We start from the raw sequence: 57671 nt of genomic DNA on the forward strand, positions 1-57671 counted from the left end.
CCGGATGTTGGCCAGCGCCTGCTCCGCCTGGACCGCCACGTCGTCGGAGATGGTCATCGTCGCGTAGTCGAAACCGGTGGTGCCGGACACGTGGACCCAGTCGCCGTCCACGACCGCCCGCGCGTACCCGATGCGTTCCTCGAACTCGGACCCTGACAAGATCGCTCGCCGCATGGTCCGCACCCTAGTCGCCCCCGCGTGGCGTGCGCGTGGGCGACTAGGGTGCGGATCATGCCAGTGGTCACCCTCAACGGGATCAACCTCAGCCACCACGTCGAGGGTGACGGCGACCTCGTCGTGCTCATCATGGGCACCGGCAGCCCCGGCCGGGTGTGGCGCCCGCACCAGGTGCCCGCCCTGCGCGCCGCCGGTTTCCGGGTCGCCACGCTGGACAACCGGGGCATCCCGCCGACCGACGAGTGCGCGGGCGGCATGAGGATCGAGGACCTGGTCGGCGACACCGCCGCGCTCATCGAGCACCTGGGCGGCGGACCCGCCCGGGTCGTCGGCACGTCCATGGGCGCGCGCGTCGCGCAGGAACTGGCGCTGGCCCGACCGGACCTGGTGGACCGGGCCGTGCTGATGGCCACCGCCGGCCGCAACGACCCCGTGCAGAACGCCCTGTCCCGGGGCGAACGCGCCTTGCACGACAAGGGGATCATGCTGCCCGGTCGCTACTACGCCGCGGTCACCGCGTTGCTGAACTTGTCACCCGCCACCCTGCGCGACCCGGTGACCGCGCGCGACTGGCTCGACGTGTTCGAGTTCTCCGGCTCGGCGGTGGGCGCGGGCGTGCGGGCGCAGATGGACCTGAACGAGTTCGAGAACCGCCTCGACGCCTACCGCGCGATCACCGCGCCGTGCCTGGTGGTGGGTTTCGCGGACGACCGGGTGCTGCCGCCGCACCTGGCCCGCGAGGTGGCCGACGCCATCCCCGGCGCGCGGTACGCGGAGGTCGCCGACGCCGGTCACTACGGCTTCCTGGAGCGGCCGGACGAGGTGAACCGACTGCTGGTCGACTTCCTCACCGCCTGAGCGCCGTTCGGAGCAACCGCCGCCGACCCGGCTATCACGCGGGGCCGAACGCCGTTACCGTCGTTGCGACCCGCGGAGGGGAGGCACATGGACCACCGTCGGCTCGCCCGCGCCTCGCGCCTGGTCGCCCTGGTCGGCGCGGGCGGTGTCACGTGCCTGGTGCTCCTCCCGATCGCGGTGAACGCCGCGACCGGCGGCACCGCGCCACGCGTGCTCGGCCCGTACGCCACGTGGCTGTGGCCGTCGCTGGCGCTGCTGACCGCGGTGACGGCGGCACTGGCCGCGTGGGAACCGCTCAGCGTGCGCCTCGTGCAGCGGCGGCCCGCGCACCCCGCGAACCGGGTGGCGGCGCTGGAGCGCGTCGAGCGGTACGTGCGGGCGCGGCGGGACGCCTCGCTCGCCGAGCAGGTCCGGTTGAAGCTGGGCGTCGCGCCCCGGGTCGGGCCGCGGCTGCCGACACGTGCCCGCGTGCCGCTGGTGGTGGCGGGCGAACCCGGTGCGGGCAAGACGACGCTGCTGCTGGAACTCGCGGAGACCCTGGTGGCGCGGGCGAGGGCGGACGGCGACCGGCCGGTGCCGGCGGTGGTGGACCTCGGCGCGTGGCGGCGGGACGACGATTTCGGCGAGTGGCTGCTGGGCGTGCTCGCCCGGCGGTACCGGATCGGTCCGCGGCTGGGCCGGACGTGGTTGCGGGACCGCCGGTTGGCGTTGTTGTTCGACGGCCTGGACGACGTGCCCGAGGCCGACCGCGCCGAGTGCCTGGCGTGGATCACGGCGCTGAAGCTGCCGCACGTCGTGCTGTGCTGCGCGGGCGAGGACTACGAGCGGCTGCCCCGCTACGACGTCGTGCACGTGGAACCGTTGCGGCGCAACGACGTGCTGGGTCTGGTCGCGGCGTGCGGCCCGCGGCTGGACGGGTTGCACGAGGCGTTGACCAAGGACCCGGACCTGGTGGACGAGGTGCGCACGCCGCTCGCGTTCGGGTTGCTCGCGCTCGCCTACCGCGCCGGGCGCGCCGAGTACCGGGGCGTGCTGGACACCTACCTGGTGGAGTCGGTGGCCCGCGGGCCCGGCCGGGCGGAGCGGACGTTGCGGGCGCTGCGGTTCCTGGCCCGCGTCGCCGACCGGCGGCACGACCTCGTGGCGCGGCACCGGTTGCCGCGCCGGGAGGTGTGGCTGGACTTCGTGGAGCCGGCGGTGGTGTGGAAGCTGTTCCGGCGGGCCGTGCCGGGTGCGCTGGCGGGCGCGGCGACCGCGTTGTGCCTGGTGGTCGGGTTGCGGCTGGGGCTGGTCGCGGCGGGCGTGGTGGCCGTGGCGGCGATCGGCCTGCCACGTGGTCGGTTCCCCGCCCCGAAGGCCACCGCGCCGGGTGGGAAGCGTTGGGCGGCAACGGGTTTCGCGCTGGGTGCGGCGTTGTTCGGCGGGCTCGCCGCGGCGGGCGCGTGGTGGGGTGCGCAGGTCGCGCGCTGGCCCGCCTGGCTCGCGTTCGGGTTGGTGGTGGCCGTGGCGTTCGGCGTCGCGCTCGGTCTGGTGCGGGACCGGTACTGGGCGGTGGCGGGCGCGCTCGCGCCCGCGGCGGTGATGGTGTGGACCGGCCCGTCGCCCGAACTGCTGGCGGGACTGGGTGTCGGGCTGTGCGCGGGCGCGGCGGCCGGTGTCGGCACGGGCGGGCTCGCGGCGGTGTGGACCGGGCTGCGCGACCTGCCCGCCGCCGGCCGCGGACCGCGTTGGCTGCCCGCGGCGGGCCTGGTCGGGGTGGGGCTCGCGGCGGTGGCGGGCGCGCGGCTCGGCGTGCCGCTCGACGCGGTGACCGGGCTGCTGGTGGGCCTGGCCGGCACGCCGGTCGCCACCCGCCCGGTGCGCGCCGTCGCGGAGCTGCTGGCGAAACCGCTGGCGCTGGACGAGTTCCCGCTGCGCCGCAAGGCCGTCGTGCAGTCGGCGCGGGACCGGGTGCTGCTGCTCGACGGTGACCGGTTCCCGCACGCCGCGGTGCGCGACCACCTCGCCGCGTGCGATCCCGTGGAGCTGGGCGCGACCGCGGAACGCCGCCGCGAGGCGATCACCGACGCCCGCCGCTCGACCTGACCGGCACGCCCGGTTCCACCGCCGAGAGGTTGCCGTCCTGGTCGAGCAGACCGCGCCGACGGCGGTTCCAGCGCACGAACAGCAGCGACAGCACCGACACCGTCGCGGGCGTGACCAGGTGCGTGCCCGCCGTGGCCGCCAGCACCAGCGTCCCGGCGACCGCGAGCACCCAGCGGGGACGCCACTCGGGTGGAACGGTTAAGTACGTGATCTTCTCGCTCACAACGGAGCAGCTTCCCAAATCACGCCGGTCCCGAACAGCCCGCGCGGGCTCCGCTAACCCCAGTGGCGGGGACGGGTGAGGGACGGCGGCAGGGTGGTCGCCGCGTCGCCCTTCGCCGAGTCGACCTGCGCCTGGGTGAGGAACAACGCGCCGGCGAGGTCGGCGCCGGACAGGTCCGCGCCACGCAGGTCCGCGCCCGTCACGTCGGCGTGGTGCAGCTTCGCGCGCGCCAGCCGCGCGCCGAGCAGCAACGCGCCACGCAGGTCGGTGTCCCGCAGGTCCGCGCCACGCAGGTCCTTGCCCACCAGGTCCGCGCCACGCCGCGACTTGCGGCCCTTGGCGCGCACGTGCGTGCTGACCCGGTCGAGCAACGCGCCGACCGACCGCCAGTGCGGTGCGACGTCCAGGCGTGCCAGCGTTTCCGCGTCGGCGTCGGCGAGTGCCGCCAACTCCGCCCTGGCCGCGGTCAGCTCGGCGCGCACCGGCGAGTCCAGGGCGAGCGCTTCGGTGAGGTGCCAGAGCAGTTCGTGCAGCTCCCGCACCACCGGGAACACGTCGAACATCAACCCGGCGGTCTCCGGTGCCGCACGCCAGTCGCGCCCGCCGAACGTCACCTGCGCCACGTGCTGACCCGCGCCGAAGCAGTCGTACACCGTGCAGCCGGCGAAACCCCGCTCCCGCAGGCGGTCGTGGATGCCGCAGCCGAAGTCGGCGAGCAGGTTGCGGCACGGCGTGCGGGCCGGTTTGTCGATCGCGAAGTCCGCCGACTTGGCGAACGCGGGCACCACGCAGCACAACCCGAAGCAGCGCGCGCAGTCGGCCCTCAGTTCCCCGGTCATGACGCGAGGGTGTCCAGGATCTGCTGCCCGTACTTGGCGAGCTTGTTCTCGCCGACGCCGGTCACGCCGCCCAGCTCGGCGAGCGTGCTCGGTCCGGTCGCGGCGATCTGCCGCAGCGTGGCGTCGTGGAAGATCACGTACGCGGGCACGCCCTGCTCCTTGGCCTGCGTGGCGCGCCACGCCCGCAGCCGCTCGAACACCGGCGCGGCCTCGGCGGGCAGGTCCACCGGCTCGCCCTTCTTCGGCTTCGCGGCGCGGACCTTCGCGGCGCGCTCCGCCTCCCGCCGCAGCAGCACCCGCCGGCCCCGGTACAGGACCTCCTCGCTGGCCGGGGTGAGCGCGAGCGTCGAGAACTCGCCCTCCACGGCCAGCAGGCCCTGCGCGAGCAGCTGCCGCACCACACCGCGCCAGCCGCTCTCGTTCAGCTCGGTGCCGATGCCGAACACGGACAACGCGTCGTGGTCGAACTGGATCACCTTGGCGGTCTTGCGGCCCAGCAGGATGTCGATGGTCTGGCCCGCGCCGAACTTCTGCCTGCGCTCGCTGCGCAGCCGGTACACCGTGGACAACACCTTCTGCGCGGGCACCGTGCCGTCCCACGTCTCCGGCGGGTTCAGGCACGTGTCGCAGTTGCCGCACGGCTCGCCGTCCTGGCCGAAGTAGTTCAGCAGCTGCACGCGGCGGCACTCGACGGTCTCGCACAGCGCGAGCATCGCCTCCAGGTGGGCGATCTGGCGGCGGCGGTGCTGCTGGTCGCCGTCGGAGTCGTCGATCATCTTGCGCTGCTGGACGACGTCCTGGAGGCCGTAGGCCAGCCACGCCGTGGACGGCAGCCCGTCGCGGCCCGCGCGACCCGTCTCCTGGTAGTAGCCCTCGACCGACTTCGGCAGGTCCAGGTGCGCCACGAAGCGCACGTCCGGTTTGTCGATGCCCATGCCGAACGCGATGGTCGCCACCATCACCAGGCCCTCCTCGCGGAGGAATTGGGCCTGGTTCCGCGCCCGCGTGCCGGAATCGAGGCCGGCGTGGTAGGGCAACGCGCGCACGCCGTTCTGGTTGAGGAACTCCGCGGTTTTCTCCACGGAATTACGGGACAGGCAGTAGACGATGCCCGCGTCGCCCTGGTGCTCGTTCCGGAGCAGTTCCAGCAGCTGTTTCCTCGGCTCGTTCTTGGGCACGATCCGGTACTGGATGTTGGGCCGGTCGAAGCTCGCCACGAAGTGCTTGGCGGAACCCAGCCCGAGCCGTTCCGCGATCTCCGCGTGGGTGGCCTTGGTGGCGGTCGCGGTGAGCGCGATGCGCGGCACGTCCGGCCAGCGCTCGTGCAGGTGGGAGAGGGCGAGGTAGTCGGGCCGGAAGTCGTGGCCCCACTGGGCGACGCAGTGCGCCTCGTCGATCGCGAACAACGCGATCCGGCCGCGCTCCAGCAACCGCGCGGTCTGCTCCACCCGCAGCCGCTCGGGCGCCAGGTAGAGCAGGTCGAGTTCGCCCGCGAGGAATTCGGCCTCCACCAGCGACCGCTCGTCCGGGTACTGCGTGGAATTCAGGAAACCGGCCCGCACCCCGAGGTCGCGCATCGCGTCCACCTGGTCCTGCATGAGGGCGATCAACGGGGAGATCACCACCCCGACCCCGTCCCGCACCAAAGCGGGGATCTGGTAGCACAACGACTTCCCGCCGCCGGTCGGCATGAGCACCAGCGCGTCACCGCCCGCGATGACGTGCTCGACGATCTCCGACTGCGCCCCGCGGAACGAGTCGTAACCGAATACCCTTCGCAGAACTTCGTGCGAACCCACCACGCGATCCTAACGACCGCCACCGACACCCCCGGGCGCGGTGCCCCGGAACACCTCCGCCCGGTGCCACGCGAAGTACCCGGCCGAGCCCGGGTGGTGCGCGGGCGTCCGCCTGCCGACCGCCCGCCCCTCGGCCAGCGCACCCGCCGACACCACGACCCCGTCCGGGCCGACACCCAGGTACCCCAGCTCGAACAGCCGGTCGCACCCGAGGTGGCAGGCGAGCATCGCCACGTTCCGCAGGTCCCGCCGCTCCTCGTCCGAGCAGTCCTTCCGGGGCTTGACGTGCGCGGCCACCAGCAGCTCGACCGGCAGCTCACGCCCGCACAACGCGCACCGGCCCGTCGGCTCGTCACCGATGAGGACCCGGCGCAACGCGGCCTGCTCCACCCGGTACCGCGCCGACGCGACCCGGTCCAGCTCGCCGAAGTCCCCGGCGTCACCGAGCACGACCGCGGACCCGGTCACCCGTGTGCCGGGCAACGAGCCGATGATCGCGCCGACGCGGTCATCGGTGATCACCACGCGCCCTTGGCGGAACAACTCGTCGACACCGTCCCGCACGTGCTTCATCGGGACGAACTCGATCCCGTCCTCGGCGCGGATGACGACCCGCTCCGAGTCGGCCCGCTCCACCTGGAGCGTTCCGCCGGTCGCGTTCCGGATCTCGCGCCCCACCAGCCCGTCCACCACGTCCGCGGCCGGCAGCGGGCGCGGCACGGCCAGCCCGACCCGGTCGAACAGGGCGGGCTGGTCCACGTCGCCCAGGTAGGTGGCGCGCAGCACGTCCACCGCCTCGGCGCGGACACCCGGGTCGGCCAGCAGCGCCGCCGCTCGGGGCGTGAACCCGGCGACGGCGTGCGCGTCCCCCGACCGCGGCGGCTTGGTGATGCCGTGCGTCTCCCACACCTCCCACTCGTGGCCGAGGTGCCAGAACGGGTACTCGGGCGTGGCGGCGCCCACGCCGAAGTCGGCCAGCACCGGCCCCAGCCCGTCCCGGAAGTCCGGCCACCGGAACAACCGCCCGTGCCCGGCCGCGAGCCGCCCGAGCGCCCACACCAGCGCGAGCGGCTTGTGGAGGCTCGGCGGGCCGCCCCGGCGGTAGCGGTTGAGGTCGCCGAGCGCCGCCATCAACCCCCCGACCGCGAACCGCCGGTCGATCCGCACGGCCGGCCCGGACAGGTCCACCTCCAACTGCCCGGCGACGGCGTCGGGCACGTCGACCACGAGCCGGGAGGGCAAGCCGGCCACCCCCGGTTCCGACCGCCCGTCGAGGGCGATCGCCTGGTCGCCCAGGTGGAGAACCGCGGAGTAACCACCGAGCCGCCGCAACACCAGCCCGACGGCCCCGGCGTCCCGTCCGGCGACCTCCACCACGAACCGCCCACCGTCGGCGATCACCGTGACCCAGGCTTCGAGGGCAAGGCCCGCATCGTCCATCACGCGCACACGAACACCGTGCCAGATCACGGTCGTGGTACGGGACCGTGGTGCTGGTTAAGTGTGGATCATGCACGTCTACCGGGGCACTGTCCAAGAGGCCGAGTTAGCGCTGCGCACGGATCCCGACGCCTTCGTCGACGCCTGTGCGGAACGGTTCCGGGAGCGGCGAGGGGAGGTGCCTTCGGACGGTGAGCTGACCAGTTGGCGCAACAGCTGGCCGGTGCTGACGCGGGCGTTGACCTCGGCGGGCTTGGGCGGGCTCGGGTTGTTGCTCGAGTTCGAGTTGCACGGCACCGGGGAACGGGCCGACGCGGTGGTGCTCGGTGTGCGCCCCGGTGGCGGGTTGACGGGTGTCGTGGTCGAGCTGAAGCAGTGGACCGGGTTCCTGCGCGCCGACGCCACGGAGGTGGAGATCGCCCGGGGCGTGGAGCGCGTCCACCCGTGCCGGCAGGCCGCCGGGTACACCACCTACCTGGAGCGGTGGGTCGAGAACGCGGTGCTGGACCTCGAGTTCCGCGGCGTGGCGGTGTTGCACAACGCGTCGGTGGACGTGGCGGAGCGGCTGCGGGCCACGGTGGCGGGCCGGCCGGGCAGCGGCGCGGTGCCGATCGTGTCGCGCGACGACCTGAGGCGGTCCGGGCTGGCCGCGCTCCTGGCGTGCGACGACCTGCGCTCGCCGGCCGAGGAGATGGTGGCCCGCTTCCTCGCCATCCGGCACCGCCCCGCCCCGTCGCTGTTCGCGGACGTCGGGGCGATCCTCGCGCGGGAGTCCCGGTTCACGCTGCTCGCGGGTCGTGACCGGCCACGAGATCGACGACGCGCACGTCGCCTACCACCGGAGCCTGTGCCGGATCGCGCGCTGAACCGGCTACCGCGGGATCGCGTCGTTCCACACCGGCCGCATGTGGGCGCGCCGGGCTTCCGGCGCGCGGTCGCGGTGGAACGTCGAGGGCCCGACCCGGTACACGCAGTCGACACCGACGCTGTGCAGCAGCTCCACGTCGACCCGCGCCGGGCGTTCCGGGAACAGGGCGGTCAGCCGATCGACCGGGTGCGGGCAGAGCGGTGCGTAGTGCAGGAGCTGCGCCACGGCCTGCCGGACGCGCTCGCGGCCCGCACCGCCCTTCGCCTCCACGACCTCCGCTCCCCCGGCGTGCACGGTGTACATGTCGGAGATCCCGGACTCGGAGGTGACCCGCGTGTACACCGAGTCCGGGTTGGCGCGGACGTACTCGTGCACCAGCAGCGATTCGGCGCGCTGCACGCGGATCGTCGCGGCGCTGCGCGAGTAGGTCAGCTCGGGCGTCAGCAGTCGTTCGAGTTCACCCTCCACGCCGACGGAACGCCGCCCGTTGGACGTCTCGTCCGGCGCGGTGGTCGACAGCTCCACACCGAGCCGTCCCACCACCTCGGCGACGAAGTCCTCGTCGTGCACCACCGCGCCCCGCCGGAACGGGCCTCGCAGCTTGCCGCGGGAAGCGGTGGCCAGCGTGCGGTACGGGATGAGGACGGTCCGGTCGAGGGCGATGAGGCTGTAGACGTTGACGTACGTGTGCTGGTCGCCGTCCTCCTTCCACAGCGCCTCGGCGAACGGCTCGTTGCGGAAACTCACGCCGACCTCGCCGATGGCGCGGAGGTGTCCCTTCCACGTGAACAGCACCACGTCGCCGAGCTTGACCCGGCGCATGTCGTCGTCCAGGAAGGCACGGGTGCCCCAGAACGCCGCCATCCCGCCGGGGTGTAGCTCATCGAGCCGCGCGTGTTGCTCGGCGGTGAGCGCCGACCGGTACGGCTCCTCGCCGAACGACACCTCGCGGTTCAGGGTCTTGCCCCGGTTGCGCTCCGCCGTCTCGTCCGCCACCGGCTGGATCAACAACCGCGCCACGTGAACCCCCCGCTCGAGCCTGCCGCGTCAGGCGGAATCATGGCACGGCGGCCGGCCGGTGGCACCCGACCCGAGGCCGGGCGGACGACGCGCCCCGGCCCGCCTTGGGCAGCACCGCGACGCACAACGACAAGGGGCGCGACCGCGTGGTCGCGCCCCGTGGCCGCTACTCGCGGATGCCGATGGCCTCGACCGGGGGTTGGCGGAGGGCCAGGCGGGTGGGCAGGGCGAGGGCCAGGAGGCCCAGCAGGGCGGCGAAGCCGGTGATGCCCAGGTACACCGCGATCGGCCCGCTGGGCAGCGGTGTGCCGGTGAGGGACCAGCCGAGCAGCGCCAGCGGCACGGCGGGGATCACCGAGCCGACCACCACGGCGATGCCGACCAGGGCCAGCGCCTCCGCCCGCATCATCCGCACGACCTGCCGCCGGGTGCCGCCGACCAGCCGCAGCAACGCGAACTCGCGCCGCCGCTGGGCGGTGGTGAGGACCAGCGTGTTGGCGACCGCGATGGCGATGTACCCGAGGATCACGCCGACCGCCACGATGTTGACCCAGAACTGCATCTGCTGGTCACCGCGCTCGGCGGGCGCGATGTCCGCCTTCGCCACGACCGCCAGACCCGGGTACCGGTCGGCGAGCCCGCCCAGCGCGGCGACCGCGGCGGCGCGGTCGGCGTTCGGCTCAAGCTTCACCAGGACCTGCGAGTCCAGCCGGGACGCGCTGTGCGCGCGGGCCAGGTCGGCGGGCAGGACGCGGTCGCCGAAGGCCAGCGCCCGCTCGTACGTGGCGACCACCCGCAGCTTCACGGGGGTGCCGTCGTCCAGGTGCATGGCCACCTCGTCGCCCAGCCCGACGCCACGCCACCGTGCCGTCGACGCGCTCAACGCGACCGTGTCACCGCGCAGGTCGTCGAACGACCCGGACACCACACCGAGGTCCAGCACGCCGTCCGTGCCGGCGACGCCCAGCGCCGGCTGGCGCTCCACCTCCACCACCTCGCCCATGTTCGTGGTGACGATCACCTGCGTGCGCACCGCGGACCCCGCGGCGGCGACGCCGGGCAACCGCCGCGCCTCCTCCGCGACCTCCGGGGAGATCCCGCCGGGCGCGGACAGGGCGTAGTCGGCGGTGGTGACCTCGGCGGTCTCGGTCACGGTCGCGGCGGTGACGGTGGTCTGGCTGAAGAAGTTCACCACGGCGAACGCGACGGACAGCATCAGCGGCGTGAGGGCGGAGGCCAGGCGGCGCTGGTTGGCGCGGTTGTTGGCCGCCGCCAGGTAGCCGGGGACGCCGAACCGGGCCAGCGGCGCGGACACGACGCGCAACACCGGGCCCACGGCACGCGGACCGAGCAACGCCAGGCCGATCACGACCAGCAGCACCGACATCGACGTGAGCGCCGCGGCCAACTCGCCGCTCAGGTACAGCGGTGTGGTCGCCAGCCCGACACCGCCCAGCGCGAACACCCGCCCGGTGATCAGCCGACCACGCCCGACGACGGGTCGCTCCACGGCGGCCTCGCCCAGCGCCTCGGTGGGCGGGATGCGCGCGGGACGCCGGGACGCCACCCACGCGGCGAGCCGGGCCGCGCCGAGCCCGAGGGCGAACGCGGCCAGCAGCGGCAGCGGTCCGACGGTGAGCGCCAAGTCGTCGGGGATCACGCCGATCGCCGCGAACGCGTCCCGCAGCCCCTGCCCGACCAGCACGCCGCCGGCCGCGCCGAGCGCCGCCGCCACCCCGGCGACGAGGGTCGTCTCGGCGCCGATCAGCTTCCCGATCTGCCGGGGCGTGGCGGCGATGGCACGCAGCAGCGCCAGCTCGCGGCGGCGCTGGTCGATGCCCAGCGTGAGCGTGCCCACCACCACGAACACCGCGACCAGCAACGCGATACCGCCGAACGAACCGGAGATGGCGAGCAGCACCAGCCGCGACTGCCCGACCGCCGCGAACTCCACGGTGCCCCGGTCGTCACCGGACGTGACGACGACGCCCTGCCCGGCGAGCGCCTTCCCGACGCGGTCGGCGAGGTCGTCGCCCGCGCCGAACACGCCGATGGCGTGGAACCGGCCGGGCACGCCCGACAGCTCGCCCGCGTGGTCCTCGGTGAAGTACGCGCCGGACTGCTTGGCCAACGCGTCGGCACCGGCCGGCGCGGCGACGCCGACGACCCGGTAGGTCCGCGGCGTCGAGGTGGTCATCACGTCGACCCGCCCGCCCACGTCCACACCGGCACGCCCGGCCAGCGCCGCGTCCAGCACGACCTCGTCGTCCGCCGCGGGCGCGCGGCCGGCACGCAGCTCGAACGGCGTGAGCACCGCCGAGTCCCAGTTGTGGCCGAGCACCTCGACCGGCCCGCCGCCCGCGACGACGCGGGCCGGGAAGGTCGTCTCGCCCACGGCCTTCGTCACACCGGGCACGGCCGCGACCCGGCCCACCAGGTCGCCGGGCACCGGCGGCGGCGTGCCGACCTGCTGCGCGGTGAGGGCGTCAGCGCCCTCGGGCCGCACCTCCTGGTTGCCGCCGACCACGACGGGCGCGGCGGCGTACCGCTCGGTCGGCACGCCGGACCGCAGCCCGGACTCCATCAGCATCCCGCACGCGGCGACGACCGCCGAACCGCACAGGATCGCCACGAACGCGCCCACGAAGGCGAGCTTGCGGGCCCGCACCAGGCGCCAGGCCAGCGACAGCACGCTCACCACTCCCCGAGGCTGGTCATGCGCCGGACGACCTGGTCGGGCGTCGGCTGGTGCAGTTCGCCGGCGAGCTTGCCGTCCGCGAGGAACAGGACGCTGTGCGCGTAGGACGCGGCCACCGGGTCGTGCGTGACCATCAACACGGTCTGGCCGACGGTGTCGACCAGGCCGCGCAGCAGCTCCAGCACCTGACGCCCGGTGCGGGTGTCGAGCGCGCCGGTCGGCTCGTCGGCGAGCAGCACCTCCGGCCGGGTGACCAGGGCCCGCGCGATGGCGACCCGCTGCTGCTGGCCGCCGGACAGCTCGGCGGGCCGGTGGTCGAGCCGGTTGGCGATGCCGACCCGCTCCACGACCTCCCGCAGCCACGCCTCGTCGACCCGCTTCCCGGAGAACCGCAGCGGCAGCGTGATGTTCTCCAGCACGGTCAGCGAGGGGATCAGGTTGTACGCCTGGAACACGAACCCGATCCGCTCGCGACGCAGCTCGGTGAGCGCGTTCTCCTTGAGCCCGGCCAGGTTCGTGCCGCCCAGCAGCACCTGACCGGACGTGGGCCGGTCGAGTCCCGCGGCGCAGTGCAGGAACGTGCTCTTGCCCGATCCGGACGGTCCCATCACGGCCGTGAACGCACCGCGGCGCAAGCCGACCGTCACGCCGTCCAGCGCGGTCACCGCGTTCGCACCCGAGCCGTAGACCTTGCGCACGGACTCCAGCCGCAACGCGGTGTCCACGGCGACTGTTCCTGCCACCATCGTGATCCCTTTCCTCGACGTGTCACCAATCGTGCCGTCGTGGAAGGTCGTTCTCGATCCCGTAGGCGGGCGAGCCGGGGTATAGCCTGCACTACCGCGCCGATTGGGCATCGTGTGGACAATCGGTGACATGACCCGGCTGACTCCCATGTGGACCGCTATGCGCTACCTCGCTGTGGGGGCGGTCACGGCGTTCCTCTCCGTCTTCGCGTTGTGCGCGTTGGGCATCGTGCTCGTGCTGTGCGCGTTCGGCGTGGGGCTGCCCGCGCTGCCGGAGACGTTGAAGCTGGTCAGGCGGCTGGTGAACGTGGAGCGCCGCCGCATCGCGGCGTACCTGGGCGAGCCGGTGCCGGAGGCGTACCGGGTGCTGGACGGCCCGGTGCTGACGCAGGTGGGCACGGCGCTCGCCGACCCGGCGAACCGCCGTGACGCGTTGTGGTTGCTCGTGCACGGCTTCGCCGGTCTCATCTACAGCGTGTTCGCGGCGGCGCTGCCGTTCAGCGCGATCCAGCACCTGCTGGTGTCCGTCTGCTGGTGGCTGGTGCCGGGTGGCGTGGAGACGTCGTTCGGTGTCGTCGTGGACTCGTGGAAGACCACGCCGTACGCGTTGGGGGTCGCCGTCGTGTACGGGGCGCTGGCGTTCCAGCTCCCCCGGTTCGCGCGGTGGCAGGCGTTGTTCGGCCGGTGGCTGCTCGCGCCCGCGCCCGGGGTGACGCTGACCGACCGGGTGGCGGAGCTGACCGCGTCGCGAGCGGGCGCGCTGGAGGCGCACGGCGCGGAGCTGCGGCGCATCGAGCGTGATCTGCACGACGGCGCGCAGGCCCGGATCGCGGCGGTGGTGATGCAGCTCGGCATCGCCGACCAGGTGCGCGAACGGGACCTGGACCGGGCGTTCGAGCTGGTCCGCAAGGCGCAGGACACCGCGATCGACGCGTTGTCGGAGCTGCGGGACGTGGTGCGCAGCATCTACCCGCCGGTGCTGTCGGACCGCGGCCTGGACGGCGCGGTGTCGGCGCTGGCGGCGCGCTGCCCGGTGCCGTGCACGCTGGACGTGGCGCCGATCGGCCGCAAGCCCGCCGCGATCGAGGCGGCGGCGTACTTCATCATCGCGGAGGCGTTGACCAACATCACCAAGCACTCGGCGGCGGACGCGGCGGCGGTGCGGCTGGCCTCGGCGGACGACAAGCTGCTGATCACGGTCAGCGACAACGGGCGGGGCGGCGCGGACGGCAACCGGGGCAGCGGTATCGTCGGGATACAGCGTCGGGCCGACGCGTTCGACGGCCACGCCGACCTGAGCAGTCCGCCCGGCGGTCCGACGGTGTTGCGAGTGGAGCTGCCTTGCGGGTCGTGATCGTCGAGGACGACGTGCTGCTGCGGGAGGGTCTCAGCCTGCTGCTGGCGAACGCGGGTGTGACCGTGGTCGCGGCCGTCGACAACGCGACGGAGTTCCTGGACGTCATCGCCGACGACCGGCCGGACGCCGTGGTGACCGACGTGCGGCTGCCGCCGACGTTCACCGACGAGGGCCTGCGTGCCGCCGCCGAGGCCCGCCGCCGCCACCCCGGGCTGCCCGTGCTGGTGTTGTCGGCGTACGTGGAGAACAGCTACGCGGCGGAGCTGCTGTCCGACGGCGTGGGTGGCGTGGGTTACCTGCTCAAGGAGAGGGTGGGCAAGGTCGAGCGGTTCCTGGACGCGTTGCGCCGCGTGGCGGAGGGCGGCACCGCGATGGACCCCGAGGTGATCTCCCAGCTGCTGGTGCGGCGCAAGCCGGACGACCCGCTGGCGACGTTGACCGCGCGGGAGCGCGAGGTGCTGGCGCTCATGGCGGAGGGCCACAACAACGCGACCATCGCGACCACGCTGGTGGTGAGCGAGGGCGCGGTCCACAAGCACATCCGCAACATCTTCACCAAGCTCGACCTGCCGGGCGACGAGGGCGCGCACCGCCGCGTGCGCGCCGTGCTGGCCTACCTGAACGCCTGATGCGTTAGGGTCACCGCGTGATCGCAGGTTCGGTGGTGTGGCGAAGCCCGTCTTCCTGACGGCTGCCCCTTTCCGAACCGAGCCGTCCCGCCGGCGGCTCGACCGCGTGCCCGGGACGGCTCCCCCTTGGCTGGAGCCCGGGTGGAGCACTCGAAATCCGTCCTGATCACCCGTGACCTGAGCGCCGACCGGCTGGTCCGCGTGGCGCGGTCTGGCACCGCGGTCCTGTGGCGCGGCGACTACCGCACCGCCGTGCGCCTGCTGGCCGCCGTGAAGCGGCGGTTGACGCCCCGGACCGCCGTGTCGTTCGAGGACCACCGGCGGGCGGTGGCCCGGCGCGCGCACGTGCTGGCGCACCTGCTGGTCGAACTGTCCCCGGACGGGCTGGCGTTGCCGCACGCGCCGGACGTGGTGGCGGCGTGGCGGCAGGCGCACGGCCCGCTCGACGGGCTCGTGCGGACGCCGTTGACCGGTCTGCTGGGCGTGCTCGGCGCGTTCCGGTGGCGGGCGGAGGGCGTGTGGGTGCCCGCCCTGGACGCCCGCGTCCACCCGCACTACGGGGTGTTCGCCCCGACCCGGCAGGAGTACCTGGACCTGGTGGCCCGCGCACCGTGGCCCGCTCCGGCGACGGCGTTCGACGTGGGCACCGGCACGGGGGTGTTGGCGGCGCTGTTGGCGCGGCGTGGCGCGCGGCACGTGGTGGCGACGGACGTGTCGGCGCGGGCGGTGGCGTGCGCGGTGGACAACGTGACGCGGCTGGGCCTGGCCGGGGTGGTGCGGGTGCGGCACGCCGACCTGTTCCCGCCGGGCCGGGCGGACCTGGTGGTGTGCAACCCGCCGTGGTTGCCGGGTGTGCCGTCGTCGGACCTGGACGCGGCCGTCTACGACCCGGGTTCGGCGGTCCTGCGTGGTTTCGCGGCCGGGTTGGCGCGGCGGCTGAACCCCGGCGGCGAGGGGTGGCTGGTCCTGTCGGACCTGGCGGAGCGGCTGGGGCTGCGCGCGCCGGGCGAGGTGCCCGCGTTGTTCGCCGCCGCCGGGCTGGCGGTGCTGGACCGGCTGGACGTCCGGCCCCGGCACCGCACCGCCCGGCGGGGCGACCCGTTCGCCGCCCAGCGCGCCGCCGAGGTGACGTCGCTGTGGCGGCTGGGCGTCAGCGGGCCGCGGCGAGCGCCCGGTTCAACGCGGTGACGTTGACGCCCGGCTCGCCGAGCACCCCGCCGCCCCGCCCGTCGACGCTGTCCGCGACCAGCCGCCGCACCAGGTCCTCGCCCAGGCCGGTGGCGCGCGCCACGCGCGGCACCTGGAGGTCGGCGTACGCGGCGCTGATGTGGGGGTCGAGACCGGACGCGGAGGCGGTGACCGCGTCGTCCGGCACGCGGTCCGCCGGCACGCCCTCACGCCGCGCCACGGCCGCGCGCCGCTCGGCGACCACCGCGTCGTAGCCGGCGTCGTGCTCGCCCTTGTTCGACCCGCCGGACGCCGGCGGGGAGGCCGCCGAGGGCCGGGTGTGGAACCACTCGTCGCCCTCCCGGTCGACCGCCACCAGCGTGGTGTCGACGGCCTCGGCGTGGTCGTGCAGGCCGGGCAGCCGGGACACCGCCCACACCGCGGTCGGGTAGAGCACGCCGGTGACGACGGTCAGCACCAGCAGGACGCGCAGGCCGGCGAGGGCCTGCTTCAGGAGGTTGTTCATCCGGTTCACCCGATTCCGGGGACGAGTCGCACCAGCAGGTCGATGAGCCAGATCCCGGCGAAGGGCGCGATCACGCCGCCGACGCCGTAGACCAGCAGGTTGCGCCGCAGCAGCGCGGCGGCGCCGGCGGGCCGGTAGCGGACACCGCGCAACGCCAGCGGGATCAACGCGACGATCACCAGCGCGTTGAAGACGACCGCGGACAGGATCGCGGACTTCGGCGATGCCAGGTGCATCACGTTGAGCGCGTCGAGCTGCGGGTAGATGGCCGCGAACATGGCCGGGAGGATGGCGAAATACTTGGCCAGGTCGTTGGCGACGCTGAACGTGGTCAACGCGCCACGCGTGATCAGCAGCTGCTTCCCGATCCGCACGACTTCGATCAGCTTGGTCGGGTCCGAGTCGAGGTCGACCATGTTCCCGGCCTCCTTCGCGGCGGAGGTGCCGGTGTTCATGGCGACGCCCACGTCGGCCTGGGCGAGGGCGGGCGCGTCGTTGGTGCCGTCACCGGTCATCGCGACCAGCTTGCCGCCCTCCTGCTCGCGGCGGATCAACGCGAGCTTGTCCTCGGGCCGGGCCTCGGCGAGGAAGTCGTCGACGCCCGCCTCGGCGGCGATGGCCCGCGCGGTGAGCGGGTTGTCGCCGGTGACCATCACGGTGCGGATGCCCATCGCGCGCAGTTCCGCGAACCGTTCACGCATACCGGGTTTCACCACGTCCGACAGCTCGATGACGCCCAGCACGACGTCGTCCTCCGCCACGACGAGCGGTGTGCCGCCCCGTGCGCTGATCCCGTCCACGACCCCACGCGTCGTCTCGTCCAGCTCGAACGCGCTCGCCGCGCCCTTGCGCACGCGGCGGCCGTGCAGGTCGACACCGCTCATCCTGGTCTGCGCGGTGAACGGCACGAACTCGCCGGTCTTCTCGTCGTCGGTGGCCTCCGCCGACCGGCCGTGCGCGGTGACGCACAGCTCGACCACGCTGCGCCCCTCCGGGGTGCCGTCGGCGAGGCTGGCGAGGCGGGCCGCGTCGACCAGGCGGTCCAGGGGCGTGCCGGGCGCCGGGACGAACGCCGTGGCCCGCCGGTTGCCCCACGTGATGGTGCCCGTCTTGTCCAGCAGCAGCGTGTCGATGTCGCCCGCCGCCTCGACCGCCTTGCCGGACGTGGCGAGCACGTTGCGCCGCACCAGCCGGTCCATGCCGGCGATGCCGATCGCCGACAGCAGCGCGCCGATCGTGGTGGGTATCAGGCACACCAGCAACGCGGTCAGCACGATGACCGACTGCTCGCCGCCGGAGTGCACCGCGAACGGCTGCAACGCCACCACGGCGAGCATGAAGATGATCGTCAGCGTGGACAGCAGGATGGTCAGGGCGATCTCGTTCGGCGTCTTCTGCCGCCGCGCGCCCTCCACGAGCGCGATCATCCGGTCCACGAACGACTCGCCGGGCCGGGTGGTGATGCGCACGACGATCCGGTCGGACAGCACGGTCGTGCCGCCGGTGACGGCCGAGCGATCGCCACCGGACTCCCGGACCACGGGCGCGGACTCACCGGTGATGGCCGATTCGTCGACGGTGGCGATGCCCTCGACCACGTCGCCGTCGCCGGGGATCGTCTCGCCCGCCACGACCACCACGAGGTCGCCGACGGCCAGCTCCGCGCCGGGCACCGTGCGGCCGTCGGTGAGGTGGGCGACGGTGTCCTCCTTGACGCGGCGCAGCGAATCGGCCTGCGCCTTGCCGCGGCCCTCGGCGACCGCCTCCGCGAGGTTCGCGAACAGCACGGTGAGCCACAGCCACAACGCCACGGCGACGGTGAACGTGCTCGGGTCGGCCGCGGCGAACACCGTGACCAGCGCCGAGCCCACCCACACCACGCACAGCACGGGGTTGCGCAACTGGTGTCGGGGGTGGAACTTGCGCAACGCGTCGGGCAGCGCCGCGATGAGCTGCCGCGGGCCGAACGCGCTCGACGGCGCCCGGCGTGGCGCGGGTCGGTCCGGCGCGTGCCGGGTGCGTTCTTCTGTCGTGGTCACAGCAGGGCCTCCGCGATGGGACCGAGGGCGAGAGCGGGCACGAAGGTGAGGGCGGCGACGAGCACGACGGAGCCGCCGAGCACGGACGCGAACAGCGGACCGGTGGTGGGCAGCGTCCCCGCGGTCGCCGGTGTGGCGCGTTGCGCGGCGAGGGAGCCGGCCAGGCACAGCACGGCCACGATCGGCACGATCCGGCCCAACGCCATGCACACGCCCAGCGAAGCCTGGAACCAGTCGCTGGTCGCGGTGATCCCGGCGAACGCGCTGCCGTTGTTGTTCGACGCCGACGCGTAGGCGTAGAGGATCTCCGTCAGGCCGTGCTCGCCCGAGTTGTTGAGGTAACCCGGTGTGCTGGGCAGCAACGCGGTGACACCCGCGCCGATCAACAGCACGGTGGGCATCGCGAGGATCGACACGGCCGCCGCGGTCACCTCGCGCCGACCCAGCTTCTTGCCGAGGTACTCGGGGGTCCGGCCGACCATGAGGCCCGCCAGGAACATCGCGATGACGGCCATCACCAGGATGCTGTAGAGGCCGGTGCCCACGCCGCCCGGCGTCATCTCGCCGAACAGCATGTTCAACAGCGTCGCGCCGCCACCGAGTCCCGTGTAGCTGTCGTGCATCGAGTTCACCGCACCGGTGGACGTGGCGGTGGTGGTGTTCGCGAACAGGGCGCTGGACGGGATGCCGAACCGGAGTTCCTTGCCCTCCAACGGCCGCAGCCCGTGTGCTTCGGCCACCCAGACGACGGTGAGCATCGCCGACCACAGCACGCCCATGACGCCGATCAGCACGTAGCCCTGCCGGCGGTCGCCGACGAGCGTGCCGAACGTGCGGGTCAGGCACACCGGGATGACGAGGATCAGGAAGACCTCGACCAGGTTGGTCCAGCCGTTGGGGTTCTCGAAGGGGTGCGCCGAGTTGGCGTTGAGCACGCCGCCGCCGTTGGTGCCGAGTTCCTTGATGACCTCCTGGCTCGCCACGGGCGCGATCGCCACGGTCTGCCCGTCGACGTCCACACCGGACCGGAAGCTCATCACCACGCCCAACGCCACCAGCACGATCGCGAACACGAACGCGACGGGCAGCAGGACGCGGATCGTGCCGCGCACCAGGTCGACCCAGAAGTTGCCGAGCCGGTCGGTCCGCTGCCGCGTGAAACCACGCACCAGGGCGACCGCGACCGCCATGCCGACCGCGGCGGACACGAAGTTCTGCACGGTCAGCCCGACGAGCTGGACCGCGTGCCCCATCACGGTTTCCGGCACGTACGACTGCCAGTTCGTGTTCGTCACGAAGCTGACGGCCGTGTTGAACGCGATGCCCTCCGGGACGTTGCCGCGGTCGTAGTCGAACGGCAGGACCGACTGGACGCGTTGCAGCACGTACAGGAACACGATTCCGACGAACGAGAAGCCCAGCACGCCGAAGGCGTAGGTGCTCCACCTCTGCTCGGAAGCCGGGTCGACGCGCGCCAAGCGGTAGATGACGCGCTCGACGCGCGAGTGCCGCGTGCCGGAGTACACGCGGGCCATGTAGTCGCCGAACGGCCGGTACACCGCCGCGAGCGCGGCGACCAGCACGCCGACCTGGAGGAGGCCGGCCGCGGTGGACGGCATCAGAACCTCTCCGGGCGGATCAGCGCGACGAACAGGTACCCGATCAGCAGCAGGGCGAGCACGCCGCCGACGGCGTTCGCCACCACACCGGTGCCGCTCACAGCTTCTCCAGTCCGCGCACGCCCAGCGCCAACAACGTGAACACACCGATCAGCAGCAGCACATAGGCCAGATCGGCCATCAGCGTGCTCCCTTCCCGTTCTTCCCAGGCCGGGTGCGCCGGCCACGACGCCGGAAGGTTGCATCAGGAAGTAGTACGTCTTGACCCGCCTGACGTGGCCTTGACACCCCGCACCGCCTTCTTTACGGCGCATTGACGGTCGAGAGACGCTGCTCTCACCAGCGGGTACACCCGATCAGCCCATGCCGGTTACGGTGCGTGACCACGACGGGGAGCCGCACCCCGGTCCTCTGTGGACCGGCCGGCGGTTCGGGGCACCCCTTATGCTGCCCGGCATTCCCACGGCAGCAGGGCGGCGATGTGATCATCCTCGACAACATGGCGGTGCTCGGCGCGCGCAACGCGTTGCGCCCCGAATTCCCGGTCTACGACGAGGATGTGCGAAAACCACACGACAAGTGGGACTTCGCGCTCACCGACCGCCTGCGGCACGTGGCGGACATCGCGTGCCTCGGCCAACTGGTGCAGGCGGTCGTGCTGCACGACGTGATCGGCCTGAGCCCGTTGGGCGGGGGCTCCACCGGCCCGCTGCCGCCGGAACTCGACGGCCTGGCGGAGGTCGTGCGGCCGGTGCTCCCCGACGACGACCACCGCCCGATCCTGCTGCACGCCGCCGAGCGCGCCTACGCCCGCGCGGGCGGCGAGGACTTCAAGGACCACGTAGCGCGGCTGCGGGACCACCCGGTGGTCGGCGCGTTCGTGCAGGTCAGCAACGGCCACTTCGGGACGGGGTTCTCCGACGTGGAGCAGTTCACCGACCTGCGCGAGGTGCACGACTACTACGGGCAGGTGGCGACCACGCCACCGCGGCGGCGGACGGCGGCGGACCGCGTGCTGCGCCGACCGCACCAGCCGCTGGTGGGTGGTTTCGCCGAACTGGAGCTGCGGTCCCGCGTCACGTACCGGGTCGCCCGCGGCCTCGGCCACCCCTTCGAGAAGTCGCACCCGGGCGACGAGCGGTTCCAGGAGCACGCCGACGCGGGACTGGACGTGCTGCGGCACGTGGCGGCCACCAACTACCACGCCGACCTGGCCCTGCTGGTCGACGCCTGGTACGCGCCGCACCCGCTGCGCGCGCCGCTGACCGACTACGGCGCGGCCGACCCGCTCTCCGCCGCCGACCGCCGCCGGTTGCGGCACCTGCTGGGCCACCGGCGCGGCGCGAAGCTCGCGCGGCGGCACGTCACCACCGAGGCCGACGTGGCGCTGCCGCTGCTGCTGGCCCACGTGCTGGAACGGGCCGCCTCACCCGACGACGTCGTGCCGGTCGCCCTGGAGCTGCGCGCGACGCGGCCCGCGCGTCGGCTGCGGGCGTGGTTCGCCGAGGTCGAGGAGCGGCTGGCCGGCGGCGGCCTCGCGGCGGACCAGGTCGCGGACCGGCTGCGTGCCCTGGCGGACGCGAGCGACGCGTTCGAACCGGACCACCGGGTGGGCGTGCGGCTGGGCATCGGTCCGCTGTCCACGCGGCGCCTGCCCCGCTTCGCCGGCCGCCCGCGCCGGCTGCGCTTCGGCTACGACCTGACGCGGGTCACCGAGAGCGCCGTGGACCTGGCGCCGCTGCTGCGCCGCGCGCTGGGCGAGGACTCCGCGCGGGCGTGGGAGGCCGGGCGCGAGCTGTTCGGCACCTCCGGGCCGGCCGCCGCGGTGGACAAGCGTCAGCGCTCGAACCCGTAGGCGCGCTCCACCTTCGCCACCTCGACGTGGTAGTCGGCGTACCAGCGCTCACGGCCGAGCCGTTGCGCCTCCAGGTGCTCGGGGTGCTGCTTCCACGCCGCGATCGACTCGGCGTCGCGGTAGTAGAGGGCGGTCAGCTCGCGCCCGTCCGCGCCCGTCTGCGATTCGCGGCCGAGGTAGCCGGGCTGCCGGACGCTCAACTCGGCCATGCGGCGCGCCATCTCGGCGTAGCCCTCGGGGTCCTCGGCGGTCAGCGAACTGCTGATGACCACCACGTAGTACGGCGGTTCGGGTCGGACGAAGGACATACCCCGACCCTAGGGCTCGCACCGCCGTGCCGGGCGGGTTTCCACGGTGCGGGACGGCTCACGGCCGCAGCACGAGCCGGATCGGGTTGCCCTCCTTGCGGATCAGCCGGTCCACGGCCTCCGGCGCGCGGTCCAGCGGCAGGACGTCGCTGATGGACCGGCTGAATTCGATCCGCCCGAACCGGACCAGCCGCACCAGCTCCAGCAGGTCCGCCGACTCCGACCCGTAGTGGCCGCGCACCTGTTGCTGGAAGTAGCTGAACGCCGTGCCGTCGGTGATCGTCAACGGCCGGTCGGTGAGGCCGACCAGCACCAGCCGCCCCTTGACGTCCAGGCACGCCACCGCCTGCTCGCGCACCGCCGCCACACCGGCGAAGTCGAACGCCGCCGCCAGTCCCCGGCCACCGGCGGCTTCCCGGACCTTGCGCGGCAACTCCTCGTCGGCGGAGTCGAACGCGAGGTCGGCCCCGAACGCGAGCGCCCGGTCCCGTGCCGCGGCGAGCGGGTCCACCACCACGACCGGCGCCGCGCCCACCAGCCGGAGCAACTGCACGGCGTGCGCGCCCAGGCCGCCCGCGCCCCACACGCCGACCGCCTCGCCGGCGCGGACCTGCCCCGTGGTGGTGATCGCGGCCCACGGCGTGCTCACCGCGTCCGGCAGGATCGCCGCCTCCTCGAACGACAGGCTGTCCGGGATGGGCACCACCGTGTCGGCCCGTGCGAGCGCGAACTCCGCCCACCCGCCGTCGTAGTCGACACCACGCGTGAACACCACGCCGTTGCGCTCCTCACCGGCCTGCAACAGCACGCGTTGGCCCTCCTGGACGCCTTCGACGTCCGGGCCCAGCGCGTCCACGGTGCCGGACACCTCGTGGCCGAGCGTCACCACGTCGCCGGGCAGGAACAGGGGCGCGAGGCTCCCGTCGATCAGGTGCACGTCGGACAGGCACACCCCGGCGGCGGCCACGGCGATCCGCACCTGACCGGGTCCCGGTTCCGGCGTCGGGACCTCCTCGACCGACAGGGCGTGCGACTTCACGTTCAACCGGGCAGCCAGCATGGACGCCTCCTCGACTCGGCGCGACACCCCCGTCCTACGTCGCCCGCCGACCGCCCGCAACACGGTCACCCGTTCGTGAGCACTCCCCCGCACTGCGCCACAATCGTCGGCGTGCTCCCCGAAAACCCCACCGGCGAACACCTCGGCGTCGGGCACATCACCCTCACCGTCGTGGACGTGGACCGCAGCGTCGCGTTCTACACGGCGTTGTTCGGCGGCGCCGTGCGGCACGCGGGCGAGGACGCGATCGGACCGTTCGCCGTGGTCGACGGTCCGGGCGTGCGACTGGGCTTCCGCAGGCACCGCACCACCCGCGCCGACGACCGCTTCGCGCCCGACCGGGTGGGTCTGGACCACCTGGCGGTGCACGTCGCGGACGTCACCCGGCTGCTCGCGTGGCGCGACCGCCTGGACCGCCTGGGCGCGCGGCACTCCGGCATCGTCGAGGACGCGTGGGGCCACCACCTCAACGCCGAGGACCCGGACGGCATCGCGCTGGAGTTCCACAGCCCGTCCACTCCGGACCAGTCCACAGTGGATGGTGTGGACAACCGGAATGCACCTGTCCGGTCTTCCCCGGACGTGCGACAGTCTGAGGCGTGCCCGACCGAGAACGCCTGCGCGCCACCTTCGGCGAGGACGCCCCTCGCTACGACCGAGCCCGTCCCACCTACCCACCGGAGCTGGTGGCCGACCTGACCGCCGCGGCGGACCTGACGCCGACGTCCCGCGTGCTGGAGATCGGTTGCGGCACGGGGCAGCTCACCGTTCCCCTGGCCATGCGCGGCTGCGCGATCACCGCCCTGGACCTGAGCCTGTCCATGGTCGACCTGGCCCGCCGCAACCTGGCCGCCTACCCGGCGACCACGGTGGAGCTGTCCGCGTTCGAGACGTGGCCGCTCCCCCCGGTCCCGTTCGACCTGGTGGTGTCGGCCACCGCGTTCCACTGGATCGACCCGGCGACCAGAACCGCCAAGGCCGCCGAGGCGTTGCGCCCCGGCGGCACCCTGGCCCTGATCACCACGCACCACGTGGCCGGCGGCACGGAGGACTTCTGGGTGGAGGTCCAGCACTCCTACCGCCGCCACGACCCCGACACCCCGCCCGACCTGCGCCTACCCCGGCCGGACAGCATCCCCCCGGACGCGACCGACTTCACCCCGCACTTCGCCCCCATCCACTTCCGCCGTTATGAGCGGGACGTGCCGTACACCGGTGACGAGTACGTGGACCTGCTGCTCACGTACTCCAACCACCGTTCCCTGCCCGAGCCCAACCGGGAGGCCCTGCTGACCGAGATCAAGTCGTTGATCGACACCAGGTACGCCGGGCGGATCGTCAAGCGCTACCTGTTCGAACTCGCCTTCGCCCGCCTGCGTCACGAGGGATAGGTGTCCCCGTAGACACCCTTCAAACTGACGCTCGCCTCGTCCGCGGCCGTTTTGCGGAGGAACTCCAGCAACGTCGCCGCGGCGCGCACGGGAGCAGCCTCGCCATCCACGTAGCAGTACACGGCACCAGGATCGTCCTGCTCGAAGAAGTAGTACCGGTACCCCTGGTGGGACCCGATGAAGAACCGCCCGCGGGTCCGGAAGTCGGGAGCGTCGAGGGTCACGTAATCCGCCACCCACTCCGGCAGGTCGACAATGGCCGGGTAGTAGAAATGAGTCCCGAGCAGCAACCGCCCGGCCTGCCGCCCGAGCCGCCGCAAGAACACCCGGTACTCCTCCGGCACCGAAAAGTCCCCCGCCGCCGCCAACACCTCGGCAACCTCGGCCTCGGAACACCCCACCAACTGGTGCTCGTACGCCAGCTTCATCTCCACCAGCGCACGTGCGAACTGCTCCAGGTCGCCAGCCGGATCTCCGATCAACCCCACGTCGCCTCCACTCAAGCAACCGCACCGCCACCAACCATCGGACGTGACGGTGGCCCATCCCGCTGACGGTTCATTCGTCAGGGACGAGGGTGTGTTCCATCCACACGTTCGGCTCCACGTAGACCCCCACGCCGCCGGACACCACCACCGGGGTCAGCCCGCCGTCCACGACGTTCGGCCCGTCCACCAACGTCATCCCGGTCCAAGCCGCCCACTGCGCCACCGTCCCCGTGATCGTCATGGAGAACGGCGCGATCTTCACGACCCGCGCGCCCAGCCGCTCGTGCGCCCGGATCCAGGGGTCCTCCGAGAACCCGCCCGACCGCCGCCGGAGGAATTCCTCCATACCCACCAACGGGTCCTTGGTCGTCGGCCGCACCGGCACGACGAACCGCCGCAGCCCGCGTGCCCGTGCGACGTCACGCAACCCGCCCAAGGCCACCGCGGCGATCCCCTCGCCCCGACGCCCCTCCGCGACCTGCACGTCGAGCGCCACCAGGCAGGTCGGCGCACGCCCGTCCAACGCGTCCGCGGCAGCCCACAGGATCGCGCCGTCCCACCCGTGGTCGGGCAGCTCGGTCCGCTCCGCGTCCGGGAAGACCAACGGCACCGCGACGGCTCGGGCCACCGGCACGTCGCCGTCCAGCACGACGAGGAAGCATTCGGGCCACCGGTCCGCCAACCGCCGGGCCCGCGTGAGCGAGGCGACGGGGTCGTGCCCCATGAACTCCGCGCCGACACTGCCCAACCGCACCGCGGCCTCCAGCAGATCGGGCCGCTCGGCCAGGTTCACGATCACGCCACCACCGCCACCCCGGTGCGCCCACCGTCCACGTCCAGCACACTCCCGTGTACGAAAGCCGCGTCGTCGGACGCGAGGTACACGGCCGCCGCCGCGATCGCGTCGGGACCGCCGGCCGTGCCGAAGGGCGTGCCGCGCATGAACCGCTCGGCAGGCGACTCCGCCACCTCGGGCGCCCGGATCACGCCCGGCGACACCGCGTTCACGCGCACCCCCTGCCCACCGAACTCCGCCGCCCAGGCGCGGGTCAGCGTCTCGACCGCGCCCTTGGTGGAAGCGTAGAGCGCGCCGACGGGCAGGCTCAGCCGAGCCACCCACGAGCCGAGGTTGACGATCACGCCACTCCCCCGCGCGATCATGCCCGGAACCAGAGCCTGCACGAGGAAGAACGGCGCCTTCACGTTGACCGCGTAGACGCGGTCGAACATCTCGTCGTCAACCTCGGACGTCGAGCCGCCGGGGAAGATCCCGGCGTTGTTCACCAGCACGTCGACCCGCTTGGTGGTGGCGAGCGCCGCCGACGCGAGCGCCCGACTGGCTTCCGGCGTGCCGTCCAGCTCCGCGGGCACGAAATCCGCCCGGCCACCGGCGTCCCGGATCAGCGAGACCACCTCGCCGCCCCTGGCCGAGTCCCGCCCGGACACGATGACGTGGGCCCCTTCCGCGGCGTAGGCGATCGCGATGGCGCGGCCGATGTTGCTGGTGGAACCGGTGATGAGGGCCGTCCGGCCCTGGAGTCGCTTGGTCACGACCTCGAAGCTACGAGCGTATTTTTGGACCAGCAAGTCCAAAACCTTCGAGCAACGCGTCCAGCACCGCCTCCAGGTGCGCGGTGCTCCCGGTGGACCGCAGCACCTGAACCCCGCCCTGGATGCCCGCGATGAACGCCGCGGCCAGGCGGTCGGCGTCCACGTCGCCCACCAGCCCGGCCTCCCGCATCGCGACGATGCCGAGCCGCAGGTCCTCCTGCCACCGCGCGAGCAACGCGGTCACCACCTCCGACGCACCGGGCGTGCCACCGACCTGGGCCATCAGCGACCCCAACGGACAATGCCGCCCCTGCGCCCGGTACCGGGCGACCACAGCCTCCCGCCACCGCCCCCAGGCGGCACGCGACGTCAGCGCCCCGAGATGCGGCTGCTGGTCCTGAAGCACCAGTTCGGCCTCATACCGGGCGACCGCGAGCAGCAACTCCTCCTTCCCACCGGGGAAGTAGTGGAAGATCTGCCCCTTGCTGGTCCCGGTGATGGCGCGGATGTCGTCCAACGTCACATCCCCGGGCTCATCACCCCGCAGGTAAACCGCAGTCCCCTCAACGATCCGCTGCCGCGTCGCGCGCCCCTTGGCGGTGATGACCATCAGAGAAGGATAGTGGACCGGACGGTCCAGACATCGGTCCGCTCTCCGAGGTCGCATGGACGACCGGGGCTCGACCCACATGACGGCCACCCCGGCCGAAAAAATCACCGCCCGCCCACCTCAGCTCGATCACCCCTCGCTCGAGGTGATGTGCCGGTAGTACCGGGTGGACTCCTGCAACGCCTCGTCGAGGGCGATCAGCCCCTCCTTGTGTCGCCACTCACGTGTTCCCCTCTGACAAGCCTCCCAAGCACTGATACATTTTTTCTCGAGCCTCTCGACTTCGAATAGGATTTCGTCGTACCGATCCCACTCAAAACGCCCTCTCGAGGCGTCTCGCATTCGGTCGTTGAAATCCTGCTGAGCCACCAGCACTTCACCGACCCGACGCAGCATGAGCCCACCGACGATTCTGCTGACAATGATCTCAGCAAGCACAATCGCATATCGTGACGGCCACGCCACCACTACCCCCTCCTCATCGCCCGGCGAAGCATCGACACACCCACCGCCCCCTGGGGAATCGACACACCACCGGCTCGCAAGATATCCGTGCAATATGTCACACAGTTGTTGTGCAGCTGATCGTAGCCACCAAGATCGGTACCGATTGTCGCCCTCTGCGCTTTCCATGCGCCGGCCGCGTCCGGCAAGTCGAAAGTACGACCGACGGTTCGCGGCCCGAGATCATCGACGCTAGCGAGCGCGCCCGTAGTGGGCAGGCCGGAGTAATCACCTGGTCCGGAGGGGACTCCCGATATGAACTGCTCGGTCGTTCGCGAGCGACCGTCAGCCAGGTCAACCCGGATAATCGCGTGCCCACTGGCCCCTTGTTGCGGGTCGAAGAAAATCGTGGCGGTACCTCCGCAGTTGTGCACCAGGAACGGGACGGTTCCGGCGAGCACATAGTACGTGTGGACGCCCTCGACGGTCAGGTTGTAGACCGGCTCGAAGCGGGTTTCCCGCTGGACGCCCGAGACCACGGGCGACGTGCCGTCGGGTGACGTCAGCCGCTGCCCCACCGCCAGCTCACCGATGTCGACGAACCGACCCTCGGCATCCACCCACACCGGGTGCCAGGAGGTGGCGTCGACCGTACCGCCGGCACCGCCCTCACCGGTGACGGTCAGCTCGGTCATGTCGCCTTCGTCGTCGTGGACGATGGTGGCGACGACCGCGCGCTCCGTGGTCTCCTTGGTGACCGGGTCGGTGGCTTTGACCCTGTCCCCGAGCTCGACCTCGGATATCGGCTTGGTCGACCCGTCGGCCATCACCACCTGCGTGCCCGCGACGAAGCTGTGCTTGCCCGGCACGCAGCCCGACCCGGCGGCGATGAGCTTCTGGAACTTCTCGGTGACGGCCTTCGCCGCGTTCTCCGCGATGCCCTGCACCCGGCGCAGGACGCCCCACGCCTTGTCCACGATGCTCGCCAGCCGGCTGACGGCCTTGATGGCGTTGACACCGGCCTCGACGATCTTGAGCGCCTTGCCCCACGGCACGAGGCCGGTCACCACGCCGAAGCAGCCCCAGATGTCGCCCTTGGTGAAGCAGTCGACGATGTCGTTCCACCCGGAGATGTCCTTGATGACCTCCCAGGCGACTTCCTTGATCACGTCCCACTTGGTCTTGTGGGCGTCGCTCAGCGCCTTCTCGTACTCCTCCTGGCTGATGCCCTCGTCCTGGAGCATCCGCTGGGTCGCCGCGACGGTTTCCCGCTTCTGCTGCTGGACGACGCGTTCCCGCCACGAGTAGTAGGCGTGCTCCCGCTCCCACGCCGCGCGGTCGCCGCCGTGGATGCCCGGCCGGTACCCACCGCACAGCACGCCGTCCGGGCCGCAGTTGCGCAGCAGACCGGTCGGGTCGCTGAACGTCACCGGGCTGTTGTTGGCGTAGGCGTAGCCGTTGAGCTGCTGCGGGTCGTTGTTGTCGACCACGGGGTCCGCGGACAGGAAACGGCCGGATGCCGGGTCGTACAGCCGGGCGCCGACGTTGGTCAGGCCGGACTCGTCGTTGCGCCCACCGACGAAGCCGAGCTTGTCCGGCCACGGCGAAGCGTCGCCCCGCGGTGCGCCGTAAGGCGTTTGCCGACGCTGCGCGAACTCCATGGTGTTCTGCGTGATCGCGTACTGGTTCGTGCCCTGGTGGTCACCGGCCAGCCACTTCAGACCCGCGATGCTGTTGCGCACCGCGACGACCTGCTCGCCGTGCGAGTACCAACGCGTCCACGACGGCTTCGTGGTGCCCGTCTCCAGCCGGATCTCCTGGCCGAACGCGTACACCGTCGTCGCGGACGGCTCACGGCTGATCAAGCGGTTGCCGTCGGCGTCGTAGAGGTACTTCGACTCCTTGCCGTCCGGCTCGATGATCTTCGAGATGCGCCCTTCGGCGTCGTACTCCAGCTTCTGCTCGTCACCACCGATCTTGCGGCTCGTCGTGCGCCCCGTCGGGTCGTACGCGAACGTGTCGAGCGACGTGCCGTTGGGACCGGCCGTGGTCACGGACAGCGCCGTGTGCGGCTGTGCCGCGCCGGCGGCCGGGTAGGCCGTCGTGCGGACGGTGTCGCCGGCCGCCGCGTGCTGGGTCTCGGTCAGCCGGTTGCCGGTCTTGTCGAACGTCCACGAGTGCCAGTAGGGCGCCGGTCCCCCCAGGGCCGCGGTCGACTTCGCCGCACCGCAATCCGCGGAGGACGGCGTCCACGCGTCGGTCATCCGCCGGAGGTGGTCGTAGGCGAAGCACTGGATGTCGGCGGGCCGCCCGTCGGGGGTGTCCGCGATCTTGAGGATGTTCCCGGCGGCGTCGTAGGTGTAGTTGCGGTCCGACAGCACCGAGCCGGTGGAGGTTTCCCGAGCCACGATGTTGCGCTCGAGGCGACGCGTGCCGATCGCGTAGGTGTTCGTCACCGAGACGTTCTTCTCGACGTTGCCGTCGGTGCGCCCGTTCACCCATTGCAGCGTCTCGCCGAAGCTGGAGTAGGTCGTCTGCGAGACGTAGGTCGCCAGGTTCGAGTTCGTGACCTCGAGCAGGCCGTTCGCGGTGTTGTAGTAGGAGCCGATGAACTCCATCCCGTAGATCTGGGTGCTGCCCGAGTTGGCCGCGAGGTAGGTCAAACCGCTCTGCTTGCCCGTGCTGGTGTAGTCGTACTCGACCTGGTAGGTCGCGCCGAGGGCGCCTTCGGTCGCCGTCGGGACGACGATCCGCGCACCGGTCGGTCGACCCGCCGCGTCGTAGCCGACCACGGAACGCGTGTAGGTGCCTCCGTTGTCGAACCGCCGGGACGCCCTCAACAAACCGAGCCCGCCGCCGGGTGCGGTGTCGTACTCCCACTCCGCCAACTTGGTGCCGGCAGTGGAACCCTGGTACCTGCCGACGACACGGCCGAGCTTGTCGTACGTGTTCACGATTGTTCGGCCCTGCGCATCGGTGGTCGACAGCACTTGACCCGCTACGTCGTACGTCGACGTGCTGTGCCCCGCATCAGGGTCGTCCGTGGCCACGACTCGACCACGCAGGTCGTAGCTGTAACGCCACACGTTCCCGGCCGGGTCGGTGAGGGTCGTCAGCAGGCCGGCGTTGTCGTAGGCGTAGCTCGTGGTGTCGTACGCGCTACCCAAACCGTTGGTGTACTGCCGCTTCTCCAGCGTGCGCCCCTGCGCGTCGTTGACGATCGTCGTCGCCGGCGCACCTCGTGGCGGCGTGGTGTGGACGCGGTCGCCGCCGTACCTCGTGGTGGTCCGCCACTGCTCGACGCCGAGCTTGTAGAAGACGGCCGCGGTCGGGCGTTCCATCCCGTCGTACTCGGTGCGGGTCTGGCCGGGGATCTGCGCGTCCAGCGACGCCGCGAGTTCGCCGCCGGCCGCCGCGGAGTTCCAGTGCGTGCCGTTCGTCTTGTACGGCAGGCCGCGCGAGTCGTAGAAGGTGTCCGATACCTGACGCCCGCCGTCGGCGCCCGGCGCGGGCACCTGTGTCTGCCGTTGTCGGAACAGGCCGTCGTAAAGCGTGTACCCGGCCAGGTAGTTGCCGTTGTCCTGGCGCTGCTTCGTCACCACGACGACCGGCTTGTTGGTGTTGTAGTGGTACTCGAACAACGCGTCCGCCGACTTGGTCGCCTTGTCCCTGCCGGGGAGCCAGGCTGCGGTCATGCGCCCCAGCGCGTCGAAGGACAGGTCCGATCGGCGGTTGTTCGGGTCCACCGATGCGGTGGAGGCGCCCCACGCCGGCTCGATGAACGACTTGCTGACGTGGCCGAGCGGGTTGGTGCTCGTGAGCTGCGTGAGCGGCCCCGTCTCCGGCGTGTACGCGGTGGTGGTCTTCTCGCCGCGCGCGTCGGTGACTTCCAGCGGTCGGCCGTACGCGTCATACGTCGAGGTGGACGCCGTCACCCAGCTCTGGCCCGACGCGTCCCACTTGTCCAGGGCCTCGGCCTTGGTGATGAGCCCCTTCGTCGGCGCGACACCGTGTGCTTGGCCGTCGTAGTAGGAACGCGCCAGCGACTGGATGGTGGAGGCCGAAGCGGTCACGGCGCACGTGCCGACAACGGTTTCAACCGTCGACGCCGCGCCCAGGATCCATGCCGTCTCGTTGCGCGCGTAGGTCGTCCGGGTGCAGGTCTCGTCACCCGTGACGGCTAAGTCGCCGTGGTCCTCCACGCGGACGGCGATGCCTTCGGCGTTGAACTGCTTGTCGACCCTGGTCCGCCGCCACGTCCCGTTCTCCAGCAGCGTCCGGCCGCGCACCGACGCGTCGCCGTTGACGAAGGCTTTGTTGCCCAGGGCGTCCGTCGCCGTCGGTTGGTCGGGGAGGTACGGGTCGTGCACCGAAGCCGAAGCCAGCGCGCCGTTGTTGTACTGACGCGTCTCCCGGACGTAACCGCGGAGCCGGTCGACGTCCCGGACGGGCTCGCCCTCACTGGTGTGGATCCACGCTTCGCGCGTGCCGGATGGCAGCTTGTCGCCGTCCATGCCCCGGCCGTACACGGTTTCGGTGACCGTCTGCGGCCCAGCCTCCCCGTCACCCTTCTTCGTCCGGACGACGCCGTAGCCGCGCCACTGCGACCAAGTCCGGCGCTCTGGATCGGCGAAGTCGGCTTCGTCGAAGTGCCACGCCGGGTCGCCCAGGTACTCGTACGCGGTCGGGATGCGGGTGGAAGCACCCGTGACGTCGGTGTCCACGACACCGAGCACGACGTACTTGTGGAACCACTCGAACCGGGGCTGGAGCGCGCCGTCCGGCGTCCACCACGTCGGGAAGCAGCGGAAGGCGTTCGACTCGGGCGCGGTCGGCATCCGCGAGCCCGGCACGCAGTCGGCCTCGCTGTAGTTGACCTCGGTCTCGCCACCGGCCTCGTTCGTGATCTTGTGCAGCCGGTGTCGCGTCAACGCCCGGTAGTTGACGCTGGTGTCGACCCGGTTCGCCTTGGCGGTGTACGCGAACTTCGTCGGGGGCAACGCGATCGAACCGCCGACGAGTCCGGTGTGGACGACGGACTCCAGGTTCAGCGACGGCGCGAGACCATCACCCGTCGCGAGGAACTGGTGGTTGAGCGTCCACGAGTCCACGGCCTTGACGGACGACGCGCCGGTGGCGACGTAGGTGACGACCTTGGTCAGCTTCTTGCGGGTGAAGTGCGAAGGGGTGAGGCGGTTGGTGCACTGCTCGCCGGAGCCGCAGACCTGGTCGAACGGCACGTCCGGCCACGACCCGGCCGTCGAGGCGTTCAGCTGGCCGGGGTCGCACGTCACCGCACCACTGGGAACGCACCGCTCGGCGGTCTCGAACACCACCTTGGCGCCGGGATGCGCGAAGACCGCGCCTTCGCGCAGCCCGTACTCCACCCGGTCCAGCCAACCGCCCCGCACGTACGGCGTGCCCTTCGCGGGGTCGGCGTTGCGGCCGTAGTGGTTGAACTCGCGGTTGTAGTAGTAAGTCGTGACGTTGCCGCGCGTGTCGACCGAGTAGTCGAGGTTCCACCGGTACGCCTGCTGGCACCACGACGCGTCGAACGTCCCGGCGTTGCACGGCTCACCGGAGTTGTTGCCGTACACGGGAACGGTCCACGCCGACTGGGTCTCCGGCTTGCCCTCGGTCCAGCCGGGCAGGCGGTTGAGCCCCAGGAAATACTGGGTCCCGTCGATCGTGGTGACCTTCCAGTGCTCACCGTCGTCGTCACCGTTGGCCGCACCGGTCAGCCGCTCGACCCGCGCGCCGTCGTCGTTCTGCACCCGGTACGTCCGTGTGCCCGGGATGTTGACGAGCTTGCCGGAGACGCCGGCCAGGCTGACCGTCGCGTTGTCCGTGGCCCAGCACTGGTCCCCGGTCTTCGTCTGGCCGTTGTTCCCACCGAGGTCGAGTCCGCAGGGCTTGTACTGCCGCTCGATGAAGCCGCCCGGGGAGATGTCCCAGCCGTCACCGGCCCAGGACGCCTGGTTGTTGGTCGCCGAGGTGCGCCCGTCCAGGCTCTGCGCCGAGTAGCCGAGCGACACGGACGGGGCTCCGCCACCGATCGCCGGCGGCACGCGCATCGGGTACCCGTAGGTGAAATCGCCCGACGAGCCGCCCGCCGACCACGACCCGGCCGGTGCGAGGGAGGTCGCGCCGTAGGTGCCGACGTCGCTGCCGACCGAGGCCACCGCGGCGAGCACCGCCGGCTCGGCCGGGCGCAGCGTCACCACGCCCGACAGGGACTTCGCCCTGGTGTCGTTCCCCGCGCCCGCCACCGGGGTCTCCACCCGGCACTCCGGCTTGTCCGGCGTGGTCACCGCGCACGCCGGGAGTCCGACGAGCCTCAGCCGCGACCCGTAATCGCCGCCGATCCCCGTCAGGGTCCCGTAGTCGAACGTGACGCGAAGCGGTTTGTCCTGCGCTCCACCGGCGTCGGCGAGGCTGAACACCACCGCGCTGGACGAGACCTCGTCCCCGTGCACCTCGACCCGCACCTTGCCGGTCGCTTGCCGCGCGAGGGACCGGTCCTCGGTGGCGAGGCCCACCGCGACCGGTGTCCCGGCCACCCGGAGCGGTGTGCCGGCGGCACGTGCGGCGGCCTGAGCCGCCGTGCCGCCCCTGCCGAGGTCCACCTCCCCCACGGCCGCCGCGGGCCGGGCCGTTCCCGCCGCTGTGGTCACCGCGGCGGGCGACGTGCCGTCGGGTGACCCGCTCGTGGTCACCGGTGTCGTGGGAACCGATTCCTCCCGCTGCACCGCGGGTAATGACCATTCGCCCTCGTCGACGGCGTTGGCGACCGCCTGCGCGGTGGACATCGTCAACACCGTGACGACCCCGATCGCGATCGCCTTCCGGACGGAGCTGCGCAAGGTTCTCATCACAAGGCTCTCTCGTGTCAGGTCCGAGCCGGATGGGGGTCAGTTGTGCCGCGTGGTCAGTTGGATGCTCTGCACCTCGTGCGTGCTCAGAACGCCGGAGTACACCCGTGCGTCGTCGATGTCCCCGCGCCAGAGGTCGGACTTGTTGCCGGACCAGATGCCCCGCCCCAACCAGAGCGGGCCGTTGCCGTTCCAGGTGTACATCCCCTGGCCGCTGGAACCGGTGCCCATGAAGTTCACGGTCTGCCGCACCCCGTTGACGTACAGGGCGATCCGGCCCGCGACGGCGTCGTAGGTGCCGACGAGGTGGACCCACTTCCCGGCTTCGACCTCGTTGTCCGACAACGCGACACCGAAACCGCCGTGATCGGGGAACCGGTTCACCAGGAAGCCCCACTGCCGGTTCTCCGGTCGGTACTGGATCATGAAGGGTGAGTAGCCGGTGTCGCCGAAGCCCACCGCGGACCGCGCGAGTGCGTCCGCGGCCTCAAGTCGCACCCATGCCGAGACGGAGTACGAGCGGTCCGTGCGGAGCAAGGCGGGTCGCGGCGCGGTGACCTCCCTGGTGACCGGGCCGGTGAAGTTCAGCCACTTGTCCTCGCCACCCCACTGCTGGTCGGGGCGCTCGGGTGTGACCGGTGTGCCCGCCCACGTGACACCGGGTGCGATCGTGGCCTGCTGCCCGGAGACCTGTTCCAGCGTCGTGGCGCCGGACATCTCGTCCAGCGCGAGGCGCGCGCGCAGCACGGTTTCGTTCGCCTGCGTCGCGGCTTCCCCCGCGCTCAACGCGCGGTCCCAGACCCGGACGCCGTCGATCGAGCCCGGGAAGTAGCCCTCGCGGTTGCCGCCCCACTTGCCCGCGCCGACCACGAGGCTGCCCGTCGACTGCCACATCGGCATGGTGAGGGTGCCCTCGGGCTTGCCGTTCACGTAGAGCGCCACCTTGGAGCTGTCGGGCTCGTAGGTGCTCAGCAGGTGCGTCCACACCCCGGCCGCGGGTGGCGAGGCCGATGGCGCCCGGAAGACGTCGGCGGGCACGGTGTCGCCCGTGCTCGCACTCATGGTCCAGCGGTCGACGTCCTTGCTGTACTGGAGGAAGAACGGGCTGTTGTGGGTTCCGTCCTGGCTGAGCACCGTGTGGTAGGTGTCGGTGCGGTCGAGCTTCACCCACGCGGACACCGTGAATGCGCGCGACGTGTCCAGCACCGCGGCCGACGACTTCGCGAAGCCGGTGGAGCCGTTGAGCGACAGCGCGTTGCCGTCGTACCCCGACGCGAACGAGGCACCGCTCTGGAGCGTCAGCTCCCGCCCTCCACCGGAGGCGTCCGTCGCCGTGCTGCCCGACGACTCGTTGAACGGCCAGGAGGCCAGTGGCACCGCGGGCTCCGCCACCTCGAAGACGTACACCGCGTTGGCGGCCGAGCGGTTCCCGGCTCGGTCGAACGCCGACACGTACAGGACGTTGATCCCCGCCTTGACCGGCGTGATCGCCAACGACACCGTTCCGTCGCCGTCGGCAGCCACGTCCTCCATGCGGGTGGTCGCGGTGTCGTTGTTCAGGGACCAGCCGTACTTCCGCACGTCCATCGTGCCGTTCGGGCCGGTGTTCCCGTTGGTGCGGAACGTGAACGTGCCGGTCTGCCCCACCGTGCCGTGCACGCCGGAAGCCGGGTAGTCCTCGGACGACACCGCGGGCGTGTTCGGCTTCACCGTGTCGACCTCGAACTCGCAGTTCTCCGACCACTTGCTCAGCTGGTAGTCGCCGCTCCACAGGTGCCAGGTGTGGACGCCGTCGTTGGCTATCCACCCGGCGGGCACCTTCGCCTCCGCGAAGTTCCCGGACCCGATGTCGCCCACGTGGACCTCTTGACCGTTCCACGTGTAGTTGTCCTTCGGACCGACCATGATGCGGAACCCGGCGTCCAGCAGATGACCGTCGGGGTCGGACAGCCGGGCCCGCAGGCGTGGCGTCCTCGTCGTCACCAGGGTCCGTTGCGGTCCTACGCGGCAAGGCAGCGCGTCGTGCCCGTTCGGCCCCCAGCCCTCGATACCCATGTCCGTGGGCTGGTTCGGGTAGCTGTTGTAGCGAACCTCCAGGTACGGGTTGAGGTCGAACCTCCGCCATGAATCGTCCATGTCGTTCTCATCCATGGCTTGCAGCATGAAGTTCAACCACGACCACCCGTCGGCGGCTCCAGCCCGGACCGCGGTCGTCACGTCGAAGCCCGCGTTGCCGTCCTCGGGGCATTTCGCCGGGTTGTTCCGCACGTTGGTCTGGGCGAGCGGGTTCTCCCACCCCGCAAGGGGGCCAGGCTGGTAGTCCCACGTCGTGTAGGCGTCGAACCAGCCGGCCAGCCACACACCCGTTGGCGAAGGCGCGCACGAGAAGGTGTTGACCACCCTGGTCTTGAGCACGGCACCGTGGATGAACCGGCCCAGCAGGGGCGCGGAGTTCATCTGGACGTAGGAGCGGGAGACGCCGTCCTCGTGCGCCTCGAGCGCGGAGGCGTTGAGCTTCCCGGCCTTCAGGTCGTTGAGATCGCCATCGGTCCGGTCGTAGTTCGGGACGAAGGGCCACGGGCTCTGCACCACGACGTGGTGCGTCTTACCGCAGTTGCCGCAGTGGTACTCGGGGTCCAGCGACACCGGGTACGTCGTCGACGGGTCGTTCAGGAACGCCTGGTCCGGCACGACGGCGACCGCGTCCGGCGTCACCTCGACGTCCATCGCCGCCCGGCGGTCGCCGTCCCCGAACAGTCCGTCCGAACCGCCACCGGACGAGTCCCACATGTGCGCGGCGCCACCCACGAAAGCCGGCGCACCGGCCGCGTCCTTGACGATCAGCGAGCCGCTGTCGGCCGGACCCTCGTGCACCGTCACGTTCTCCGCGTGCGTCCGGAACGAGATCCGGTTCAGCGCGGGGTTCCCGGCCGCCTGCGGTGTCCTGACCACGAGCAGCTGGGAGAAGCCCTTCTGGTGTGCTTCGACCCTGAGGTCGACGTCCGGCAGCACGTCCGGGTACGTCAACGCGGCGCCGTCGACGACCGGGACCGGCAGGTCGCTGTGCCAGCCCAGGCCGACCGACCGACCGCCCTGCGCGACCCGGGCCAACGCGTCGTCCGCCGACCCCGGCCCACCGCCGGAGAACGCCACGTCCACGGTCGACGCCTTCGGCCCGAACGACCCGTCCGCCCGGCGTTCCAGCGTCAGGTCGACCGGAACCCACTCGTCGCCCCGTTTCACCCGCACCGGCAGCGTCGACTGCGACCACGTCAACGAGCCGTCGGGGTTGGCGTGCACCTCTTCGGTCTCCGAAGTCGCGGATTCGACGGCGACCGACTTGCCGCTCCGCGCCGCGAACCTCAACGCGGTGGCCTCGTTCGGAGCCGAATCCGGCACCTCCGCACCCATCGCCGGCGGGACGGCGACCACTCCCCCCGCTACCGCGGTCAGTACCAGCCCTGAGACGAACGCGCGCAGGCCGAAGCCTCGCGCATGTCTGCGCGAACGCATGGAATTCCCCCTGCACCGCGCGGTTCACGCGGCTCCGATCCCGGGCCCCGACCCGTGATCGATCATGGCTCGCGTTCGCCGGGCAGCACAAGACTTTGACTGTGCAAGTAGCCGTATGGATCAGCAGGCCGTCATGGGGTAGGTTCCGCTCCCCACGCCACTTCACCCGCCACCAGGCGGATCTCGCGGCCGGTCCAGCGGGAGCGGAGGTGGCGGTCGTGGCTCGCGGTCAGCACGGTGCCCGTGCTGGTGTTCAGGGCCTCTTCCAGTTCGTCGCACAGGGTCGGGGACAGGTGGTTGGTCGGCTCGTCCAACAACAGCAACTGCGGCGGGTCGGCCACCAGCAGGGCCAGGGCCAACCGGCGGCGCTGGCCGGCGGAGAGGCGGCCCACCTCGGTGTCCAGGTCGCGCTCGCCCAGGAGACCCAACGAGTGCAGGGGAACGGTTTCCGCCCGTTCCACGCCCAGGGCGTGCTCGTAGGTCTCCCGCGCGGTCCGGTCGGGGCGGCTGAAGGTGGTGTCCTGCGCCAGCAACCCGGTGGTCAGGTCGGGACGCCGGCGGACCTCGCCGGACGGGGTCAGGGCGCCCGCCAGCACGGCCAGCAGGGTCGACTTGCCCGAGCCGTTCGCGCCGGTGACCAGGACCCGGTCACCGGCGCGGACGTCCAGCGCCGCCACGGTCAGCCGACCGGGGACGTGGATGTCGCGCAGCACAACGTCCTCGCTCGCCACGGCGGTGAGCGAGGAGCGGAACTCCAGCGGGCGCGGTGGGGCGGGGACCTGGGAGCGCTCCAGCACTTCCAGGCGACGGGTGGCGTTGCGGACCCGGCGGGCCACCTGGTTCTGGACCCGGCCGCCCGCGTGGCCGTACCCCATCTTCTCGTTGTCGCGCTTCAGGCGGTTCGGCGCGACCTGGTGCGCGGTGTGGCCGGCGGCGTGCCGCAGTTCGGCCAGTTGTTCCTGCTCCTCCTGGTACCGCCGCCGCCACTGCTCGCGGTCGGCGCGCTTTTGCGCCACGTAGGCGGTGTAGGAACCGCCGAAGCGGGTCGGGCCGGTCGGCGACGGGTCGAGGTCGATCAGGTCCGTGCACACCGCGTCGAGGAAGGCGCGGTCGTGGCTGGCGACCAGGACGACACCGGGCTGGGCGCGCAGCTGTCCCTCCACAAAGGACATGGCCTCGTCGTCCAGGTGGTTGGTCGGCTCGTCGAGCAGCAGGGCGGACGGTCGGCGCACCAGCAGCGCGGCCAGCGCGAGCCGACCGCGCTGGCCGCCGGACAACGTGCCCAGGACCCGGTCGCGCGGCACCTCGGCCAACCCGAGACCGGCCAGCACGATCCCGGCACGCCGGTCGGCGTCCCACACCTCGCGGTCCTGCGCGTGCTCCAGCCGCTCCGCGTAGACCGCCATCAGGTCCGGCGAACCGGCGATCGCCGCGGCCAGCCGGTCCAGTTCGGCGATGGTCTCGCGGGCCTCGCGCAACGCGTCGTCCAGCACGTCGGCGACGGTCGCGGTCGGGTCGAACGGCATTTCCTGGTGCAGGAAACCGAGATCCGCGGGCCGGGTGACGCTGCCGGAGTCGGGTTGGTCCACGCCGGCGAGCAGGCGCAGCAGGGTGGACTTCCCGGTGCCGTTCTCCCCGATCACACCGATGCGGTGACCGGGCGCGGCAGTGAGTGAAACGCCGTCCAGCACGCGTCGGTCGCCGAGCGTGCGGGTCAGGTCGTGGGCCAGCAACGCCGACATGGCGTCAGCCGGCCGCGGGTGCGGCGGTCTCGACCAGCCGGCCGCCGGTCAACCGCAGCCACCGCTCGACCTTCACGTCCACGAGGAACCGCTCGTCGTGGCTGACGACCACGAACGCGCCGCGATAGGCGTTGAGCGCACTCGCCAACTGCCCGACGCTGACCAGGTCCAGGTTGTTGGTCGGCTCGTCCAGCAACAGCAACTGCGGCGCGGGTTCGGCGAACAGGACGCACGCCAGGGTGGCCCGCAACCGCTCGCCACCGGACAGGGCGCCGACCGGGAGGTGGACCCGCGAACCCCGGAACAAGAAGCGCGCCAACAGGTTCATGCGCTTCGACGCGGGCAGCGCGGGCGCGTGCGCGACGAGGTTGTCCAGGACGCCGCGGTCCGGGTCCAGCAGGTCGAGCCGCTGGGACAGGTAGGCGACCCGCCCGTCGTACCGGGAGATCCGGCCCGCGTCGGGCGACAGGTCGCCGTTCACCAGGCGCAGCAACGTGGACTTGCCCGCGCCGTTGGGTCCGGTCAACGCGATCCGCTCCGGACCCCGGATGGTGAGGTCGACGCCGTCCGCCGCGTAGAGGTCGCGCAACCGCAAACCCTCGCCCGAGAACACGGTCCGCCCGGCGGGCACCGCGGTGTCGGGCAGTTCCAGGGAGATCTTCTGCTCCTCGCGCAGGGCGCCCTCGGCCTCGTCCAGCTTGGCCTTGGCGGCGGAGACGCGGGCGGCGTGGGTTTCGTTGGCCCGGCCCGCCGACTCCTGCGCGTTGCGCTTCATGGTGCCCGCGAAGATCCTCGGCAGCCCGGCGTTCCCGAGGTTGCGCGCGGCGTTGCTCGCCCGGCGCTGGGCGCGTTCCCGCGCCTGCTGCATCTCCCGCTTCTCGCGCTTGACCTCCTGCTCGGCGCTGCGGATGTTCTTCTCCGCCACCTCGCGAGCCGCTTGCACGGCGGCCTCGTACTCGGTGAAGTTGCCGCCGTAGAACCGGATCTCGCCGCGGTCGAGTTCCGCGACGCGGTCCACGCGGTCCAGCAGCGCGCGGTCGTGGCTGACCACCAGCAGGCAACCGGAGAAGTCTTCGAGTGCCTGGTACAGCTTGTGCCGCGCGTCGAGGTCCAGGTTGTTGGTGGGCTCGTCCAGCAGCAGCACGTCGGGCCGCCTGAGCAGTTGCGCGGCCAGGCCGAGCGAGACGACCTGGCCGCCGCTGAACGTGTCCAGGCGACGGGTGAGGGCGACCTCGCCCAGGCCGAGCCGGTCGAGCTGGGCGCGGGTGCGCTCCTCGACGTCCCAGTCCGCGCCGATGGTGGTGAAGTGCTCCTCCGCGGCGTCACCGGACTCGACGGCGGCGATCGCCGCGAGCACCGGGGCGATACCGAGCACCTCGGCGACGGTGAGGTCACCGGTCAGCGGCAGGGTCTGCGGCAGGTACCCGAGGACACCGTCCACCACGACGCCACCGCCGGTGGGGCGCAGCTCACCGGCGATCAGCTTGAGCAGGGTGCTCTTGCCCGCACCGTTGGGCGCGACCAGGCCGGTGCGGCCACCCGGGACGGTGAACGACAGGTCCTGGAACACCGGGGTGTCGTCGGGCCAGGAGAAGGACAGGTTGGAGCAGACGACGAAAGCGTCGGACATCGAAGAAACCTCGGAGATGACGAACGGGCGCACCACGGCAACACCGTTGGCGGAATGGGCGAAACGACGACATGGCCTCGGCAGCGGAACACGCGATGCGCGCGCGCCGACGGCTCATCAACTCCGGGGCTCACCCGGAGATGTCGTCTTCACCTGCCACGTCACAACTCCTCGAACAGCGGTCACTCCACTTCGAGCATAGCACAGCCGCCTCGGCACATCGCTGAGCGTGACCACGTTGCACGCCGTCGGGGGCTTGCCGCTCACTCCGGACATCCATGACGATGCGGCGAAGCCCGATCTTGCCGGGCACGCCGACCCGGGGGGTGCGTGATCTTGCCGGTGCCGGAGAAGCTGGCGGCGTCGTACGAACTGTGCCGCCGCGTCCACGCGACCGCGGACCGGCTGACGTACCTGGCCGTCCGGTGGCTGCTCCCGCCCGAGCCCCGGCGGCACCTGCACGCGTTGCACGCCTTCTTCAGCACGTCCGACCGGATCGCCGACGAGGTGCCGGACCCCGGCGCCTACCGCGAGTGGGTGGCGGCGGCGATGCGTGAGCTGCGGGCCGGGCGCAGCACGCACCCGCTGCGCCGCGCGCTCCTGCACACCAGCCGGGTGCACGGCCTGACGCCGGACCAGTTCGCGGAGTTCCTCGACGCCACCGGCGCGGACGTCGGGCGGCCCACCGGGTTCGCCACGTTCGAGGACCTGCGGGTGCACCTGCGTGGCGTGGCCGGGGTGCCCGCCCTGCTCGGCGCGCGGGTGCTCGGGGCGACGTCGGCCGACGCCGAGCGGTGCGCGACCGCGCTGGGCGAGGTGTTCCAGCTCTTCGACATCAGCCTGGACTACCCGGAGGACCTGCGCCGCGGTCGGGTCTACGTGGCCGTCGAGGACATCGACCGCTGCGGCGTCGACCCGCGGACCCTCGGCCGGCGACGCACGCCCGCCGCGGACGCGTTGGTGCACCTCCAGGTCCGGCGGGCACGTGAACTCGGTCGCCGGGGCCGCGGCCTGCTCGACCACCTGCCGCCGCACCACCGCCCGTTCATGGCCGCCGCGCTGGAGGTCGTCGACGCCCACTGGGACGTGGTGGAGCGGAAGGGCGCCGACGTCCTGCACCGCGGCGTCCACCCGTCACCGGTGCGGGCGTTGCGCCGGACGTTCCCGCACCTGCTGGCGGTGCGCACGCACCCGTTGCGCGCCAACCACCTCACGGAGGTTCCCGGATGACCACGACCCAGGACGCGCTCGGACCGGGCTCCGCCACCTGGAACCACCTCGGCCAGTGGCGGCTGATGCTGGTGATCCACCGGACGCTGGTGCTCCAGGCCGCGCACCCGCAGATCGGCGCGGCGGTGGGCCAGTTCTCCGTCTACACCGCGCGGCCGTGGCGGCGCTTCCTGCGCACGATGGAAAGCCTCCAGACCTACGTCTACGGCACGGCGGCGGAGCGGCAGCGCGAACTCACCCGCCTGGAGCGCCTGCACCGCCGGATGCGCGGCACCGACCCGCACGGCCGCGCGTTCACCGCCACCGACACGCCCGCCCGCGCGTGGGTGCACCTCACGCTCTTCGAGGCGGTGCAGACGATCCACCGGCTCGGCGGCGACCCGCTCAGCCCGACCGAGGCCGCGCGGCTGTACGACGAGTGGCGCGCCCTCGGCCGGTTGTTCGACCTCACCGAGGCGGACCAGCCCGCCGACCTCGACGAGTTCCACGCCTACTTCGACCGCATGGCGGCCGACGTGCTGGAGGACAACCCGACCGTGCGGGACCTGTTGTCCGGCAGCATCTTCCGGCTGCCCGTGCCCGGCGGGCTGCCCATCCCCGGCCTGCTCTGGTCGCCGCTGCGGTACGTCGTGGTGTCCGCCGCCGTGCAGGCGACCGCGGCGACGTTGCCCGAGGTCTACCGCCGTCGCCTGCACCTGACCACGGCGCCCGGCGCGGAGCTGTTCGTGTCCGGCGTGCACCGCGCGGCCCGGACGTTCACCGACCTGCTGCCGAAGCCGTGGCGTTACATGCCCTACGCGTCGGCCGCGATCCGGGCCACCGGCGAAGTGCGCCCGCGCACCGCGACGACGCCCGAGGAGTTCTTCACCACCATCCTCGACCAGAGCGGTGACGGCGTGGTGCGGTGGGCGGACCTGCTGGGCATGGCGCGCGAGATCAGCACGCACCTCGACCTGGACGAAGCGGACGAAACCGCCGTGCACGAGGCTTTCGAGGCGTGGTGGCGGCAACTGCGCGACCTGACCGGCACCCCGGTCGACGGTTCGGTCACCCTCGCCGCCTACCGCGCGGCCATCGCCGAGGGCCGCTACCCGGGTTCCGCGAGCAAGGGCCACGGCCGGGTCGCCGACGTGGTGTGCCGCCTGATCGACCGCAACGACGACGGCCAGGTGAGCCAGGCGGAGTACGCGCGCCTGCTCGACCGCAGCCCCCGCCGGCACGAGCTGATCGCGGCCCTGCGGTCCCTGGACCAGGACGGCGACGGCACCCTGCACATCGCGGAGTTCCACGACGCGCTGACCGATTTCCTGGCGGGCCGCTCGGATCTCGCCGCGGGCCGCTACCTCCTCGGCCGGGTGTGACCGCGGGCGCGGTTCACGACCTGCTGAGGAAACCGGCGGCGAGCAACCGGTCCGTCATCGCGGTGATGTCCTGGTGGGCTCGCGCCGGGTCGATCTCGTACGCCGCGGCGAAGTCCTTGGCCACGTCGTCGGCGGACTGCCCGGCCAGCAGGCGGCGCAGGGTGTCCACTCCGGACTGGTTGAGCTGCCAGTAGTGCCCGCTGCGCTGGTTGAGCAGGACGACGCCGTCGTCGGTCTCGGCGCTGAGCGCGTCGCGGTGCAGCCGCAGCAGCCCGACACCGGGCTGCTCCCGGGCGGCGCGCGGCGCGACGGTGACCAGGGGGACGTAGTAACCGTCGGGCAGCGGCTCGTCGATCATGCGGCCTTCGGCTTCCACCCAGGCGTGCGCGCCGAACGGCGTGGTGCGCGCGCCGAGCCGCCAGGTCGGCCACGTCCCGCGGGCCCGGCACAGCAACGCGGTCGCGATGGACCGCTGGAGGCACCCGTTGACCGCGCAGCGGATGCTGCTCGCGACCACGGCCTGCCGTGCGGCCGACGTCTCCTCCGCCGTCGCCTCCCGCGCACCGCGGCTCACCAGAACCAGGAGCCGACGCATGACCCGCGGCGACAACCGGGTGATCGGCGCGGCCACCGCGACGGCCACCAGCGCCGGCACCCGGCCGCGCCAGGGCAGCCGCACGCGTTCCGGTGGTGCGTAGGGCATGCTCATCGGATCTCCTCGGTCAGGCCACCGGGACACCGGCGTCGGCGGGCGGACCGGTGCGGCCCGGGTCGTCCCGGCGCACGGAACCGGTCTGGCGCAACCACATCTCGCAGCCGAGCGTCATCTCCAGGCTCGCCGACGGGTCGTCGGACTCGGGTGACGGCTGGGCGTGCAGGCCGGCGCGCAGCGCGTCGACGTCGATCAGGCCCCGGGCGGCCAGCGCCGAGTCGGCGAACAGGTCGAGCAGGTCGGGGACGTGCCGCCGCTGGTCGCGGATGACCGTCTCCTCGTAGTCGCCCTTCGTGCGCCGGTTGAGGATGAAGTCCGGCACGCGGCCCCGCATCGCCGCCGCGAGCAAGGGCTTGAACAGCCACGGGTCGAACCTCTCGTGCACCCGCACGGCCAACGCCGCCTCCACCACCCGGTCGTCCAGGTAGGGCAGGTCGAGGCGCAGCCCGCCGGCGGCGAAGTCCCGGACCAGTTGGCGCAGCACCACTCCGGCGTAACGCACGCTGATCACCGTCTCGTGCTGGCCGCGATCGCCCGCCAGCGGCCAGACCTCGGCGGCGGTGTCGCGCAGCACCCGCCGCGCCGTGCTCACCACGTCCGGCGTCGCCCACGGCGTGGTGGGCAACGGCGAACCCCACGCCAGGTCCGGGATGTCGCGCGGTGTCGGGCATCCGAGGCCGTCGGCGCACGCGCGCCACCACTCGGCCAGGGTCCGGTCGCTCCAGAGGCCCGCGACGGTCGGCAGCAGCGGCCACCGGCCCAGGGCGCGGTGGACGCGGAGGTGCCTGAGCGCGGTGAGCGGTTTGCGGCGGATGAGGGTGTGCAGGTAGGACGCGCTGCCGGTGAACACCTCGTCCGCGCCGTGACCGGCCAGGTGCAGGGTCGCGCCGCGTTCGACGAGCCACCGCACCTGGTACCGGGTGGTGGTGATGCCGCGGGTCATGGTGTGCGGTGATTCCGTGTCGGGCAACTCGTACGGCGGTGCGAAAACCGGTGGCGCGCCACCGAGTTCCAGGTGCCGGGCCCGCACCAGCAGGCCGGCGGCCCGGCTCGCGTACCGCGGGTCGTCGTTGATCGCGCTGCCGTCGTCGCGGCGGAACGTGATCAGGTCCGGCGTGCGCGCGGCGGCGAGGAAGCACAGCGACGTGGAGTCCATCCCGCCGGAGAGGTCGGCCGACACCGCGCCCAGCATCGGTTTCCGCCACGCCACGGCCTCTTCGAGCGCTTCACGCAGCCGCCAGGCGCCCACCTGGAGCGGCAACGCGGGTTCCGGCGGTCGCCACCAGCGGACCACCCGCGCGCGGTCGGCGGTGAACTGGAGGTAGGAGTCCGGTGGCACCCGTTCCACGCCACGCCACCAGCTCCGCTCGGCCAGTGGCGGCATCAGCTGCCCGCACGCGATGTGCACCGCGAGCAGGTCCTCGTCCGGATCGGCGCCGATCATCGCCGCCAACGCGTCGGCCCGGTCGCTCGCCACGGCCACGCCGTCGAGGAGCGCGGTGAACACCGGCCGGAAACCGCTGACGGAGCCCTGGAAACGCACCCGCCCGCCGATCGACGCGATGAGGTGGGCGGAGCCCGGGAGCGTCCGCGCCAGGCGGTCGAGGTCGGCGGGCGCGCGCACCCGCGCCGCGACCGCGGCCAACCGGCCGGCGTCGACGGGGCTGAACCCGTGGACCGCGATCCGCACGTCGCCCGCGCCGCCGACCACCACCTCGCCGGCCGCCCAGTGCCCGATCAGCCACGGGCGGCCGGAGGCGTGCGCCACCACCTGCGGCCCGCGGTGCGGCACCCGCAGGCTCGCCCGCGTGCCGCCCGGCGTGTCCGGCAGGACGACCACGCTGTTGGTCAACTCGTACATCGGCAGACCTCGCAAAGAAGGAGCGACGAACGGGAACCGGGGACGCCTGCCGTCAGGTCCCGTCGCGGTCCGGCGACACCACGACGGCGAACGGGGTCACGGAATCGCACCGGCGGCCATGGCACCTCCTCCGATCCCGACAACCCCGCCGCTCCACCATCAACCGTCCCCGTCCGGCCCGCAACGGCACGTAACCCGGGCCATCACCAGTCCAGCCAGGCGAGTGGTCGCCCTGACCAAGAGCGACGACCAACCACCGATCACCTACCCCCGCCGAGCGCAGCCACCACCCGGACCGGTCATCGCTGCATTCCGCGGTGGCGCAGCGGAACCGGCACGATCACTCGGGCCAGTCGCGCGACCACCTCGCCCGGCGTTCGCGGTCACGGGCGATCCAGTCCGCGCCCTCCGCGGCGACCGCCTCCAGGACCGGCATCGCGGCGTCGATGCCGGAGGTCTGGACCGACATCCGGAACTGCTCGGATTCGTCCTCGGCGTCGTCCTCCTCGATGCCGTCGTCCCGCTCCTTCGTGAAAGCCTCGGCGACGACGGTGATGTCCCTGCCGTTCACCAGGGACAGCTGGAACGCGCGGCTGCGCAACCGCTCGACCTCCGCCCCCTCCTTCCTGGTGCCGCGCAGACCCTTCTCCACGACGCTGGCCGAAGCCAGGGCGTCGTACCGGAAGAGGTGGCGTTGCTCGTTCAGCGCGTCGCCGGTGAGGAAGTCCAGTTCCACCCGCGCTTCCCGCACGCCGCCGCGGGTGAGCAGGAAGATCTGCACCACGTACCGGGAGAAGCGTGGTGGGCCGTGGAGCACTCGCGCGCGCAGGGCGCCTCGCGCCCCCTCCGTCATCACCACGTGCGTGACCAGGTCGTGTGCGTACAGGTTGGCCCGCCGGACCGCGTTGTCCCGCAGGTACGCTTTGTCCATGGCGAGCCAGCGGGCCATCTCGGCGTCGGACGGACGATCTGCCAGCAGTGCCAGCCACTCCTGGTAGGCACGGCTCTCTGCGGCATTGAGCCGTGCCGCGTCCGCACGCAGGTACCCGGCGAGGCCCCGGTTGGCGATTACGCTCATCCCGCCCCACACCACGAAGAACCCTCCCGAGCCGACGAACAACGCCGGCAGGGCGCCATTGGCGAACAACAGCACGACCAGCCCCGCGATCCCGACCAGGAAACCCAGCCGAAAGAGCAGGGTGTCCCGGACCGGGACCGCCAACCGGTCGCCGTGCAGCGATTGCGTGCTCCACCCCGCGGCCACCTGCCGCGCGTGCCACCCGATCAGCCAGCCGATCGCGTTCGCCGGAACGCGGGCGTTCCCGTACAGCTCGACGAAGCGCTGCTTGAGGTGTGCCCTGATGCCGGCGGTGTAGTTCGGCCAGTCCCCGGCGACGTGCGGTCGGGCCGCCGAGAAGCGGCTGTCGACCAACCGGTGGACCTCCTCGACAAACGCGGTGGAAACCCAGTGCCCCGGTGAGCGGGGCGCCGGTTGTTCGCTCGGTGCCGCGACTACAGCGGCTTTGGCCGCGTTGCGCGATTTCACCGCTTCCCGGGCTCCGCCGTGACGCAGCACCAGGTAACCGGCGACGGCGACGAGGGGAAAACCGAGCAGGACGCCGATCGCCGACGGTTCGATCAACGCCGCCATCACGCCGATCAGCACCACACCGCCACCGATGACCATGCCGACCAGGTCACCACGCTTGGTCTGCACCGGTGCCGGCGTGTACGGCCGGGGTTTGGCGGGATCCGGCTCGAAGAACTTCCACGCCCGTGCCGCACGACCGTGGCTCGTCCGCTCCGCCACGACCCGGACGGCGTGCACGGCTTCGAGCTTCTCCTTCGCCATACCGCTGAGGATCATGCCCAGGTGTTGGGCGATCTCGTCCTTCCGCTCCGCGGGGAGCGCGTTGTAGGCGTCGAGCACGACGTTGAGGTCGGTGTTCGACTCGCCCGACATCTCGTCGCGCACGAACCGCATGAACCGCCACACCACGGCGAACGCGTCGCTCCACTCGTCGTGCGGCAGCGAGGCGCACATCTTGTGGACGCCGATGATGCGCTCCGCCAACTCGCCACTCACGTCGTGGAACGACCGTTCGCTGACCACAGAGAGGAAGTAGTAGTAGGCCCGTTCCGTCGTGATGTGCCAGTCGCGCAACAGCCGGTCGAAGACCTCCTCCGCTTCGCGGGGCGCGCCACCGGCGAGGAAGTTGCGTGCAACGTCGTGCCTTCGTTCCGGCGGATCGCCGTCGTTGATGTGGTAGACGGCCGCGTAGTGGATGGCCGTGTCACCGTAGTGCGCGCCGACCTGTTGGCCGATGTGCGCGCCGGGGTGTGCTTCGTTGTGGTTGTCCATGGTGGACGGTCCGGGGATCGGGCCGTCCCAGGTCGGAGGGATCACCAGTTCTCCACGGGGCGCTGCGGGTACGGACGCCACTTCCGTTCTTCGGCGCCGGGTCGCGGTGAGCCGAACCCACTCCCCGGCTTGTTCGACCTGCTCGTCCCGGGATCACCCGACGACGACGCGGTCCCACTCGCGTGCCCACTGCTCGCGGCGTTCCTGCTCGTGCACGAGCCACTCCTCCCCTTCCGCCGCGATCGCCTCCAGGGTGGGCAGGGCGTTCTCGATCCCCGACGTCTCGTAGGCGGCGTCGATCAGCTCCGACTCGCTCTCGTCGTGGGGGTGCTGCCGGCTCATGAAGCTGTTCGCCTTCATCTCGATGGGGTCGCCGTTGGTGAGGACCAGGCGCAGGTCCCGGCTCCGCAGGTTCTCCACGTCCCCGTTCTCCAGGGCGTTCACCGCTGTCGTGCGTGAGCCTTTCTCGGTCACCTTGGCCGACACGACCGCGTCGTACCGGAACATGAGCCGTTCCTCGTTCTGCGCCTCGCCGGTGTTCGCGTCGAGGCGGAGCTTGGCGTAGCGCACTCCTTTGCGGGTGAGCAGCAGGATGCGGACCATGTACGCCGAGTACCGCGGTGGGCCGTACTGGAGGCGGCTGCGCCGGGCGAAAGGCGCGCACTCGGTCAGCACCACGTGATCGATCACCTGGTCCCGCTTCAGCCCGACGCGCTTGATGAAGTCCGACACGAGGTAGAACTTGTCCAGCACGTGCCAGCGCGCGATCTGCGCGTCCGCGGGCCGGTCCGCCAGATCGGCGACCCACGCCCGGTATGCGCTGGTTTCCTCGTGGTACAACGCATCCGCTTCAGCCGACGCGGCGAGGTTGGCCTGCTTGGTGGCGGCGACACGCACACCGTGCTTGATCACGAACCACCCGCCGAGCGCCAGGAACAGACCCGCCCAGACGTCCAGCGCCCACAGGGCGTCCGCCACACCCGCCACGACGGCGACGACGCCCAGGCGATGACGTGCCGTCGTGCCGAACGGGCTGGGGGAAACGGCCGTGTTTTCGATCCCGGCCCGACCCCGCGCGACGGCCCGCTTCGCGTGCCACGTGACCAGCCACCGGAGGTTGGCGGTCTTCACCTCGCCCGGTTGGTACGACTGCACGAGACGCCTCTTCAGGTACGTGCGGTACGCCTGGTACGGCTGCTCGCCCTCGTGCTCGGGTGCGGTACCCGAGTGCTCCTTGAAGAGGCGGTCGACGAGCGAGCCGATGTTCTTGCCGAAGCCGGTCGACAGGTGGATGTGCTCCTCGGCGGACTCGGCGTCCCCACCCTCTGCCGTCGTGGCGCTTCGGTCGGCGGCGTCGTGACGCAATGCCGCGACGCCGATCAGGGCGCCGTTCCGCAGCACCAGGTGGAACCCGGCGCACAGCAACGCCAACTCCGGCAGCAGACCCACCCGGAACGGCCCGGCCACGAGGAAGACCAGCCCGATGGCGAGGCCGGTGAAGCCGAGGAACGCGCGGCCGCGGTCACCCGGGACCGGCCGCAGCGGGGCCGGCTGGTACGGCTTCGGCTCGGCGGGTTCCGCTTCGAAGAACTTCCAGGACCGCTCGGTCCGCTCGGGCACGGTCCGCTCCCGCATCATGTGCGTCGCGAGGTCGGACTGCGACCAGACCTCGGCCAGGCCCCGGAGGACCACGTCCATGTGCCGGGCGATCTCCTCCTGCCGGGCGAATGGCAGTGCGCCGAGAGCGCCGGCGACGTCCAACCGGTTGCCCGCCGCTTTCCCGGCGTACTCCTGCTTCACGCGGCGCAGCAGCTCCCACACCACCGTGAACGCCTGCGACCAGGAATCGACGGGGTGCGACAGGCACATCTTGTGCGCGTCCTTGATGTTGTCGAGCAGTCGGCCCGACAGGTCGACCAGCGAGCGCTCGCTCATCACGGACAACGCGTAGTAGTAGGTCCGCTCGGTGGTGATCCGCCCCTGCTGGAGCAACGCGGAGAACATCTCCTCCGCGCGGCGCGGGGTGCCGCCGTTCAAGAGGTTGCGGGCGACCTCGTGCATGCGCTCGGGCGGATCGCCGTGGTTGATGTGGTACGTGCGGAGGTCGTGGTGGATCGTCGTGTCCCAGAGCTGGACGCCCACCTGCTGGTCGACGTGGGCGCCGTTCGACGCCACGTTCCGGTTGTCGACCTTCGGCGTGACCTCGGGACTCTCCCCGGTTTCCGCGCTCACCGCTCGTTCCCCGTCCACTTCGGACGGAAGTGCCCGAGTTGGACGCCGACCTGCTGGCCGACCCTGGCGTTGTCGTGCGCGGTGTTGGTGTTGTGGATGGTGGGCAACGGCGGGAACCCGGTCGGGACGTCCCGCTCCGCCTCCGCACCACCCACGTCGTCGAGCGCGGACACGAGGGCGATCGCGAACGCGGCGGCGTTGCGGGCGGCGAGGAGTTGCGTGCCCGCGCGGTCGCTCGCCGACTTCGTGCCGTCGGCGTGGTCGCTGATGGCCCGGATCGTCATCGTCGGCACGTTGCCGCTGAGGTGCCCGGCGTGCGCGAAGCCCGAACTCTCCATCTCGACGGCGATCGCGTCGTTGTAGTTGCTGTGCAGCGAGCGCGCCAGCGGTGACGTCCTGGAGTTCAGCAGGACGTCGCCCGCGGCGATCGGGTCGAAGTGCACCCCCGGTCGGACGTGCTCGCCGCGGTCGGGCAGGTAGGAGTACCAGGCGTCCCCGCGGGGAAGGCGCCGCGCCCGCTGCTCCAGGGCGTGGGAGACGTCCCAGGCGCGGGGGCGTGCCAGGTCGCCGTCGTCCTCGCTGCGGGCGCCGTGGTGCGAGTAGGTCTTCGTGGCCACGACCACGTCGCCGATCTCGAGCCAGTCGCGCAAACCCCCTGCCACACCGACGAACAGCATGGCCGTCGGGGAGAACATGCTCCGCGCGCGTTCGGTCAACGCCGCGGCCGTCGTCGTTCCGGGCCCCGTCACGCCGAGCGCGATCCGCCGGTGCGGCCGGGAGGTCGTCGTGCCCTCTTCGAAGACGGTGCCCGCGACGTGCGTCCGCTCGGTGACGTCGGTCAGGTGCTCCAGCACCGCCTGGTGTTCCACGTTGAGCGCGGTCAGGATGACGAACATCGATCACTCCAAGGTGGTACCGCGCAAGCGGTTCCGCTTTGTCGTACGCCGAGGTGTGCGGAGGGCGAGTCCGCGATGCGGCCAGGACTGGCTTCCAGCGGCAGCACTCGTCGCGTGTGGTGCGAGGCGCGAGGAACAGGAGGGCACCGCCCGGGATGGGCGAGACAGTAACGCACCCACCGCTTCTCGTCAATCCGACGATAAAGACGATCATGCTGTCGCGCGCTGCCGCAGGTAGGATGTTGCAAGTGGACGGAGGGTCGCCCGTCGATCGCCGGGGGCGACGATCATGACCGACAACGGCTGGAAGATCCCCGAGATCGCGGTGGCCGTCGATCTCGCCGTGCTGACCGTGCGGGACGACGCACTGCAAATCATGCTGGTCGAACGCGGTGTCGAGCCGTTCCGCGGGATGCAGGCCCTACCCGGCGGCTTCCTCTCCGACGTCGCCGAGAGCCTGGACGCCGCCGCCGAGCGGGAACTCGCCGAGGAAACCGGGCTGGACCCCTCCGCACTGCACTTGGAACAACTCCACACCTACGGCACGCCGGGCCGTGACCCCCGGCAGCGCGTGGTGACGATCTGCTACCTGGCGTTCGCCCCGGACCCGCCCGCACCCGTCGCGGGAGGCGACGCGCGAGCGGCCTCCTGGGTGCCGGTCGCCACCGCGCTGCACCCCGGGACCAGGTTGGCGTTCGACCACGGGGAGATCATCCGGGACGCCGTGGAGCGAGCCCGGAACAAGATCGAGTACACGACGCTGGCCGCCGCGTTCTGCCCGCCGGAGTTCACCGTGGCGGAACTCCGCCGGGTGTACGAGGTCGTGTGGGGCGAACTGCTCGACCCCCGCAACTTCCACCGCAAGGTCACCGGGGTCGCGGGCTTCCTGGTCCCGACCGGCGGTCGGACCACGCGCCAGGGCGGGCGGCCGGCCGCTCTCTACCGCCGGGGACCGGCCCACCTGTTGCACCCCGCGATGCCGCGCTCTCCGGCACCGGACGCCACCGGAACCTCCTGATCACGGCGTCGCGGACGATTTCCCGGTGATCGAAGGCGATCCGCGTCCCGCTGGACAGGAACCGCGCCACAGGCACCCATCCCGCCGCACGGGCGTCACTTCCCCCGGTCACCGCGGGGACACCGGCCACGTACCCGTGGAAGGCCACGCTGATCATCCGCCCGCGCGGGTCTCGACCGACCCGCGTGTAGCAACCGAAACGCCGCAGTCGCCTGCCGTCCACCTCGATGCCGGCCTCCTCGGCCAACTCCCGCACCGCCGCGTCCAACGCGCTCTCGCCCGGTTCCACGAAGCCACCGGGTAACGCGAGGGCCGCGCAGAACGGCTCTTTCGCCCGTTCCACCGCCAAGACCGCCAGCTCGCCGCCTGTCCTGGTGAACATCACCACGTCGGCCGTGAGCACACGGGTCGCATTTTCGTCAGCCATGTCGGCCAGACTAGGTTATTGTCACTCCGACATCAAGGGTCCGGACGCGGAATTGGCTTGCTGTTGAGCCAATTGTCATCCTGACAAGATCGACAGGTGGCTCAGGCTTCGACGGGCCGCGGTCGCATCATCGGCGGGGTGAGGGTGTCCGCCGCACCGGCGCGGTACAGCGCCGCGGGACGGCCGTTGGCGGTAGGCCGCTTGCCGCCCGTGCGGACGACGAAGCCGGCGGCCTCGGTGACCTTGCGGTGGAAGTTCGGCTTGTCGAGGCGCACGCCCCAAATCACCTCGTAGACCTCGCGCAGCTCGCCGATGGTGAACTCCTCGCCGCAGAAGGCGGTGGCGATGGTCCGGAACTGGAGTTCGGCCCGTGCCAGCTCCAGGGCGTCGCGGAGGATGTCGTCGTGGTCGAACGCGAGGCCCGAGCGCTGGAGCAGGTCGACGGGGAGCCAGTGCGCGGACCGGGCGTCGGAGCCGGCGGTCGGCAGCGGCAGGTTGGGCGCGATCGCCAGGTAAGCGCACGTGACGACGCGCGGCCGGCGGGGGTCGCGGTCGGGGGCGGAGTAGACGCCGACCTGGCGCAGGTGCAACTTCTCCGCGCTCAGGCCGGTTTCCTCGGCCAGTTCCCGCGCGGCGGTCTCGTCCAGGCTCTCCTCGCCGCGCAGGAAACCGCCCGGCAGCGCCAACTTCCCCGCGAACGGCTCGTTCCCCCGTTCCACGACAAGGGCGCGGAGCGTGCCTTCCCGGATCGTCAGGACCACGAGATCCGCAGTGAGCGTGACGGTCTGCCGGGCGCGGCTCATACCCGGCAGGATACTGAGCGGACCGCTTCGACCGGAGGAGTGACCACATGGCCTGGAACGACGACCTGGACGCGGCCTGGGAGCGACTGCCCGACACGCCGCCGGAGGAGTTCGTGGCGCTGATCGCGAAACTCGTCGACCGCCCGGAGGTGCCGCCCGCGATCCGCCACTTCCACATCGCCGGTTCGCACGACTCGACGGGCCGTTCCGACCTGGCAATCCCCCACTACCAACGCGCGCTGGACGAGGGCCTGAGCGGCTACGAGGGCCGTCGCGCGAAGATCCAACTGGCCAGCTCGCTGCGCAACGTCGGGCGTGCCGACGAGGGTGACCGGATCCTGGCGGGCGAGTCCACCGCGGTCGGCGACGGGCTGGACGACGCGATTGTCGTGTTCCACGCCCTGGTGCTCACCGACCTCGGCCGGGAGCGCGAGGCCGTGTCACGCCTGGTGCACGCGCTGGCCGACCACCTCCCCCGCTACACCGCCTCCGCCCACCGGTACGCCGACGCCCTGGTGCCCGTTGCGGAGGAGCCCCGGTGACCTGAGCCCGTCCAGCGGGCGGCGCCGATCACTCGGCCTCGTTGTCCTGCCGAGGATCGGCGAACCGGCCGTCAAGACGGTTGCTGAGCACTCCGATCTGCGCACGAAGCCCACGGATCTCACGGATCACGATGGTCATCAGCTGGATCATCGGGTCCTCGACCGGGAGCGCCGACCGCTCGACCCGCGGCGGCTCCTCGCCGTTGAGCACAGCCGACAGGTGCCGCGGGTGCCACTCCAACGCGCTCGACAGCGCTTCCAGGGTGCGGGGGTTGCGACGACGCCGGATGCGGGCCTGCTGGACCTCCCGCACGATCGCCAACGACACCCCCGACTTCTCCGACAGCTCCCGCTGCTTCATCGAGAGTTCCCGCGTGCGGCCGTTCATCGCACGCGCGACCGCCGACCAATCCGCACCCACATCCGCCTCCGCGCTCCCGCTCAACGCCGCCATCAGCAGCCGCCCGAGGTCGAGCCGGAGGCTATCAGCGGCTGTCCGGGGCAACTCGTGGTGAACTCCGGTGCCCGCGCCGCAAGCCGGCGGCGGGATGACGGTGGGACGCGCGCTTCGTCCGCGGCCACCATCTCCGGTCGGCACAAGGCCAACGACTCGTGAAACCGACCGAACACGTGGTCCGGATAGCCCCCACCCATACACGCCGCGCCGGAAAGCACCGGCAAACCCCGCTCCGCACAGGACAAAGCAACCGTCAACCCCGCGTTCACCACGCCGCCCCCTCGTCGCCGTCCACCCCCGCGAGACGTGCCGCCGGCGAAAAGCGTCCGACCCGCTGACCGCGGAGAGCGGGCACGCAGGTGAAACTGAATCAAGTCCTCGAACTCGCCCGCGGGAAACGACGGGGACCCGTCCCGCGGAGTGGCTTCTACCAGTGCTGTGGTCACGACTTCCTTCCGACGCGGAGGACCGGCTGGACCGGCCGGCCGGCGAAGACAGCTTCGGCCGTGACCCGTCCGGTGTAAATGACCAGGCGTGGACCAGTCCGGACCAGAACGGACCAGAACGGACTGCCGGCACTGACGACGTGGCGGCGACCGATGGCGGCGGTGGGCGAGCGACAGCAGCGCGGGCAGACCCGGAGAGCGCGGCCACCCGGACGCCGACAACGCCGGGAATCAGCACGGCCAGGGCTTTGCCGGGGCGGTGCCGACTACGCCGATTGACGCACCGGTGGAGGTGCCAGGGAGGCCAATCGAGGAAGCGCCCACCTGACGGCACCCTCCCCGGCCTGGCGGTGTGAGCGCAGTACGGGTGGGCGCCGGGCGGGGTAATCGGCACGCATTCGGCACGAACAACCGCGGACGTCAGGTGACGGCTGTGGACGCCACCGGACAAAAAGATCGGCCCCTGACCGCGCGAGCGCTGGTCAGGGGCCGATCTGGGCAGTTCCGCCGGAGTGCCCCCGGTGCGACTCGAACGCACACTGGACGGATTTTGAGTCCGCTGCCTCTGCCGATTGGGCTACGGGGGCCGGTTGGATGAGCACTCTACTGGATCAGGCGGACGGGTCGCCGCGCACCCCTCGGCGACGGCCGGGGGCGGCGCGGACGGGTCAGGAGCGGACCAGGCGGGTGATTGCCGCGGACGCCTCCGCGATCTTCTCCTCGGCCACCTCGCCGCCCTCGGCCACCGCCTGGGCCACGCAGTGCTTCAGGTGCTCGTCCAGCAGTCCCAGCGACACGGCCTGGAGGGCCTTCGTGGCGGCTGAGATCTGGGTCAGCACGTCGATGCAGTAGTCGTCGTTCTCGACCATGCGTTGCAGGCCCCGGACCTGTCCCTCGATGCGGCGCAGGCGCTTGAGGTACGCGTCCTTGTCCGCTGTGTAACCGTGCATCGCTCCCGGCCTTCCCTACCCTGGACGGGTATCCCGGCCTCCAGGATAGGCCACCCTACCGGGTGTGACGGGCACCACGTGTGAGGCCGAAGCCCTCCCTCACATTTCGGGGGTGCGGTTTAGGCCGGTAAATGACCCGTCCGGGGGCATCAGTCACATTTTCCGGCCGAAAGGTTAGGCGATATTCCTTCCGTGCACTATGGTGTCGACCGAAGCGTGTGGCGCAGATACAAGTCGACGGCAACACGCGCTATGCGAGCACACACGGAGGAACAGTGGCACAGCAGACCGTCGTCCAACTCATCGACGACCTCGACGGCAGCGAAGCCGCCGAGACCGTGACCTTCGCGCTGGACGGTGTGGAGTACTCGATCGACCTCTCCAAGGACAATGCGGACAAGCTCCGCGAGTCCCTGGCCGACTTCGTGGCCAAGGCGCGCCGCGCGGGTGGGCGCAAGCAGCGGAAGGGCACCGGCAAGAGCACGGTAAAGGCTGGTGACAAGGCCCAGGCGCAAGCCATTCGAGACTGGGCGCGGGCCCAGGGCCACCAGATCTCCGACCGCGGCCGCATTCCCCAGGGCCTGGTCGTGCAGTTCCAGGAAGCCCACGCCTCCTGAGCCGCGGAGGTTATCCCCTGCGGTCGGCGGACCCGTCGGCCGCGGGGGGAAACTCCGGGGAACCGCAGGTCGGGCGACCTGGAAACCCGCTGCCCAGCAGCCGGAGCAGGGCCGTCGCCTTGACCGCCGTCTCCTCGAATTCGGCGGCCGGGTCGGACAGCGCGATGACCGCGCCGCCCACGCCGAAACTCACCTTGTCCCGG

The 57671-nt window shown here is 71.7% G+C and carries 46 protein-coding genes, 1 tRNA gene and 1 pseudogene (2 of these 48 only partly in view); 13 read left to right on the plus strand and 35 right to left on the minus strand.

Going from position 1 to position 57671, the window contains the following annotated elements:
- Positions 1-174: the beginning of a RidA family protein gene (locus tag KZQ38_RS22425; protein WP_219444190.1), read on the minus strand. It extends 210 nt beyond the left edge of the window; only the first 174 of its 384 coding nucleotides appear in the window; the start codon lies at positions 172-174; its stop codon lies beyond the left edge, outside the window.
- A 57-nt stretch (positions 175-231) separates the two neighbouring features.
- Here KZQ38_RS22425 and KZQ38_RS22430 point away from each other — a divergent pair, with 57 nt between their 5' ends.
- Both KZQ38_RS22430 and KZQ38_RS37200 read left to right on the plus strand, forming a co-directional pair.
- Positions 232-1035: an alpha/beta fold hydrolase gene (locus tag KZQ38_RS22430; protein WP_219444192.1), complete on the plus strand. Its 804-nt coding sequence runs from the start codon at positions 232-234 to the stop codon at positions 1033-1035.
- A gap of 87 nt (positions 1036-1122) precedes the next feature.
- Positions 1123-3120: an NACHT domain-containing protein gene (locus KZQ38_RS37200; RefSeq protein ID WP_219444194.1), complete on the plus strand. Its 1998-nt coding sequence runs from the start codon at positions 1123-1125 to the stop codon at positions 3118-3120.
- Here KZQ38_RS37200 and KZQ38_RS22440 read toward each other — a convergent pair.
- The 8 genes from KZQ38_RS22440 to KZQ38_RS22475 all read right to left on the minus strand — a co-directional run bounded on the left by KZQ38_RS22440 (position 3095) and on the right by KZQ38_RS22475 (position 12753).
- On the minus strand, positions 3095-3343 hold the full coding sequence (locus KZQ38_RS22440; RefSeq protein ID WP_219444195.1) for a hypothetical protein: 249 nt from the start codon (positions 3341-3343) through the stop codon (positions 3095-3097). The genes KZQ38_RS37200 and KZQ38_RS22440 overlap by 26 nt on opposite strands.
- Before the next feature lie 53 nt (positions 3344-3396).
- On the minus strand, positions 3397-4182 hold the full coding sequence (locus tag KZQ38_RS22445) for a pentapeptide repeat-containing protein (protein ID WP_219444197.1): 786 nt from the start codon (positions 4180-4182) through the stop codon (positions 3397-3399).
- A complete protein-coding gene (gene recQ, locus KZQ38_RS22450) occupies positions 4179-5981 on the minus strand; it encodes a DNA helicase RecQ (protein WP_219444199.1) in 1803 nt (600 codons plus the stop codon). The genes KZQ38_RS22445 and recQ overlap by 4 nt, the downstream gene beginning before the upstream one ends.
- A gap of 9 nt (positions 5982-5990) precedes the next feature.
- Positions 5991-7421 carry a phosphorothioated DNA-binding restriction endonuclease family protein gene (locus tag KZQ38_RS22455; protein ID WP_219444201.1) on the minus strand — a complete coding sequence of 477 codons (1431 nt, stop codon included), beginning with the start codon at positions 7419-7421 and terminating at the stop codon, positions 5991-5993.
- Positions 7422-7892: 471 nt separating this feature from the next.
- Positions 7893-8135: a hypothetical protein gene (locus tag KZQ38_RS22460; RefSeq protein WP_219444203.1), complete on the minus strand. Its 243-nt coding sequence runs from the start codon at positions 8133-8135 to the stop codon at positions 7893-7895.
- Between the two features lie 157 nt (positions 8136-8292).
- Positions 8293-9309, minus strand: coding sequence for a hypothetical protein (locus KZQ38_RS22465; RefSeq protein WP_219444205.1), 1017 nt, complete (start codon positions 9307-9309; stop codon positions 8293-8295).
- A gap of 166 nt (positions 9310-9475) precedes the next feature.
- Positions 9476-12007, minus strand: a complete 2532-nt coding sequence (locus KZQ38_RS22470; protein ID WP_308258528.1) for an ABC transporter permease — start codon at positions 12005-12007, stop codon at positions 9476-9478.
- Entirely contained in the window at positions 12004-12753 is a 750-nt protein-coding gene (locus KZQ38_RS22475) for an ABC transporter ATP-binding protein (RefSeq protein ID WP_219444207.1), read from the minus strand. The genes KZQ38_RS22470 and KZQ38_RS22475 overlap by 4 nt, the downstream gene beginning before the upstream one ends.
- 130 nt (positions 12754-12883) lie before the next feature.
- Between KZQ38_RS22475 and KZQ38_RS22480 the strand changes: the two genes are divergently transcribed.
- The 3 genes from KZQ38_RS22480 to KZQ38_RS22490 all read left to right on the plus strand — a co-directional run bounded on the left by KZQ38_RS22480 (position 12884) and on the right by KZQ38_RS22490 (position 15927).
- Positions 12884-14107: a sensor histidine kinase gene (locus tag KZQ38_RS22480; RefSeq protein WP_219444209.1), complete on the plus strand. Its 1224-nt coding sequence runs from the start codon at positions 12884-12886 to the stop codon at positions 14105-14107.
- Complete coding sequence (locus KZQ38_RS22485; protein ID WP_219444211.1) at positions 14095-14739, plus strand: response regulator; 645 nt, start codon at positions 14095-14097, stop codon at positions 14737-14739. Before KZQ38_RS22480 ends, KZQ38_RS22485 begins: the two co-directional genes overlap by 13 nt.
- 141 nt (positions 14740-14880) lie before the next feature.
- The gene (locus tag KZQ38_RS22490) at positions 14881-15927 is read left to right on the plus strand and encodes a methyltransferase (protein ID WP_308258529.1); all 1047 of its coding nucleotides are present in this window, start codon (positions 14881-14883) and stop codon (positions 15925-15927) included.
- Here KZQ38_RS22490 and KZQ38_RS22495 read toward each other — a convergent pair.
- The 4 genes from KZQ38_RS22495 to kdpF are packed head-to-tail and all read right to left on the minus strand — an operon-like array spanning position 15890 to position 20191.
- Positions 15890-16432: a potassium-transporting ATPase subunit C gene (locus tag KZQ38_RS22495; protein WP_219444215.1), complete on the minus strand. Its 543-nt coding sequence runs from the start codon at positions 16430-16432 to the stop codon at positions 15890-15892. The two genes, KZQ38_RS22490 and KZQ38_RS22495, sit on opposite strands and share 38 nt — an antisense overlap.
- A 5-nt stretch (positions 16433-16437) precedes the next feature.
- Positions 16438-18471 (minus strand): potassium-transporting ATPase subunit KdpB, encoded by a 2034-nt coding sequence (kdpB, locus tag KZQ38_RS22500; protein ID WP_219444217.1) that lies wholly within the window; start codon positions 18469-18471, stop codon positions 16438-16440.
- On the minus strand, positions 18468-20090 hold the full coding sequence (gene kdpA / locus KZQ38_RS22505) for a potassium-transporting ATPase subunit KdpA (protein ID WP_219444219.1): 1623 nt from the start codon (positions 20088-20090) through the stop codon (positions 18468-18470). Before kdpA ends, kdpB begins: the two co-directional genes overlap by 4 nt.
- Complete coding sequence (kdpF, locus tag KZQ38_RS22510; RefSeq protein ID WP_219444220.1) at positions 20090-20191, minus strand: K(+)-transporting ATPase subunit F; 102 nt, start codon at positions 20189-20191, stop codon at positions 20090-20092. Before kdpF ends, kdpA begins: the two co-directional genes overlap by 1 nt.
- Positions 20192-20571: 380 nt before the next feature.
- On the opposite strand from kdpF, the gene KZQ38_RS22515 reads away from it, so the two are divergent.
- Positions 20572-21945, plus strand: a complete 1374-nt coding sequence (locus KZQ38_RS22515; protein ID WP_219444221.1) for a hypothetical protein — start codon at positions 20572-20574, stop codon at positions 21943-21945.
- On the opposite strand, the gene KZQ38_RS22520 is transcribed toward KZQ38_RS22515, so the two are convergent.
- Together KZQ38_RS22520 and KZQ38_RS22525 are read right to left on the minus strand one after the other, a co-directional pair.
- Positions 21927-22253, minus strand: a complete 327-nt coding sequence (locus KZQ38_RS22520) for an antibiotic biosynthesis monooxygenase family protein (protein ID WP_219444222.1) — start codon at positions 22251-22253, stop codon at positions 21927-21929. The genes KZQ38_RS22515 and KZQ38_RS22520 overlap by 19 nt on opposite strands.
- Positions 22254-22311: 58 nt before the next feature.
- On the minus strand, positions 22312-23313 hold the full coding sequence (locus KZQ38_RS22525) for a zinc-binding dehydrogenase (protein WP_219444223.1): 1002 nt from the start codon (positions 23311-23313) through the stop codon (positions 22312-22314).
- A gap of 111 nt (positions 23314-23424) precedes the next feature.
- Here KZQ38_RS22525 and KZQ38_RS22530 point away from each other — a divergent pair, with 111 nt between their 5' ends.
- Together KZQ38_RS22530 and KZQ38_RS22535 are read left to right on the plus strand one after the other, a co-directional pair.
- Entirely contained in the window at positions 23425-24012 is a 588-nt protein-coding gene (locus KZQ38_RS22530) for a VOC family protein (protein WP_219444224.1), read from the plus strand.
- A complete protein-coding gene (locus KZQ38_RS22535) occupies positions 23913-24704 on the plus strand; it encodes a class I SAM-dependent methyltransferase (protein WP_219444225.1) in 792 nt (263 codons plus the stop codon). The genes KZQ38_RS22530 and KZQ38_RS22535 overlap by 100 nt, the downstream gene beginning before the upstream one ends.
- Here KZQ38_RS22535 and KZQ38_RS22540 read toward each other — a convergent pair.
- The 9 genes from KZQ38_RS22540 to KZQ38_RS22580 form a co-directional block, all read right to left on the minus strand.
- Complete coding sequence (locus KZQ38_RS22540) at positions 24692-25192, minus strand: SMI1/KNR4 family protein (RefSeq protein ID WP_219444226.1); 501 nt, start codon at positions 25190-25192, stop codon at positions 24692-24694. The two genes, KZQ38_RS22535 and KZQ38_RS22540, sit on opposite strands and share 13 nt — an antisense overlap.
- Before the next feature lie 70 nt (positions 25193-25262).
- Positions 25263-25991 carry a Long-chain-fatty-acid--CoA ligase gene (locus KZQ38_RS22545; RefSeq protein WP_219444227.1) on the minus strand — a complete coding sequence of 243 codons (729 nt, stop codon included), beginning with the start codon at positions 25989-25991 and terminating at the stop codon, positions 25263-25265.
- Positions 25988-26743 carry an SDR family NAD(P)-dependent oxidoreductase gene (locus KZQ38_RS22550; RefSeq protein WP_308258530.1) on the minus strand — a complete coding sequence of 252 codons (756 nt, stop codon included), beginning with the start codon at positions 26741-26743 and terminating at the stop codon, positions 25988-25990. The genes KZQ38_RS22545 and KZQ38_RS22550 overlap by 4 nt, the downstream gene beginning before the upstream one ends.
- A 10-nt stretch (positions 26744-26753) precedes the next feature.
- Positions 26754-27353 carry a TetR/AcrR family transcriptional regulator gene (locus KZQ38_RS22555; protein WP_219444230.1) on the minus strand — a complete coding sequence of 200 codons (600 nt, stop codon included), beginning with the start codon at positions 27351-27353 and terminating at the stop codon, positions 26754-26756.
- 129 nt (positions 27354-27482) lie between these two features.
- Entirely contained in the window at positions 27483-27791 is a 309-nt protein-coding gene (locus KZQ38_RS22560) for a hypothetical protein (protein ID WP_219444232.1), read from the minus strand.
- Positions 27792-27820: 29 nt separating this feature from the next.
- Entirely contained in the window at positions 27821-34660 is a 6840-nt protein-coding gene (locus KZQ38_RS22565; protein WP_219444234.1) for an RHS repeat-associated core domain-containing protein, read from the minus strand.
- A gap of 48 nt (positions 34661-34708) precedes the next feature.
- Positions 34709-38068 (minus strand): LamG-like jellyroll fold domain-containing protein, encoded by a 3360-nt coding sequence (locus tag KZQ38_RS37205; RefSeq protein WP_219444236.1) that lies wholly within the window; start codon positions 38066-38068, stop codon positions 34709-34711.
- Positions 38069-38313: 245 nt separating this feature from the next.
- Positions 38314-39924 carry an ABC-F family ATP-binding cassette domain-containing protein gene (locus KZQ38_RS22575; protein WP_219444238.1) on the minus strand — a complete coding sequence of 537 codons (1611 nt, stop codon included), beginning with the start codon at positions 39922-39924 and terminating at the stop codon, positions 38314-38316.
- A 4-nt stretch (positions 39925-39928) separates the two neighbouring features.
- The gene (locus KZQ38_RS22580; RefSeq protein ID WP_219444240.1) at positions 39929-41554 is read right to left on the minus strand and encodes an ABC-F family ATP-binding cassette domain-containing protein; all 1626 of its coding nucleotides are present in this window, start codon (positions 41552-41554) and stop codon (positions 39929-39931) included.
- Between the two features lie 330 nt (positions 41555-41884).
- Between KZQ38_RS22580 and KZQ38_RS22585 the strand changes: the two genes are divergently transcribed.
- Complete coding sequence (locus KZQ38_RS22585; RefSeq protein WP_219444242.1) at positions 41885-42784, plus strand: phytoene/squalene synthase family protein; 900 nt, start codon at positions 41885-41887, stop codon at positions 42782-42784.
- Entirely contained in the window at positions 42781-44145 is a 1365-nt protein-coding gene (locus KZQ38_RS22590) for an oxygenase MpaB family protein (RefSeq protein ID WP_219444244.1), read from the plus strand. The genes KZQ38_RS22585 and KZQ38_RS22590 overlap by 4 nt, the downstream gene beginning before the upstream one ends.
- 13 nt (positions 44146-44158) lie before the next feature.
- On the opposite strand, the gene KZQ38_RS36375 is transcribed toward KZQ38_RS22590, so the two are convergent.
- The 5 genes from KZQ38_RS36375 to KZQ38_RS22620 form a co-directional block, all read right to left on the minus strand.
- Positions 44159-44854: a lasso peptide biosynthesis PqqD family chaperone gene (locus tag KZQ38_RS36375; RefSeq protein WP_257901966.1), complete on the minus strand. Its 696-nt coding sequence runs from the start codon at positions 44852-44854 to the stop codon at positions 44159-44161.
- 13 nt (positions 44855-44867) lie between these two features.
- Positions 44868-46718 carry an asparagine synthase-related protein gene (locus KZQ38_RS22605; protein WP_219444246.1) on the minus strand — a complete coding sequence of 617 codons (1851 nt, stop codon included), beginning with the start codon at positions 46716-46718 and terminating at the stop codon, positions 44868-44870.
- Positions 46719-47058: 340 nt separating this feature from the next.
- Positions 47059-49125, minus strand: a complete 2067-nt coding sequence (locus KZQ38_RS22610) for a hypothetical protein (RefSeq protein WP_219444248.1) — start codon at positions 49123-49125, stop codon at positions 47059-47061.
- A gap of 108 nt (positions 49126-49233) precedes the next feature.
- The gene (locus KZQ38_RS22615) at positions 49234-51312 is read right to left on the minus strand and encodes a hypothetical protein (protein WP_219444249.1); all 2079 of its coding nucleotides are present in this window, start codon (positions 51310-51312) and stop codon (positions 49234-49236) included.
- Positions 51309-52208 (minus strand): 5'-methylthioadenosine/S-adenosylhomocysteine nucleosidase family protein, encoded by a 900-nt coding sequence (locus KZQ38_RS22620; protein WP_219444250.1) that lies wholly within the window; start codon positions 52206-52208, stop codon positions 51309-51311. The genes KZQ38_RS22615 and KZQ38_RS22620 overlap by 4 nt, the downstream gene beginning before the upstream one ends.
- A gap of 289 nt (positions 52209-52497) precedes the next feature.
- Between KZQ38_RS22620 and KZQ38_RS22625 the strand changes: the two genes are divergently transcribed.
- Positions 52498-53226, plus strand: coding sequence for an NUDIX hydrolase (locus KZQ38_RS22625; protein WP_219444251.1), 729 nt, complete (start codon positions 52498-52500; stop codon positions 53224-53226).
- A gap of 22 nt (positions 53227-53248) precedes the next feature.
- Here KZQ38_RS22625 and KZQ38_RS22630 read toward each other — a convergent pair.
- Both KZQ38_RS22630 and KZQ38_RS22635 read right to left on the minus strand, forming a co-directional pair.
- Positions 53249-53653: pseudogene (locus tag KZQ38_RS22630) on the minus strand (NUDIX domain-containing protein); the annotation flags it as partial.
- Positions 53654-53754: 101 nt separating this feature from the next.
- Positions 53755-54456, minus strand: a complete 702-nt coding sequence (locus KZQ38_RS22635) for an NUDIX hydrolase (RefSeq protein ID WP_219444252.1) — start codon at positions 54454-54456, stop codon at positions 53755-53757.
- 47 nt (positions 54457-54503) lie between these two features.
- Between KZQ38_RS22635 and KZQ38_RS22640 the strand changes: the two genes are divergently transcribed.
- Positions 54504-54998, plus strand: a complete 495-nt coding sequence (locus tag KZQ38_RS22640; protein WP_219444253.1) for a tetratricopeptide repeat protein — start codon at positions 54504-54506, stop codon at positions 54996-54998.
- 28 nt (positions 54999-55026) lie between these two features.
- On the opposite strand, the gene KZQ38_RS22645 is transcribed toward KZQ38_RS22640, so the two are convergent.
- From KZQ38_RS22645 to KZQ38_RS22655, 3 genes are all read right to left on the minus strand, one after another.
- Positions 55027-55419 (minus strand): hypothetical protein, encoded by a 393-nt coding sequence (locus KZQ38_RS22645; protein WP_219444254.1) that lies wholly within the window; start codon positions 55417-55419, stop codon positions 55027-55029.
- Between the two features lie 995 nt (positions 55420-56414).
- Positions 56415-56488 (minus strand) — tRNA-Leu (locus KZQ38_RS22650).
- Between the two features lie 81 nt (positions 56489-56569).
- Positions 56570-56851: a metal-sensitive transcriptional regulator gene (locus tag KZQ38_RS22655; RefSeq protein ID WP_219444255.1), complete on the minus strand. Its 282-nt coding sequence runs from the start codon at positions 56849-56851 to the stop codon at positions 56570-56572.
- Between the two features lie 275 nt (positions 56852-57126).
- Here KZQ38_RS22655 and KZQ38_RS22660 point away from each other — a divergent pair, with 275 nt between their 5' ends.
- Positions 57127-57468 carry a histone-like nucleoid-structuring protein Lsr2 gene (locus tag KZQ38_RS22660; RefSeq protein WP_015104119.1) on the plus strand — a complete coding sequence of 114 codons (342 nt, stop codon included), beginning with the start codon at positions 57127-57129 and terminating at the stop codon, positions 57466-57468.
- A 10-nt stretch (positions 57469-57478) separates the two neighbouring features.
- Here KZQ38_RS22660 and pabB read toward each other — a convergent pair whose 3' ends face one another.
- Positions 57479-57671 carry the final stretch of an aminodeoxychorismate synthase component I gene (gene pabB / locus KZQ38_RS22665; RefSeq protein WP_219444256.1) on the minus strand. Its footprint extends 1880 nt past the window's final position, so 193 of the gene's 2073 nt are visible here — the last part of the coding sequence; its start codon lies off the right edge, out of view; it ends in the stop codon at positions 57479-57481.

The sequence above is a fragment of the Saccharothrix obliqua genome (genome assembly GCF_019375475.1).
Taxonomy (GTDB): Bacteria; Actinomycetota; Actinomycetes; order Mycobacteriales; family Pseudonocardiaceae; genus Actinosynnema; species Actinosynnema obliqua.

Coding starts and splice junctions, on each gene's coding strand:
- KZQ38_RS22430 (WP_219444192.1), top strand. CDS start 232: ATGCCAGTGGTCACCCTCAACGGGATCAACCTCAGCCACCACGTCGAG.
- KZQ38_RS37200 (WP_219444194.1), top strand. CDS start 1,123: ATGGACCACCGTCGGCTCGCCCGCGCCTCGCGCCTGGTCGCCCTGGTC.
- KZQ38_RS22445 (WP_219444197.1), bottom strand. CDS start 4,182: ATGACCGGGGAACTGAGGGCCGACTGCGCGCGCTGCTTCGGGTTGTGC.
- KZQ38_RS22455 (WP_219444201.1), bottom strand. CDS start 7,421: ATGGACGATGCGGGCCTTGCCCTCGAAGCCTGGGTCACGGTGATCGCC.
- KZQ38_RS22460 (WP_219444203.1), bottom strand. CDS start 8,135: ATGGCGAGGAAGCGGGCCACCATCTCCTCGGCCGGCGAGCGCAGGTCG.
- KZQ38_RS22475 (WP_219444207.1), bottom strand. CDS start 12,753: ATGGTGGCAGGAACAGTCGCCGTGGACACCGCGTTGCGGCTGGAGTCC.
- KZQ38_RS22480 (WP_219444209.1), top strand. CDS start 12,884: ATGACCCGGCTGACTCCCATGTGGACCGCTATGCGCTACCTCGCTGTG.
- KZQ38_RS22495 (WP_219444215.1), bottom strand. CDS start 16,432: ATGAACAACCTCCTGAAGCAGGCCCTCGCCGGCCTGCGCGTCCTGCTG.
- kdpA (WP_219444219.1), bottom strand. CDS start 20,090: ATGCCGTCCACCGCGGCCGGCCTCCTCCAGGTCGGCGTGCTGGTCGCC.
- KZQ38_RS22520 (WP_219444222.1), bottom strand. CDS start 22,253: ATGTCCTTCGTCCGACCCGAACCGCCGTACTACGTGGTGGTCATCAGC.
- KZQ38_RS22525 (WP_219444223.1), bottom strand. CDS start 23,313: ATGCTGGCTGCCCGGTTGAACGTGAAGTCGCACGCCCTGTCGGTCGAG.
- KZQ38_RS22555 (WP_219444230.1), bottom strand. CDS start 27,353: ATGGTCATCACCGCCAAGGGGCGCGCGACGCGGCAGCGGATCGTTGAG.
- KZQ38_RS22575 (WP_219444238.1), bottom strand. CDS start 39,924: ATGTCGGCGTTGCTGGCCCACGACCTGACCCGCACGCTCGGCGACCGA.
- KZQ38_RS22580 (WP_219444240.1), bottom strand. CDS start 41,554: ATGTCCGACGCTTTCGTCGTCTGCTCCAACCTGTCCTTCTCCTGGCCC.
- KZQ38_RS22590 (WP_219444244.1), top strand. CDS start 42,781: ATGACCACGACCCAGGACGCGCTCGGACCGGGCTCCGCCACCTGGAAC.
- KZQ38_RS36375 (WP_257901966.1), bottom strand. CDS start 44,854: ATGAGCATGCCCTACGCACCACCGGAACGCGTGCGGCTGCCCTGGCGC.
- KZQ38_RS22605 (WP_219444246.1), bottom strand. CDS start 46,718: ATGTACGAGTTGACCAACAGCGTGGTCGTCCTGCCGGACACGCCGGGC.
- KZQ38_RS22620 (WP_219444250.1), bottom strand. CDS start 52,208: ATGTTCGTCATCCTGACCGCGCTCAACGTGGAACACCAGGCGGTGCTG.
- KZQ38_RS22625 (WP_219444251.1), top strand. CDS start 52,498: ATGACCGACAACGGCTGGAAGATCCCCGAGATCGCGGTGGCCGTCGAT.
- KZQ38_RS22635 (WP_219444252.1), bottom strand. CDS start 54,456: ATGAGCCGCGCCCGGCAGACCGTCACGCTCACTGCGGATCTCGTGGTC.
- KZQ38_RS22640 (WP_219444253.1), top strand. CDS start 54,504: ATGGCCTGGAACGACGACCTGGACGCGGCCTGGGAGCGACTGCCCGAC.
- KZQ38_RS22655 (WP_219444255.1), bottom strand. CDS start 56,851: ATGCACGGTTACACAGCGGACAAGGACGCGTACCTCAAGCGCCTGCGC.